This is a genomic window from Dorea amylophila, assembly GCF_025567265.1.
GTDB classification, from domain to species: domain Bacteria; phylum Bacillota; class Clostridia; order Lachnospirales; family Lachnospiraceae; genus Dorea_A; species Dorea_A amylophila.
Genome location: NZ_JAOQJW010000020.1, coordinates 1 through 57,671, shown reverse-complemented (window position 1 = coordinate 57,671; position 57,671 = coordinate 1). Strand labels below are relative to the sequence as shown.

57 protein-coding genes and 3 pseudogenes (1 of these 60 running past the window's edge) are annotated in these 57,671 nt (G+C 40.2%); 9 read left to right on the top strand and 51 right to left on the bottom strand.

Annotated features, from left to right (window positions below; genetic code table 11):
* The 10 genes and pseudogenes from OCV72_RS12675 to OCV72_RS12630 form a co-directional block, all read right to left on the bottom strand.
* Positions 1–817 carry the 5' end (the start) of an Eco57I restriction-modification methylase domain-containing protein gene (locus OCV72_RS12675; protein ID WP_055284204.1) on the bottom strand. Its footprint begins 2,165 nt before the window's first position, so the window shows 817 of its 2,982 coding nt (coding positions 1–817); its start codon is at positions 815–817; its stop codon lies beyond the left edge, outside the window.
* A gap of 27 nt (positions 818–844) precedes the next feature.
* A complete protein-coding gene (locus OCV72_RS12670) occupies positions 845–1,030 on the bottom strand; it encodes a helix-turn-helix domain-containing protein (RefSeq protein ID WP_055284203.1) in 186 nt (61 codons plus the stop codon).
* A gap of 147 nt (positions 1,031–1,177) precedes the next feature.
* A pseudogene (locus OCV72_RS12665) lies at positions 1,178–1,342 on the bottom strand (TnpV protein); the annotation flags it as partial.
* Positions 1,343–2,884 carry a MobA/MobL family protein gene (locus OCV72_RS12660; RefSeq protein ID WP_330376604.1) on the bottom strand — a complete coding sequence of 514 codons (1,542 nt, stop codon included), beginning with the start codon at positions 2,882–2,884 and terminating at the stop codon, positions 1,343–1,345.
* A gap of 312 nt (positions 2,885–3,196) precedes the next feature.
* Positions 3,197–3,424: a DUF5348 domain-containing protein gene (locus OCV72_RS12655; protein WP_055284202.1), complete on the bottom strand. Its 228-nt coding sequence runs from the start codon at positions 3,422–3,424 to the stop codon at positions 3,197–3,199.
* A gap of 174 nt (positions 3,425–3,598) precedes the next feature.
* Positions 3,599–3,841, bottom strand: coding sequence for a hypothetical protein (locus OCV72_RS12650; RefSeq protein WP_055284201.1), 243 nt, complete (start codon positions 3,839–3,841; stop codon positions 3,599–3,601).
* A 91-nt stretch (positions 3,842–3,932) separates the two neighbouring features.
* Positions 3,933–5,087, bottom strand: a complete 1,155-nt coding sequence (locus tag OCV72_RS12645; protein ID WP_055284200.1) for an AAA family ATPase — start codon at positions 5,085–5,087, stop codon at positions 3,933–3,935.
* Positions 5,084–5,407 carry a plasmid mobilization protein gene (locus OCV72_RS12640; RefSeq protein WP_055284199.1) on the bottom strand — a complete coding sequence of 108 codons (324 nt, stop codon included), beginning with the start codon at positions 5,405–5,407 and terminating at the stop codon, positions 5,084–5,086. The genes OCV72_RS12645 and OCV72_RS12640 overlap by 4 nt, the downstream gene beginning before the upstream one ends.
* Positions 5,385–6,485, bottom strand: coding sequence for a site-specific integrase (locus OCV72_RS12635; protein ID WP_055284198.1), 1,101 nt, complete (start codon positions 6,483–6,485; stop codon positions 5,385–5,387). The genes OCV72_RS12640 and OCV72_RS12635 overlap by 23 nt, the downstream gene beginning before the upstream one ends.
* Before the next feature lie 17 nt (positions 6,486–6,502).
* Positions 6,503–6,685: a helix-turn-helix domain-containing protein gene (locus OCV72_RS12630; RefSeq protein WP_026650251.1), complete on the bottom strand. Its 183-nt coding sequence runs from the start codon at positions 6,683–6,685 to the stop codon at positions 6,503–6,505.
* A gap of 233 nt (positions 6,686–6,918) precedes the next feature.
* Between OCV72_RS12630 and OCV72_RS12625 the strand changes: the two genes are divergently transcribed.
* A complete protein-coding gene (locus OCV72_RS12625) occupies positions 6,919–7,443 on the top strand; it encodes a helix-turn-helix domain-containing protein (RefSeq protein WP_055284197.1) in 525 nt (174 codons plus the stop codon).
* A gap of 191 nt (positions 7,444–7,634) precedes the next feature.
* On the opposite strand, the gene guaA is transcribed toward OCV72_RS12625, so the two are convergent.
* From guaA to OCV72_RS12600, 5 genes are all read right to left on the bottom strand, one after another.
* Positions 7,635–9,182 carry a glutamine-hydrolyzing GMP synthase gene (gene guaA / locus OCV72_RS12620; protein ID WP_028087786.1) on the bottom strand — a complete coding sequence of 516 codons (1,548 nt, stop codon included), beginning with the start codon at positions 9,180–9,182 and terminating at the stop codon, positions 7,635–7,637.
* 81 nt (positions 9,183–9,263) lie between these two features.
* Positions 9,264–10,625, bottom strand: coding sequence for an MATE family efflux transporter (locus OCV72_RS12615; protein ID WP_055284196.1), 1,362 nt, complete (start codon positions 10,623–10,625; stop codon positions 9,264–9,266).
* A 106-nt stretch (positions 10,626–10,731) separates the two neighbouring features.
* On the bottom strand, positions 10,732–10,962 hold the full coding sequence (locus tag OCV72_RS12610) for an HPr family phosphocarrier protein (protein ID WP_028087784.1): 231 nt from the start codon (positions 10,960–10,962) through the stop codon (positions 10,732–10,734).
* A 126-nt stretch (positions 10,963–11,088) separates the two neighbouring features.
* Positions 11,089–12,633: a response regulator transcription factor gene (locus tag OCV72_RS12605; RefSeq protein ID WP_055284195.1), complete on the bottom strand. Its 1,545-nt coding sequence runs from the start codon at positions 12,631–12,633 to the stop codon at positions 11,089–11,091.
* Positions 12,634–12,666: 33 nt separating this feature from the next.
* On the bottom strand, positions 12,667–13,344 hold the full coding sequence (locus OCV72_RS12600) for a TetR/AcrR family transcriptional regulator (protein ID WP_022415452.1): 678 nt from the start codon (positions 13,342–13,344) through the stop codon (positions 12,667–12,669).
* Between the two features lie 311 nt (positions 13,345–13,655).
* On the opposite strand from OCV72_RS12600, the gene OCV72_RS12595 reads away from it, so the two are divergent.
* Positions 13,656–14,825 carry a CD0519/CD1768 family membrane protein gene (locus OCV72_RS12595; RefSeq protein ID WP_055181723.1) on the top strand — a complete coding sequence of 390 codons (1,170 nt, stop codon included), beginning with the start codon at positions 13,656–13,658 and terminating at the stop codon, positions 14,823–14,825.
* 215 nt (positions 14,826–15,040) lie between these two features.
* Here the strand turns inward: OCV72_RS12595 and OCV72_RS12590 are convergent.
* The 15 genes and pseudogenes from OCV72_RS12590 to OCV72_RS12520 form a co-directional block, all read right to left on the bottom strand.
* Positions 15,041–15,202 (bottom strand): annotated as a pseudogene (locus OCV72_RS12590) (sporulation transcriptional regulator SpoIIID); the annotation flags it as partial.
* Positions 15,189–16,748 (bottom strand): recombinase family protein, encoded by a 1,560-nt coding sequence (locus OCV72_RS12585; RefSeq protein WP_055284194.1) that lies wholly within the window; start codon positions 16,746–16,748, stop codon positions 15,189–15,191. The pseudogene OCV72_RS12590 and the gene OCV72_RS12585, both read right to left, overlap by 14 nt.
* A 138-nt stretch (positions 16,749–16,886) precedes the next feature.
* The gene (locus OCV72_RS12580; protein WP_055284193.1) at positions 16,887–17,546 is read right to left on the bottom strand and encodes a hypothetical protein; all 660 of its coding nucleotides are present in this window, start codon (positions 17,544–17,546) and stop codon (positions 16,887–16,889) included.
* A gap of 33 nt (positions 17,547–17,579) precedes the next feature.
* Positions 17,580–18,104 carry a hypothetical protein gene (locus tag OCV72_RS12575; RefSeq protein WP_055284192.1) on the bottom strand — a complete coding sequence of 175 codons (525 nt, stop codon included), beginning with the start codon at positions 18,102–18,104 and terminating at the stop codon, positions 17,580–17,582.
* 6 nt (positions 18,105–18,110) lie between these two features.
* Positions 18,111–18,377, bottom strand: a complete 267-nt coding sequence (locus tag OCV72_RS12570) for an ECs_2282 family putative zinc-binding protein (RefSeq protein WP_055284191.1) — start codon at positions 18,375–18,377, stop codon at positions 18,111–18,113.
* 15 nt (positions 18,378–18,392) lie between these two features.
* Positions 18,393–19,097 (bottom strand): RloB family protein, encoded by a 705-nt coding sequence (locus tag OCV72_RS12565; protein ID WP_055284190.1) that lies wholly within the window; start codon positions 19,095–19,097, stop codon positions 18,393–18,395.
* Positions 19,090–20,316 carry an AAA family ATPase gene (locus tag OCV72_RS12560; RefSeq protein WP_055284189.1) on the bottom strand — a complete coding sequence of 409 codons (1,227 nt, stop codon included), beginning with the start codon at positions 20,314–20,316 and terminating at the stop codon, positions 19,090–19,092. Before OCV72_RS12560 ends, OCV72_RS12565 begins: the two co-directional genes overlap by 8 nt.
* Positions 20,317–20,507: 191 nt before the next feature.
* Positions 20,508–20,672 (bottom strand): hypothetical protein, encoded by a 165-nt coding sequence (locus tag OCV72_RS12555; RefSeq protein WP_172677227.1) that lies wholly within the window; start codon positions 20,670–20,672, stop codon positions 20,508–20,510.
* Positions 20,673–20,740: 68 nt separating this feature from the next.
* Positions 20,741–21,529 (bottom strand): ATP-binding protein, encoded by a 789-nt coding sequence (locus OCV72_RS12550; RefSeq protein WP_055284188.1) that lies wholly within the window; start codon positions 21,527–21,529, stop codon positions 20,741–20,743.
* Positions 21,529–22,023, bottom strand: a complete 495-nt coding sequence (locus OCV72_RS12545; protein WP_262568960.1) for a replication initiator protein A — start codon at positions 22,021–22,023, stop codon at positions 21,529–21,531. The genes OCV72_RS12550 and OCV72_RS12545 overlap by 1 nt, the downstream gene beginning before the upstream one ends.
* 657 nt (positions 22,024–22,680) lie before the next feature.
* Positions 22,681–24,405 carry a metallophosphoesterase family protein gene (locus OCV72_RS12540; RefSeq protein ID WP_055284187.1) on the bottom strand — a complete coding sequence of 575 codons (1,725 nt, stop codon included), beginning with the start codon at positions 24,403–24,405 and terminating at the stop codon, positions 22,681–22,683.
* A 282-nt stretch (positions 24,406–24,687) separates the two neighbouring features.
* Positions 24,688–24,801: pseudogene (locus tag OCV72_RS12535) on the bottom strand (sporulation transcriptional regulator SpoIIID); the annotation flags it as partial.
* Positions 24,802–24,905: 104 nt separating this feature from the next.
* Entirely contained in the window at positions 24,906–25,244 is a 339-nt protein-coding gene (locus OCV72_RS12530; RefSeq protein ID WP_055284186.1) for a hypothetical protein, read from the bottom strand.
* A gap of 9 nt (positions 25,245–25,253) precedes the next feature.
* Entirely contained in the window at positions 25,254–25,661 is a 408-nt protein-coding gene (locus OCV72_RS12525; RefSeq protein ID WP_055284185.1) for a helix-turn-helix domain-containing protein, read from the bottom strand.
* 153 nt (positions 25,662–25,814) lie between these two features.
* On the bottom strand, positions 25,815–26,396 hold the full coding sequence (locus OCV72_RS12520) for a manganese efflux pump MntP (RefSeq protein ID WP_022415450.1): 582 nt from the start codon (positions 26,394–26,396) through the stop codon (positions 25,815–25,817).
* 355 nt (positions 26,397–26,751) lie between these two features.
* Between OCV72_RS12520 and OCV72_RS12515 the strand changes: the two genes are divergently transcribed.
* Positions 26,752–27,342 carry a pseudouridine synthase gene (locus tag OCV72_RS12515; RefSeq protein ID WP_055284184.1) on the top strand — a complete coding sequence of 197 codons (591 nt, stop codon included), beginning with the start codon at positions 26,752–26,754 and terminating at the stop codon, positions 27,340–27,342.
* Between the two features lie 109 nt (positions 27,343–27,451).
* Here the strand turns inward: OCV72_RS12515 and tig are convergent, their stop codons facing one another.
* A complete protein-coding gene (gene tig, locus OCV72_RS12510) occupies positions 27,452–28,567 on the bottom strand; it encodes a trigger factor (protein ID WP_242859261.1) in 1,116 nt (371 codons plus the stop codon).
* A 249-nt stretch (positions 28,568–28,816) separates the two neighbouring features.
* On the opposite strand from tig, the gene OCV72_RS12505 reads away from it, so the two are divergent.
* Positions 28,817–29,257: a hypothetical protein gene (locus tag OCV72_RS12505; protein WP_055284182.1), complete on the top strand. Its 441-nt coding sequence runs from the start codon at positions 28,817–28,819 to the stop codon at positions 29,255–29,257.
* 27 nt (positions 29,258–29,284) lie between these two features.
* Here the strand turns inward: OCV72_RS12505 and OCV72_RS12500 are convergent, their stop codons facing one another.
* The 20 genes from OCV72_RS12500 to OCV72_RS12405 all read right to left on the bottom strand — a co-directional run bounded on the left by OCV72_RS12500 (position 29,285) and on the right by OCV72_RS12405 (position 51,522).
* A complete protein-coding gene (locus OCV72_RS12500) occupies positions 29,285–29,740 on the bottom strand; it encodes a YwiB family protein (protein ID WP_055284181.1) in 456 nt (151 codons plus the stop codon).
* A gap of 8 nt (positions 29,741–29,748) precedes the next feature.
* A complete protein-coding gene (gene murI / locus OCV72_RS12495; protein WP_055284180.1) occupies positions 29,749–30,570 on the bottom strand; it encodes a glutamate racemase in 822 nt (273 codons plus the stop codon).
* 219 nt (positions 30,571–30,789) lie between these two features.
* A complete protein-coding gene (locus OCV72_RS12490; RefSeq protein ID WP_242859260.1) occupies positions 30,790–31,383 on the bottom strand; it encodes a DUF6553 family protein in 594 nt (197 codons plus the stop codon).
* Between the two features lie 70 nt (positions 31,384–31,453).
* Positions 31,454–32,419, bottom strand: coding sequence for an alpha/beta hydrolase (locus tag OCV72_RS12485; RefSeq protein WP_055284179.1), 966 nt, complete (start codon positions 32,417–32,419; stop codon positions 31,454–31,456).
* Between the two features lie 103 nt (positions 32,420–32,522).
* Positions 32,523–33,491 carry an ABC transporter permease gene (locus OCV72_RS12480; protein WP_055284178.1) on the bottom strand — a complete coding sequence of 323 codons (969 nt, stop codon included), beginning with the start codon at positions 33,489–33,491 and terminating at the stop codon, positions 32,523–32,525.
* A 16-nt stretch (positions 33,492–33,507) separates the two neighbouring features.
* A complete protein-coding gene (locus OCV72_RS12475) occupies positions 33,508–34,992 on the bottom strand; it encodes a sugar ABC transporter ATP-binding protein (protein WP_055284177.1) in 1,485 nt (494 codons plus the stop codon).
* 95 nt (positions 34,993–35,087) lie between these two features.
* Entirely contained in the window at positions 35,088–36,083 is a 996-nt protein-coding gene (locus tag OCV72_RS12470; RefSeq protein ID WP_055284176.1) for a sugar ABC transporter substrate-binding protein, read from the bottom strand.
* A 93-nt stretch (positions 36,084–36,176) separates the two neighbouring features.
* Complete coding sequence (locus OCV72_RS12465; RefSeq protein WP_055284175.1) at positions 36,177–37,646, bottom strand: ATP-binding cassette domain-containing protein; 1,470 nt, start codon at positions 37,644–37,646, stop codon at positions 36,177–36,179.
* The gene (locus tag OCV72_RS12460) at positions 37,646–38,692 is read right to left on the bottom strand and encodes a sensor histidine kinase (RefSeq protein ID WP_055284174.1); all 1,047 of its coding nucleotides are present in this window, start codon (positions 38,690–38,692) and stop codon (positions 37,646–37,648) included. Before OCV72_RS12460 ends, OCV72_RS12465 begins: the two co-directional genes overlap by 1 nt.
* A 12-nt stretch (positions 38,693–38,704) precedes the next feature.
* Positions 38,705–40,318 carry a response regulator transcription factor gene (locus tag OCV72_RS12455; protein ID WP_055284173.1) on the bottom strand — a complete coding sequence of 538 codons (1,614 nt, stop codon included), beginning with the start codon at positions 40,316–40,318 and terminating at the stop codon, positions 38,705–38,707.
* Between the two features lie 273 nt (positions 40,319–40,591).
* Positions 40,592–41,572, bottom strand: a complete 981-nt coding sequence (gene pfkA / locus OCV72_RS12450) for a 6-phosphofructokinase (protein ID WP_055284172.1) — start codon at positions 41,570–41,572, stop codon at positions 40,592–40,594.
* A gap of 80 nt (positions 41,573–41,652) precedes the next feature.
* Positions 41,653–45,129, bottom strand: coding sequence for a DNA polymerase III subunit alpha (locus OCV72_RS12445; RefSeq protein WP_055284171.1), 3,477 nt, complete (start codon positions 45,127–45,129; stop codon positions 41,653–41,655).
* A 79-nt stretch (positions 45,130–45,208) separates the two neighbouring features.
* A complete protein-coding gene (locus OCV72_RS12440; protein ID WP_055284170.1) occupies positions 45,209–45,457 on the bottom strand; it encodes a hypothetical protein in 249 nt (82 codons plus the stop codon).
* 59 nt (positions 45,458–45,516) lie between these two features.
* Positions 45,517–46,356: a CvfB family protein gene (locus OCV72_RS12435; RefSeq protein WP_055284212.1), complete on the bottom strand. Its 840-nt coding sequence runs from the start codon at positions 46,354–46,356 to the stop codon at positions 45,517–45,519.
* A gap of 46 nt (positions 46,357–46,402) precedes the next feature.
* Complete coding sequence (locus OCV72_RS12430; protein ID WP_055284169.1) at positions 46,403–47,122, bottom strand: acyl-[acyl-carrier-protein] thioesterase; 720 nt, start codon at positions 47,120–47,122, stop codon at positions 46,403–46,405.
* A gap of 2 nt (positions 47,123–47,124) precedes the next feature.
* A complete protein-coding gene (spoIIR, locus tag OCV72_RS12425) occupies positions 47,125–47,796 on the bottom strand; it encodes a stage II sporulation protein R (RefSeq protein WP_055284168.1) in 672 nt (223 codons plus the stop codon).
* Between the two features lie 131 nt (positions 47,797–47,927).
* Positions 47,928–48,605, bottom strand: coding sequence for a GntR family transcriptional regulator (locus OCV72_RS12420; RefSeq protein ID WP_055284167.1), 678 nt, complete (start codon positions 48,603–48,605; stop codon positions 47,928–47,930).
* 2 nt (positions 48,606–48,607) lie between these two features.
* Positions 48,608–49,483, bottom strand: coding sequence for a 4-(cytidine 5'-diphospho)-2-C-methyl-D-erythritol kinase (gene ispE, locus OCV72_RS12415; protein ID WP_055284166.1), 876 nt, complete (start codon positions 49,481–49,483; stop codon positions 48,608–48,610).
* Between the two features lie 35 nt (positions 49,484–49,518).
* On the bottom strand, positions 49,519–51,075 hold the full coding sequence (locus OCV72_RS12410) for a DUF3794 and LysM peptidoglycan-binding domain-containing protein (RefSeq protein ID WP_055284165.1): 1,557 nt from the start codon (positions 51,073–51,075) through the stop codon (positions 49,519–49,521).
* Positions 51,076–51,102: 27 nt separating this feature from the next.
* The gene (locus OCV72_RS12405; RefSeq protein WP_055284164.1) at positions 51,103–51,522 is read right to left on the bottom strand and encodes a protease complex subunit PrcB family protein; all 420 of its coding nucleotides are present in this window, start codon (positions 51,520–51,522) and stop codon (positions 51,103–51,105) included.
* A 102-nt stretch (positions 51,523–51,624) separates the two neighbouring features.
* Between OCV72_RS12405 and OCV72_RS12400 the strand changes: the two genes are divergently transcribed.
* The 5 genes from OCV72_RS12400 to OCV72_RS12380 all read left to right on the top strand — a co-directional run bounded on the left by OCV72_RS12400 (position 51,625) and on the right by OCV72_RS12380 (position 57,251).
* On the top strand, positions 51,625–52,359 hold the full coding sequence (locus tag OCV72_RS12400; RefSeq protein WP_028086532.1) for a lysophospholipid acyltransferase family protein: 735 nt from the start codon (positions 51,625–51,627) through the stop codon (positions 52,357–52,359).
* Between the two features lie 102 nt (positions 52,360–52,461).
* Complete coding sequence (locus tag OCV72_RS12395) at positions 52,462–53,916, top strand: nicotinate phosphoribosyltransferase (protein WP_055284163.1); 1,455 nt, start codon at positions 52,462–52,464, stop codon at positions 53,914–53,916.
* Between the two features lie 17 nt (positions 53,917–53,933).
* On the top strand, positions 53,934–54,998 hold the full coding sequence (locus OCV72_RS12390; protein ID WP_055284162.1) for a D-alanine--D-alanine ligase family protein: 1,065 nt from the start codon (positions 53,934–53,936) through the stop codon (positions 54,996–54,998).
* 15 nt (positions 54,999–55,013) lie between these two features.
* A complete protein-coding gene (locus OCV72_RS12385; RefSeq protein ID WP_055284161.1) occupies positions 55,014–56,384 on the top strand; it encodes a UDP-N-acetylmuramoyl-tripeptide--D-alanyl-D-alanine ligase in 1,371 nt (456 codons plus the stop codon).
* Between the two features lie 48 nt (positions 56,385–56,432).
* Positions 56,433–57,251 (top strand): Cof-type HAD-IIB family hydrolase, encoded by an 819-nt coding sequence (locus OCV72_RS12380; protein WP_055284160.1) that lies wholly within the window; start codon positions 56,433–56,435, stop codon positions 57,249–57,251.
* Positions 57,252–57,671 lie beyond the last annotated feature (420 nt).

The window sequence follows — 57,671 nt, the reverse complement described above, 5'->3', positions numbered from 1 at the left end:
CTTTAAAAACTTTTGTTAATGCCCTCTGCAACTCTACTTTATTCCGTGCAGTTTCTTTTAAACTTTGATATAATGGCAGATTTCTGTCTTCACAAATTCGTAAAAAGATAATTTGATTTATAAATTCTTGCACTACATCATTCAAAACATCTGTATCTTTGTATGTATTATCTGTACGATACAAGTAATCACCAATTTCAAGTCTCCATTCATTAATTTGCTTTAAGAAGACTTCATCTACTTCTGTTGAATATCGTTCTTCGTTTGGAAATTTATCCTCAACATATTTATCATATTTTCCAGTATAAACACTTTCTCTTGAAATCAACTCATATATTTCTTCATACTTCTTTAAATATTCTAAATAGTGATATTTTCGATACAACGATACCGTCGCAGAATCTCCATCCTGTGGCTTATTTGTAACATCATAAATCATCATATCCTCAAAATTTGTTAATATGGACAATTTATGTTTTGCATTCCATCCATAACGTCTTGTCTGAATAGCCGGTTCTTGTTCTTCTTTTATATTTACTGCCGGTTTCTTGGCTTCTACAAAGATTTTTGATACACCATTTAAGGTTAATGTATAGTCTGGTCTATCTCCACTGTTTGAAAATTTTTCCACAACGACTTCTTTATATTGCGGAGACGTTCCTTTTTCATTATGTACATCCCAACCAAAGCTCTCTAATAATGGACTTATAAATTCATCTCTACAATCTTGTTCATTAAACTCTCTTGCATTTCTATAAAACTCCATATTTTTTTGATACTGGGCTATTAGTCTTGATAATCTTTCTTTATTATTCATATTTACATTCCCCACTTATCGTTAAAATTACAATGCACTTTTACCACTTTTTACCCACTCGTCTACTTCGGTTAATTTAAATTTCCATAATCTTCCAATTTTGTGCGCCGGTATATCTGTTTTTTTAATCCAATTTCTGATTGTATCTTTTGTCACACCCAAATATTCTGCAGTTTCCTCTAAACTACACCATTTATCTATTAAATCACTCATCTTATCCTCCAGGCCTATATATCTTGCATAATAAAACTATTCTTAGTTTAACTCATTTCCTCCCAAAAAGCAACCATATGTTCTATGATTTAATAGTATTTAATGGGAATTTAATGGGAAGGAATCTATTCCTTCCCTGACATCATTCTAGTTCATATATACAACATTCATTAGCACAATCTCCTCCGCACATGCCCGGATATTATTCATTTTCCCAACCCATACCATCTGATCCTGCATCTTCAGTTCTTCTGTCACTCCCTGCTTTTCTTTCATCTGCTCCACCAGTCTGTCCATCATCTGATTACACTCCTATCTTGCTCCCCGATCTTTGTTCTGACTACGGGTATGCGGTTTATTTTTCTGTTCATTCTGTATTTCTTGTTTCTTTTCTGCCAGCTTTGCTCTAATACCACGTGCTATTGGCTCTTTGCCAGTTTCTTTCTTCCATTTTTCTATTGCATTTCGATACTGGCTATACTCAGTTTGAGAAACCTTAAAATCTTTTAAAAATTCCTGTACACTTCCATATCCGATTTTCTGCACAATCATTGGAAGATAATCTTTCATATCTCTGATCTGACTTTTCAGTTCATCAATTTCTTTCTGCAATTCTTTTTTCTTTCTTCCTTTAAACCATCCCTTGACTTCTGACAGTTCTTTTTTCTTTGCAGAAAGCTGTTTTTGTTTCTGTTGAATTGCAGTATTTTGTTCGTCCAGTTCTTTCTTAACTTTGAAAAATTTCGGATACTTCGATGCAAGCCTCGTCATTTCTGGCTGCTTCGGTTCTGCCTTTTCTTCTTTTATCTTCACACTTTCTGGTACGATATTTTCTGCAATCCTCTCTGTTTGCTCAGGTTCCGTTGTTCCTGCCTGTGCCACGTTTGTCTGTTCCGATACTTCCCTGGGTTTCTTAAACAGCACACTTGCTATTAAAAACTCCAATGCCTCAACAGCCACTGTTACAACTCTGGAAAATAATCGTAGTCTGTTTCCACGACGGGCAATTGATTTCCTGATTGGCTCCGTGATTTCTTTCCGCTTCACTTCCATTATCTTCGGTTCTGGCACTCCACTAATCAATGCCATATCAACAGCTCTGTTCCATTCCCAGCGTTTTTGGTTATCCTCTTCTATTTCCTGTGCCTTCGGATTGTTCTTTCCAATTTTCTTTGTTGCAAGATACACGCCACCACGCTCAAATACCTGTAGTTTCTGTTTCTCGTCCTGCACATAAATATTGATTAAATCTGTATAAGAATGCTTTACCTCATCCAGAAATGAATTGCTCTTGAAGCGTTCATCTTTCGCAGTAAACAGCTTCTTCTCATAGACTTCTCCTTTCTTCACAACACTGCAGCCTTCTCGGATCTCGCCATCTTCTCCTAATACTTCTCTCTTGGTTCGGACATGTTTTCCATGTTCATCATAAAACATATTTCTACTGGCAATCTTAATGATTGGTTCATCCAATAACTTCCGTTCTGCAAATATCAAATGAATGTGATAATTAGTCTTTCTTTTATTGTGGTGCAAAGCAGCAATACACTCTGTTCCATAATTCTGTTTAAAATGATTTGTAAAAAGTTGCAACAATCTGTCTGGCTGATATTCTGTAAAACTCTCTGGCAAAGCAATAATCAATTCTCTTGCCTCAATACATTTTCCTTCTGTCCCGTTTTTTACAAATTCTTCCTGATTACATTTTGCAAGTTCCCGCCAAAATTTCCGTTCTGTGGTTTCATAAACTGCATAGAGGTTTTCCTGTTTTGCATGACTGGATATATAAGTGATTCTGCCTTTTACATTGCTTAGTTTTGTCATTTGAATAAATGAATTTCTTCCGATAGGCACTCCCTCCTTGTCTTCGGCAAAATAAATTCTGCCATATCATTTGTGAGCGGATGCATCGGCATCCGTTTACGAACTATCCGCCTGTCGGCGGAACAGCTCCCGGCAGGGCGAAATATCCTGAGTACAAATCTTTAATTTGTGCGATGGGTGTATTTCGCTCTCAAACGCCGAGGGCTTTGTGAGATGCTTCTTACATCTACCACAACTTGGCTTTCGCTTTTCATTTTGGGCGTATCCGCCCTCTTTTTCTGCCCGTATCCGGGCTTATTTTTTTCACTAACAACAAACCGACTATTACTCTTCCTTTCTGCTTTATTCCGGTATCCTTACCCGTACATACTCCAGATCTCCACAATATGGTGTTCCAACCAAATACCATTCTCTCGCCAGATTCATTTCCATTCGTGTCTTTACCCACTGATCATCAACTAGAACTTCCAGACATTCTCCGCAGTGAAATCCTGGATCAATCCATAAGTCTGATGACAATAATCCATATCTTTTGTTATAACTGTTGTAACCTAATCTTCCTTCTCTCATGGTGTCATTCTCCCTTCATTTATCATTTCTGCAGGGACGCCCTGAATCAGGACTCCCTTTTTAAAAGTTTTTTCCTCGCCAATCAACTACCGGCTACACCTTACAAACCTTCTCTTTGTCTGCTATTTACAGGTGCGTGGCACGCTCCTGTCATAAGGTCATCAAGCAGAATCTTTACCAACGAAAGTTCTCATGCATTCCACACTTATCCAAATACTCTTGTCTTGCCTTTTCCCGTTCTTCCTCGGTTGGTGCTGTTTTGAATGTTGTATATAACTGACGTTTTACCATACTGTCTAATTTTTCCATCAATGCTTTTTCTATCTCCGGCAGATATTCCTCATTCCCAGCAAGATGGTACTGGAACAATGCCAGTAATAAATCTTTTGGTATCTGCACCTGTGATTTTCTTTCCATGTTTCTCCTTTCCGTGACGGTCGTGACGATAGTGACGATATTTTCACTACCGACACGCTATATAAAATACCGTCACAACCGTCACATATCGTCACGCTTGTTTTCCAACAAAGGCTAATCTGATCTTTCTTCCATCATGTCCTCGTTCCGCTTTATACTGGATTCCATATTCCAAAATCAGACGTTCCAAGCTGACATTTAATTTTCGTGATAATGCGTTCGGCTGCATTTCCACCTGCAATACTTCCACAAGCTCTGTTGCTGTTCCTACCCACTCTGGCGTAGTTTCTGTTACAAGTTCTTTGATTTTTTCCAACACTGGATCTTCTGGTTCTTTCCAAAGTTCTGTTTCTGTCTTGGTAAGTTCCCAGACACATCTCTCCCGATTAAAGTTCAACCACAGTTTCTGGTCCTGCTGGTCACGCCCTGCCACTTCCAGAACTGCCTTATTATCTGTCCGTTTTTCTTTCTGCATGACGAATGCTCCATCCGCAGCTCCAAGCAATCCATTCGTACCTGAAATCATATCGAAACTATCTGAAGATTCCATTTTCCTTGTATGATGCACAACCAGAAAACAGATGCCATATTTATCACTGAATGCTTTCAGCTTTGTTACAATCTCATAATCGCTGGCATAACTGAATTTATCTCCACCGACCTCTCGAACCTTCTGAAGAGTATCAATGATAATCAGTCTTGCATCTTTATGCTCTGTCACAAACGTTACAAGCTGCTTTTCCAGTCCGTCATTGAGTGATTTGGATTTTGTAGCAAAATAAAAATTCTCACTGCCTTCCATTCCAAACATCTGTGATAACCGTTTTTGCAATCTTGCATAATCATCTTCCAATGCCAGGTACAGAACCGTTCCCTGTCTGACTGAAAAGCTCCACAATGGAATTCCTTTACTGATGTGATACCCGATCTGTGCCATAAAGAATGATTTTCCAATTTTCGGCGAACCAACAAACAGGTAAGTTCCGTTATACAGAAGTCCATCTATAATCGGCAGTTTTGGTGGATATGCGGTGTCGTATAATTCCATCATGGAAACTGTTTCCAGATCATCTGGATTCTTTTTATTTGCTGATTTTGCTGTATTTTCCGCATTATTTGTGGCTTGCAGATTGCCCTTACCGGGCAAATCTGATATACTTTGGTTGGTTAATTTATTACTTAATGACTGTTCCACATCTGCGCCAACAGATGCAATCGGAGCAGTCATTTTTTCTTTTGCTGTCATTCATTTTCCCCTTTCAATCCATACAATGTCTCTGCGACCAATCTCAGGGTACTCAGCAACTCTTCGTTTTCCTCACTGCATTTTTCCAGATGTTTCAATTCTTCATAAATCTCTGCCATCTGATTTCGCAATGCTTTATACACTCTTGGATTTCCCTGTACCACAATTTGCCGATCAGTTAATCGTTTTGTGATATAGTCCTGCTTGCTAAGTCCTGACAATCGGACACATGCATCAATCTGCTCTGCTTCTTCCGGTGATACTCGGAATGCTACGATTTTGTTTCTCCATCTTCCTTTACTGTCCAGATTTTTCTCCATTTAATTTTTCCATCCTTTCAATATCCAACTGTTCTGCCATCTGTGTCTGCTCACTTGGAAACAGATGTGCATATCGGTAAGTGATATCAATGCTCTCATGTCCCATTCGATTTGCAATTGCTAATACCGTAAATCCCATATTGATCAATAACGATACATGGGAATGTCTCAAATCATGCACACGGATTCGCTTCACCCCAGACACCTTTGATCCTCTGTTCATTTCATGATGCAGATAAGATTTGGAAATTGTGAAAATTCTTTCGTCTTCCTTCAGACCGTAAAGCATTTCCATATAATCCTGCATCTCATCACATATAAATTGTGGCATCTTGATAAATCTGTTACTTTTAAATGTCTTTGGTGGGGTAATCACATCTTCCCGGTTTAATCTTTGATATGATTTGTTAATTCGCAGTGTATGCGTTGTAAAGTCAAAATCCGCTGGTGTCAGGGCAAGCAACTCTCCTTCACGGATACCACACCAGTAAAGCATTTCAAAAGCGTAGTAAGAAACTGGTTTATCCATCATCACATCTGCAAATTTCAAATACTCTTCTTTCGTCCAGAACAACATTTCCTTATATTCCTCTATTGCTATATTTCCAGCTTTCTGTGCCGGATTAGAAGGCAAATGATAAAAATCAACTGCATGATTGAAAATGGCACTTAACTGGCTGTGGATTTTCCGCAGATATGAAGCAGAATACCCTTTTCCATTCGCTCTCTTAAATGCAAGCAAATGATTCTGCCATGCAATCACATCTTTTGGTTCAATTTCTGCAATCTTTCTCTCCCCAAAGTATGGAAGAATTTTTGTTCTGGCAATATTATTCTTAGTTCCCCATGTGTTATCCCGGATTCGTTCCTTTTTATCTTCTACATAAATTTCATAAAAACTTGCGAAAGTCATATCCAGTTTTGCATCATGCTTTAACATTTGTTCGTGTTCCCACATCTGCGCTTCTCGCTTCGTAGGAAATCCTCGTTTTGAAGTCTGTTTCGTTTTCCCTGTCCAGTCGGTATACCGATAAACCACTCGCCACTTCCCAGTGACATTATCTTTGTAAATACTCATACAAATTCTCCTCTCTCTTACACTTCGCTGTAACATACTTTTTTGCGGAAATAATTGGTGTTTACTCTGCCAGCTACCGTAAGATAACCCAGCTTCTGTAATTCATCATTTAATTGTTTGACAATCTTATAAGCATAAGACTTGGAAACTCCCAGTTCCGCTGCAACTTCTTCTACTGTCATAAAAGTTCTGTTCGTCACATCGCATCTCTCCTCTCTATCTTAACGTAATTTGTTTAGGTTGTTGCATTTGCATGATACTAAACATTTTTATTTAAGTCAAGTAGTTTAACGCGAATATTAAATTTTTTTGTTTAAGTTCTTCTTGCTATCCCAAATTGCTCATGCTATACTGAACCTAAACAGAATTGTTTTATTTTCTATCACAATTAATTATGGCAACACGAATGACCACTATAAGGAGGCAAACAAAAATGGCAATCGGACAACGTATCAAATATTTTCGCAACCGCATAGGCATGACACAAAAGCAACTCGGAGAACAACTGGGATTCAAAGGAAAAACCTCAGATGTCCGCATGGCTCAGTATGAATCTGAAGCCAGAGTTCCTAAGATTGATCTTGTAAAACAAATGTCTCAGATCTTTGATATCAATACTCATGCCTTAACAGTGCCGGATATTGATACTCACATAGGTCTGATGCATACACTATTTGCACTGGAAGATATGTATGGTCTGAAGGTAAAAAATGTAGATGAACAACCTCATCTCTGCCTTGACTCTTCCATATCTGCTCCCGGCTCATCTGTCGATGAAATGCTTCGTGCATGGATGGAACAAGCTGCCAAACTGGAAAACGGTGAAATCAGCAAGGAAGAATATGATGAATGGAGATATAAGTACCCGGAACTGGATACTTACCAGAAACGTGCCAAGGTACCATCTCAAGAACTGAGTGATTACCTCGTAAAAGAATTGACTAAAAAAGAAAAATAAAAGGAGAAAATAGAAAAACCTTACCGATATTCAGTTTTTTACTTCTGAAAATCAGTAAGGTTTCTTTATATACGTTATGAAATAAAAATTTTATCTCTTGAATAATCACAAAATGTTGCCATTTTGTTGCCAATCACTAAGCAAATTTGCTTGTAACTCGCATAAATACTGGTATCTTATGATTGTGTGGATTACTCAAACTCAATCGTTCCAGGCGGTTTAGAAGTCAGATCGTAAAATACTCTGTTAACTCCCTTAACCTCATTAATAATTCTACTCATCACCTTATTCAGTACATCATAAGGAATTTCAGCAGCCTCAGCTGTCATGAAATCTACAGTTGTTACTGCTCTTAAAGCAACAGCATAATCGTATGTTCTCTCATCCCCCATAACTCCGACACTTCTCATGTTTGTCAGTGCTGCGAAATACTGGTTAATATTCTTGTCAAGTCCTGCGTTTGCAATCTCTTCTCTGTAGATGGCATCTGCATCCTGAACGATCTTAACTTTTTCTTCTGTTACTTCACCGATGATACGGATTCCAAGTCCAGGTCCAGGGAATGGCTGACGGAATACCAGTCTCTCCGGAATTCCAAGCTCCAATCCTGCCTTACGTACTTCGTCTTTGAACAGATCACGAAGAGGCTCAATGATATCTTTAAAATCTACATGCTCCGGAAGTCCACCTACATTGTGGTGAGATTTAATCACTCCGGATTCTCCACCGAGTCCGCTTTCTACAACGTCCGGATAAATGGTTCCCTGTGCGAGGAAGTCTACAGCACCAATCTTCTTGGCTTCTTCTTCGAAGATACGAATGAATTCTTCACCGATGATCTTACGTTTTGCTTCCGGTTCTGTTACTCCGGCTAGTTTATCGTAATATCTCTGCTGCGCATTTACACGGATAAAGTTCAGGTCGAACTGTCCATTTGGTCCGAATACACCTTCTACTTCATCACCTTCATCTTTACGGAGAAGACCATGATCGACAAATACACATGTCAACTGCTTTCCGATAGCTCTGGATAACAATCCTGCTGCCACTGAAGAATCTACTCCGCCTGACAGTGCAAGAAGTACTCTTCCGTCGCCAACTTTTTCGCGGATCTCCTGGATTGTATTCTCTACGAATGCATCCATCTTCCAGTCGCCTGCACATCCGCAGACACCTAATACGAAGTTTGATAACATCTTGGTTCCTTCTGCTGTGTGAAGTACTTCCGGATGATACTGGATTGCATATAATCCTGCTTCTGTATTCTCAGCTGCTGCAACCGGGCAGTCCGCTGTATGTGCTGTGATCTCGAATCCAGGTGCAATCTGTGAGATGTAATCAAAATGACTCATCCAGCAGATTGTCTTCTCTGATACACCTTCAAAAATCTTGGAATCTTTCTTATCTATCAGCACTTCTGTCTTACCATACTCACGTACCGGAGCCGATTCTACTTTTCCTCCAAGTACATGCGTCATAAGCTGCGCACCATAACATAATCCAAGAACCGGAATACCGAGTTCGAACAATTCTTTTTTATATGTCGGGGAATCTGCTTCATAACAGCTGTTTGGTCCGCCTGTCAGGATGATTCCCTTAGGATTCATAGCTTTGATCTTCTCAATATCTGTTTTGTATGAGTAGATCTCACAATATACATTGCATTCTCTGACACGTCTTGCTACCAGCTGATTGTACTGTCCACCAAAATCAATGACAATTACTAATTCTTTTTTCACAAGAATTTCCTCCTATTTGTTTTCTATATGGCTAATCTCTATTATAAAATAGAAGACTTGTTTTTACAAGAGACTTCTATCTTATACGATCGCCTTTTTCTTCCAGCTTCCTTTGAAATAACGGATCACAAAGCAGAGCGCACGGAATACCCAGTCAATGACCATCGCAACCCAGACACCAAATACACCCATGCCCAGATATTTCCCAAGCACGTAACTGAATCCGATCCGGAATATCCACATGGATATACTTGAAATATACATACACGCTTTCGCATCTCCCGCCGCACGGAATGTCGCAGGCAGACTGAATGCAATCGGCCAGATGAAGATCGCACCGATTCCGTGGAAATGTATGATATCTGCCGTCGTTCTTGCTGTAAGATCCGACAGATTATATGCCTTTAATATAACCGGCAATAATGAAAATATGAATAATACCATCGCTGTCATACTGACATAAGTAATAACCATTAATTTTTTATTATAATATCCTGCCTGTTCATAATCACCAGCACCCACACATCTTGAAATAACCGGTGTGATCGCCAGCGTAACTGCCATTCCCGGAAGGATCTGAAACAATGCGATCGCATTCGACACTGCATTCGCCGCAATCGCATAAGTTCCGAATGTCGATACAAGACTGAGTACGATGATCTTGCCAAGCTGGAACATACTGTTCTCCAGACCATTCGGCACACCAATGCTCAGAATCTTCTTAACCATCTCCCAATTGATCCGGTAATGCCATGTCCGTTCTATATGAAGTATCCGTTTCTCATCACACAACATCACAATTACAATAACCGCTGCCGTTATTCTGGACACCAGTGTCGGAATTGCGACACCTTCCGTACCCCGATGAAATCCATAGATCAGAATTGCATTTCCTCCTATATTAATAATATTCATAATGATCGATATCTGCATTGTCACTTTCGAATTCCCCATTGTACGGAAGATTGCCGCTCCTGCGTTATACAATGCCAGGAATGGAATCGATGCCGCCACGATCAACAAATAAACGTCTGCATGATGCATTACATCCTGATTAATCTTGCCGAATACCGTATGCAGGATAAATGATTTTCCTAAATATACAAGTACCGTAATACCGATTGCACATATAGTAATAAACCATACCATCTGAGTTGCCGATTTACAGGCCTCCTCTTTTCTATCCTGTCCCAGAAACTGTCCTGCGACTACTGCACCTCCGGTCGCCAGTGCGGCAAATGCATTAATCAAAAGTACCATTATCTGATCCACCAACGATACTCCCGACACCGCCGCCTCGCCGACGCTTGCGATCATAATGGAATCTGCCATTCCTACCATGACCGCCAGGAGCTGCTCAACCACCAGTGGCAGGATCAGCGCCAGCAGAGCTTTGTTGTCAAAGAAATATGCCTGCTGTTTCTCTTTTTTACTCTTTCCCATTTTCTTCTCCTGTAATGTTTATATGCCGAAAAAATTCCCCAACGTATATTCTTATTATACGCTGAGGATTCTTCTCATACAATATCCAGTTACTGCAGAAGTAAACTTATGCAGCTACAAATTTATCCAGTTCTTTCCAAAGATTTTCGCATTCTTCTTCATATACTTTCAGTTCTATTTTATGGTCAAATCCAAGATTCATAAGACCTAACAGGGACTTTGCATCTACAATATATCTGCCCCGTTTCATATCCATGTCAAAAGGATATTTTTCAACAATCTTTACAAAATCTATTACATCATCTGGATTCGAAAAAATAACACTTTTCGTACTCATTATTGGTCCCTCCTTTTTTCTTATTGGAAATATCTTAACATTCTCCCGTATTTCTACAAGGGGGAAATATTTAAAAAAGGATGACTTTTTTTGACTGAATTTGTGTTTTTTTAACGTTTTTTTAATCTAACTGTTCCTTTTTCGGTATTCGAGAGGCAGCATTCCAGTCTCTTCTTTGAATACACGGCTCATATATTTAGGGTCTGTATAACCCACCATTTCAGCAATCTTCGTCAGTTTCCAGTTTGTAACCGTCAAAAGTTTTTTTACGTGTTCAAGCCTGTACCCTCGGATCGTCTCGGTAAATGTCCGTCCTGTTTCTTTTCGGAACTGAGTACTTAAGTACTCCTCTGTCACATGCAGTTTTTCTGCAATTTCTTCCAACGTAATTCCCTGATTATAATACTCCCGGATATTCTCCAGTGCCTTTTGCACCAGAAGACTTATATTATTGTGGCATTCTTCTTTGCTTGTCAGATATTCGAAGAATTCATCTGCTTTTTCTTCTACGTCCGTCCATCCATTGGCTCTCGATATTCCCTGAAGAAAGGCCTGTCCTTTTCTCTGCGCCTGTAGTGCCCCTGCTTCTGCCGCCATCTGGATCAGGACCAATGCGATATGTGTACATCCTTCCTTTGCCTCCTGTGGTGTACATGGAAGTTCCCTGCAATATGCCTGATACCTGGAAAATATCTCTTTAAAACGCTTCAAATCCTTATTCATCAGTGCTTCTTTGGCTTCTATTTCAAGGTGCAGCGGATACTTATATGAATGCAGCTTAATTTCCTGTATCTTTTCCTTACAGATTAAGGTTCCCTTCTTCAGAATCAGATTCCATTCTGCCGCATGATCTAGTTCTCTGACCGCTTCATGCATATTTTCAAATCCATCACTGACCGCCCAGGTACATATCACCCTTCCACGTGTAATATTACAGATCATCGGAACAATTGTCTGTTCCAGATACCGATACGTCTCCTGTTCATTTCCCATATGATAAAAAAGAACCACAAAGCTCTGACGTCCACGCATCTCTATTGCATACGCACAGAAATCCTGTTTCTGATTAAAAATCTCCAGTTCTTTCAGAATCTGCTTCATCTGTTCTTTATATTTCTCATAATTTGAGCTCATGCCGATTCCCAGAACGCCAATCCTTTCGTCCGGTGCGATTCCATAACCTTCTTTTATGAGTTCTTTTATCTGCAGGTCATCTTTCAGCTTTCCTGCCATCGCATTCGGGAAAATGTAATCCAGATTCAGTATGTGTTTCCACTTCTTCTCGCTTTCCAGCTCTCTTCTCAATCTTCTTATTACATTACGGACTTCATAAGTTTTCAATGGTTTGACCAGAAAGTCAACGGCACCAAGCTCCATTGCACGTTTTGCATACAGAAATTCTGGACAAGAACTTGTAATCACAATTTTGCAGGATATCTTTCTTTTCTGCAGGGCTTCGATCATCTCGAATCCATCCATCTCCGGCATCCGGATGTCTGTAAATATCACGTCCGGACCAGCTTTTTCCCGGACCAGCTTTTCCACCAGCGCAAGCCCTCTGGCTCCATTGGCTGCACTTCCTATGATCTCTATATCTGATTCTTCCTGCTCCAAACATTGTAACAGTTCATCTCTATACAATTCATTGTCTTCTACGACAACTATCCTCATAAGGAAATACCTCCTTCCAGATTATATCTTACTCTATCCCAGATGATACGCATCCAGTGTCTTCGCCAGATATCTGACTGTCTTATCCACCGCCTCGTCTACCGTCGGCTTGTCCCTGTCACTTCGCATGATTGCAAGCATTCCCCGATAGATCAGCACACTCATTTCATTCAGTTCTTTGATCTCCTGCTCAGATATCTCATAATTTCTTTCTCTGATCACATCTCTTAGCAGATCTTCGTTGCGTTTGAAGAAATCTCCTTCTTTCAAAAATCCTTCGTAATCTTCTGTCTTTTCTTCCTTTTCATTTGGATAAATCTCATAATATCTCCGGAAAACCTCATTCAGGTTCTGTGTCCCTTCCGGACTGAAGAATAAGAAGTTATAGATTCTCGGTCTCTGGAACGAATGTCTGCAAAAGCAGCGCCACTGTCCCAGATACCACTCCTGAAAATCCTTTCCCTCGGCCTTGTGTATCAACGTTTCCTGCATATATTCATCCAGACATTTTACACTTGCAAATAATTCCAGTTCATCCAGATTAGAGAAATAATGATACAGCGTTGCACTGTTGTATTTTGCCTGTTCTGCAACCTTCCTGATCGTCAGATTCTCAATTCCTTCTTTTTCCATTAATTCAATTGTCGCATTGATGAAATACGACATAATCCTTTTTCTCTTTTCCTGTCTGTTTCCTCCAACTGTTGCCACAGTCTGCTGTCCTCCTTCATTCTCTTCCTTAATTTTAACTTTTTGCAATTTTTAACAACATTTCATACATCCGATTTATTTATCTCTTCTATTAATATATCCATTTTTATATTAGCATTTCAATAAAATTTTTTCAATTCACAATAATTATGCATAATTTATTTTTATTATCTACTATCATTTTATCTTATATGCACAATTTGTAAACAATGATTGACTTTCATTTAATTATATAGTATCTTATTACTATGCGTTTTATATAAGCTGGGAAACTTGGATAAAATACGTGTATAAAATATTGGAGGTTTTTTATGGGAAACAAAAGAACAAAAAAATCCATCAGTCTTGAAGGATTCGTCTTTCTGGCAATCTTTTTAGGAATTTTCGGTGGTATGGGTATGAAAATGGGCGGTGTCAATATGCTGAACACATTGATGAACACCGGCTACCAGCTGCTTCTTGAGACAGTCTTCTATATTATGGCAATCGCAGTTCTTGCCGGAGCCATTTCAGGACTGTTCTCAGAATTCGGTGTCATTTCGATGGTGAATAAATTACTGTCACCGCTGATGAAGCCACTTTATAATCTGCCGGGTGCCGCAGCACTCGGTGTAATCACTACTTATCTGTCCGACAATCCGGCAATCCTGGGACTTGCTGAAGATAAGAATTTCCGTAAATATTTCAAGAAATTCCAGCTTCCGGCTTTAACGAACCTTGGAACATCTTTCGGAATGGGACTGATTGTAAGTACATTCATGATCGGTCTGAAGTTAAAAGGTGGACACGCCGGAACTGCTGTACTGGTCGGTAACTTTTCCGCTATAATCGGCAGTATCATCAGTGTCCGCATCATGCTTCATTTCACCAAGAAAGAATATGGAACCGAAGAATACTGCATACAGTTCGAAGAACACGAAGACATGGATGCCATCATGAATACCCGCGAGATCCGTGACGGAGGCATCGGCGGACGTGCCATCGAGGCACTTCTTGAGGGTGGTAAAAACGGTGTGGATGTCGGCCTTGCCATCATCCCGGGCGTTATCACCATCTGTACACTGGTCATGATGCTGACCAACGGCGCATCTGCAGACGGAACTTACACCGGTGCCGCTTATGAAGGAATCGCTTTCCTTCCATGGCTTGGAAAGAAGCTTGAATTCATCTTATCACCGCTTTTTGGATTCACAGATGCATCCGGAATCTCCGTTCCGATCACGGCACTCGGTGCTGCCGGTGCCGCAATCGGACTAGTACCGCACATGGCAGAAGCCGGAACCGTCCTCGCCAATGACGTAGCCGTATTCACTGCAATGTGCATGTGCTGGAGCGGATACCTCAGCACACATGTGGCTATGATGTCTTCACTTAAAGTGAACAAGCTAACCGGAAAGGCAATTTTAAGCCACACGATCGGTGGACTCTGCGCCGGGGTCGCCGCCAACTGGATCTTTAAACTGGTGATGTTGTTCTTATGATTATGAAGGCTGTGTTTTTACAATTCGAGACATCATAATTCTTGGAAATAATTAGTTGTATAAAAACTCCGCAAGGATATTCGAATGAATCGTCTATATATGATGCTTCTCCAGAATATCTGTGCGGAGTTTTTTGTTCTGTTGTTATCTTTTATCCCATGAAATCGACTCGTTGATGTCCGAAATTATAAGAGCTTTTTGTTCTGTTACTCTCTTTATCCTGCATGCCGATGCTGATGTAGATATTTTTCCCGAGTGGCAAGTCCGCCACGAATGTGGCGTTCCTGCTTGTTCACATCAAGAACTTTACGGACGCTCTGCGCCAGGGTTGGGTTGATCTGCTCCAGGCGGTCGGTGCAGTCTTTATGTTTGGTCGTCACAATTTAGAACGGTTTCATTTTCTTCAATTAATACAGACTCATCTAACCCAAGATCTCCAAGCAAGCGTAAATAAATATCTACATTTCCATCCTTATCTACTTCTATCTTCTGAATCAATCGCTTTAACTGCTGATTGGTCATCTGGTGTACATCAGTAATGTCTTCAATTTCTTTAAATGTATTATTTAAAATATTCTCTAACTGTTCCCCTTTGGTTAAATGATAAGATACCATCTTGAGTTCATTTTCTATTCGTTCCATTTCCTGGCGAGAACCACCAATCTTCTCATTCAACTCTTCACGAGAAATCAAATCATCCGTATACATATCCATATATTTTTGTCTGGTCTTTTGCAATTTAGCAAGTTCTGCATTTAATTCTTTTTCGTACTCTACATTTTCATCTTTAGCTTTATATACACGCTGAAACTCATTTACCACATGAGCAATCACTTTTTTCTTTTGTTTCAATACATTTGTAAAATATTCCTGCAGAACTTCAATGAGTTCTTCCTCATCCACAACCGTTTTATTGGGGCAGCTATCTACGCCCCGGCCATTTCGCCCCGAGCATACCCACCGTACATACGTGTTCTTATAAGTACGAACCGTTCTACGGAAGGACCAGCCACATTCTTTACATTTGATCAATGTCGAAAACAGATGCTTATTACTCTGCCGTTCGTGACTAAGATTAAATGCATCATGTCTGCCTCTTAAAATCTCCTGTGCTTTTTCAAATGTCTCATCTTCTATGATTCGAAGTTCCGGCCGCTCCACTACCATCCATTCTGTCTCGTCCTTATCTCTTCTCTGACCTGTTAGGAAATCACTGACTTCTTGCTTGCCATTGATAATTTTTCCAGTATATATTTCATTTGTCAAAATACGGCAAGTTGCATTCTGACTCCATTTGCAATTTCGTTTTGTCTTATAACCTTTTTCATTTAGCATATTGGCAATCTTAGCAGCACCGTAACCTTCTTCTGTGTACCACTTGTAAATCTGCTGTACAACTTTAGATTCTTCTTTATTGATTGCAAGATTAAAATAATCTCCGATTGTTTTGTCGTATCCATATACAATATTCGGAACTCGTCCTTTTTCTGCGTTCATCTTCTTTCCAAATTTTACACGCTTGGAAGTATTGGCACTTTCTTCCTGTGCTAGAGCTCCAAAGATGGTAAGTACAAATTCGCTGTTTCCCATGCTGGTCATATTTGCGGTTAAGAACTGCGTTTCGATTCCCAATGATTTTAGCTTACGGACATTTTGTAAAAGATCTACAGTATTTCTTGCAAAACGAGAGATGTCTTTTACAACAACCATATCAAATAATCCCTGCTCTGCATCAGCCATCATGCGAAGAAATTCTTTACGATTTTTAATTTTAGTTCCGGAAATGCCTTCATCTGCATATACTCTTACTAAAGTGTCCCCTGTGCGTTTTGTGTATTCTGAGAAAAATTCCTTTTGGGCTTCCAGACTGTTGAGCTGATCGGCTTTGTCGGTGGAGACTCGACAATAGGCTGCAATGTTCATAGTATCACCTCTCTGTTATAGCTGTATCGTTCTGTTACATCTTTTATTATATATCCAAAAAAGAATTTGTAAACAAAAAAAGGAAGTAGATCACCCCTTTCATTAATAAGTGTTCTACTTTCTTCAACACATACTTTATTATTCTTTCCAAATAAATTTCTTGGGCAAGCCATACTTTTCCACTAATTCATCATTTGTAGAAATCATTTTCTCATGAAAATCTTCCATTCCGCTTGCTGCCTCCAATGTTTTCAGTTCGCGCATAGAAGAATTATAAAAAATTGAAGGATTTACTTTTTCTCCTGTCAAATCATATCTAATACACGATGCTAACAAAGGCATTGAATAGAAATAATATTTATACGATTCTAAATCTCCTTTACCATTTTCAAGTTTCATTTGAATACTATTATAGGAATCAAAAAATAGATTTACAAGTTCAGTAGAACCATACGCCGCAATCTTCCCTTTAATGTTCTCTAACTCTTCCGAATGCATTTGCATATAATTAGGATAATTACTATCTATTTTTATAAGTTCATCAGCTTCACCATTAGCATCGGCAACTAAATAGAATACTGCTTTACTTCCATGACTTGATAAAGTCATATATTCACTCATCAAATCATCTGCCAATTCTAACCTATTAGAAAATCGTTGTTCTTTGAGAGTTGAATTAATTTGTGCAAACCCCAAATATACACCAATGACCGTACATATTGCAGTTATAAACATTATAATTAGTTCTATCAGATTTTTTGATTTTTCGATCTTATCTATCACATTCTTTAATTTCACTGTTTTCTCCTTCTGTATTCCCTATTCATATTTTCAACAACTACGCAATTGCTCGTTCAAAAATTCATTTCCCATTTCATCTTCCCATTTCGAAATCACCTTAAACTTAGGAGCTGATTGCATATGTATTACAACACATTCTTCAAAGCTATTTCCTGGTTCAAGATATTCAAATGGCATCTTGTCTTTCATAATAATGACACTATATTCTTTAGGAATAGAAACCTCAACATTATATGCTGTTTCATTACCTGAATTCCACACTTTCAATCTATAACTTCCTTTTGAAATCTTAATAACTCTTGCTTCTATATTAGCTTTTTTCTCCTTATTTTCTTCTGCTTGAATCTTTTCTAATTCACGTTTCTTTAATGCCAATTCATATTCCTTTAATTTTTCTTCCACTTCTGATAACTGAACTTGTACCTTCATCGTATCATTAGAACGTTTCAATGCAATAAGTGAGACAATAAAAGCCGCTATCGGCATAACGTACAATGCTACGCCTTTTACAACTTCTATTACAATATTAAAACAATTCACAATTTCCTCGTTCATCTAAGACTATCTCCATTTCTTTAGTACTTTCGATAATTCTTTTTCAAATTCCTTAACAGCCTCTTTTTTTATATCCTCTATATTAGCCTCTATTACTTCTTGATTTAATTCAATCAACTCAGCTTTCGTGAAAATCTTTCCACAATCCGAACATTGCATCTTTGTTTCATCTGGAGCCTCCTTTAATTCACAGTCAATATCATTTATTATTGAAAATTGATCATTACCGCATACATCACAATATAATTTTACATTTCTACTTAAATCTTTCATTCACACTCTTCCTCTCTAGTCAAAACATTTCTTCTGTTTCCCCGGCAAATACTTCGCCAGTTCCTCCACCAACTCATACACCTTCGTTCCTGGTGCTATCTCCGCAGGTGTTTTCCCTTTTCCATTGTTAATAATCCGTCTTGCATATCGAATTGCCAACTTCGGATTTCCACCATTCATCAGCGTCTCAAATATGTCATCCATATTCTTCTCATACTTCCCAATTCCCAGTTCCTGAAATTTCTCATTCAAAAACTTTTTATACTCAGATCTGTGATTATTTGCCGTATAATATGCAAAATGTAACATGAACCAGAATTCGATACACTCGTTACTCCACGCCGCATGATACTGAATATCCGGATTCTTTTGATTTAATACTTCTGCCCGCTGGACTACTCCATTGACATCACTGGATGGGAAACTGTCTTTATCATAGACACACCATATCTGCCCTTTCGTAATCTTATTCTCACGCACATACTCTTCAGCCTTTCCGATTACCCGCATCGTCTCAGCCTGGCAGCCTTCAATTTCAATCAAAACCATATCTCGATAAATGGGATTATCTTCAATATACCGTTTGAATCCTTGAAAATATTTAGGTTCCGTTGCTTGTCCCTCGCAGAAAATGTAGTAGCGGAATTCTTTCTTCTCCAGATATTCCTGCCGACGTTTCTTCTTCCAGTTGTCTTTCTCTTTTCTGCCTCTTTTAGCCATTCACCGTCCCCCAATCTATAATCTTTCTGAGGTATGGATCTGCACCATATTTCCCTTCCAGATACTGTTTATCGAACTTGGCATCCTTTCGTACAGATTCACCTTTCTTATTTTTAAATTCTACAAGAGAATATAATTTTGAGTTCTGACGGTTTCCTTTTGCTACAAACCAGATTTCATCTCTTCTGAATACTTCACTGTTCATAGTAGACAGATCATGTGATGTAAAAATCAACTGTGCACCCTTTTTATTTTTTTCCATATTACTGAAAGTCATAATAAGGTATTTAAGTAATACCGGATGTATCTTTGCATCCAATTCATCAATCACAAGTGTCGTTCCTCTCAATAAACTTTTTGCAATAAATGGGAGCAATCCAAATAATTTCTTTGTTCCACTGGATTCATCAAATAAATTCAATTCTGCTTCATATTCATCTACTACGTGTTTTGTAAATACTTCGATCCGGTCATTCTCCTTTTCTTCTACACGGAAATCTACAATATCCAAATCCATCTCCTGAATCATCTGAAGCATCAGTCTTTTTACATCCTCTGACTTAGAAACAGCCATTCGTAATTCCTGCATAGGATTTCCATAATTCAGGAAATCAATCTCTTCATCAAACCAGTCAAGCACATCCTGTACCACTTCATTTTTGCTGTAAGTAATTCCAAGATACGATAACAACGGCAATGTATCGGATAATTCATCACTGGTTTTCAATCTTGCAAATGCACCTTTCAAATTAATTTCATCTTCATCTCGTTCAAAAAGTGCTGATTTCCGCCCTGTTTCTAATTTTATACGATCCAACCTTTCGTATTCGATTACTTCTTTTTTTACGGTTAATTCATAGCGATACTCTGCCATTGCCGTTCTAAAAAACAGTTCAAATTCTGTTGGCTCATTTCTTGTTTCTTCATCAAAAGCAAACGGCTCTATCACAAGCTTTTTCATTTTTATTGCAATCTCTTCGTTATTACTTGTAGCATATAATGGTCTCAACACCTTCGTAACCAGACTGTGTAACGCTTCAAGAACATTAGATTTGCCTCCACCATTTGGTCCGTATACAGCAGATACCGGTAAATATAATTCCTCATCTTTATCTTTTATAATTCTGTCTTCATGCTCAGAAATGGCGGCAGCCTGCATGTCAAATGTTACCTCATCCCGTATACTCTTAAAATTTTTCACTGTAAATTGGCATAACATCTTATTTACCTCCATTAGTCCAAACTTCTTGCCTATATCCTTATTATATTCCGTTTTTTTATTTTAGCAATAGTTTTATGAGATGAAATCTCATATTTTATATTATAATTTACATTTCGGCAATTTTCGGCAAAATTATACACCTTAGACTTCATATTAATGACTTTCAATCCATTCCTCATCTATCCGCTTTATCCCAGTTCACATTCATTTACTTCCATCTGCACCATATTCTCCCGCAATATCTTCTCCACCTTCTCAGTATTCGCTTCTATCATCACTTTCAATATGTAATCGGCGGTTACTTCCACCGGATTTGGATTATGAAATCGATAGTTCAGTTTTCTTTTCGCCACGGTGAAGTTTCCACCTCCTCCCTGCTCACTCTTTGTCCATTACTATGAAAATTCCTCCTGAAATAGTCCTAGATTTTCAGAATGTTTTTCATAGTCTGCATATTGTCATTTGCCATGGCTTCTCGTCTGCTGACTCCATCAATTTTTACCGGAATACATCTTTCCAGAATTCTGTCATAAATTCTTTTCTTCTCAATTTTTGTCTCTTGTTTTAATTGTGCTAAAGGAAGATTTGTTGTGATAATCAAAGGTTTCCCCGATCGATATCTCCAATCAATCACACCGAAAATATTTTCTAATGCATACTCACTGCTCCGTTCTACACCAAGATCATCAATAATTAAAAGCTCATATCCATTCAATAATCTGATATATTCTGTCTTGTCTTCAGCTGCAAACAAATCATTTAATATGGTGTTGAAATTTGTCATTTTCACGGTAACTTCTTTTTCCAGCAATGCATTCGCAATACAAGCAGCCAGATAACTTTTTCCTGTTCCAACTGGTCCCCAGAACAAATATCCCATATGGTTTTGCTTCATTTTTTGCCAGTTTGTTACATATTCTTCTGCGATTCTTATAACGCCACTATCTCTTTCTACATTTTGAAATGTAAATCCCTCCATTTCTTTTTCCTCAAAGCAGATTTTCTTATTTCTTGCGATTAGCTCCCGATGCTCTTTTTCTTTATAATATTGTGCCTCTTCTGCATATGCCTTCCTTTCACACGCACACTGCCTGTGATGCTTTCTCATTTCAAGCAAAGAACCTTTTGGATAAAATGCTTCTACGGGTTCTTTACAAACAGTACAATGCATCAATCCATCTGCGCCTAAATATGTTTGTATCTCATACATCACAGGCTTTCTCCCTCCCCACACTCATAATTCATCTTTTGATTCTTTATACTGTAACTACTTACTCCATACTTATTACTTGAGTTATTTTTCTCTATTACTTTATTAGATGCCGTATTTATATCCTTCGTAGAGTTATCATTCTGACCATATGAAAGCTCATTTTTTAACTCTCTATCGGCTTTCTTTATATCTGTCTGTAATTGTACCTTTCCAGAAACCTCTACTTTGTCTGGTATCATTACATACATATGTCTTGGTTTTGAAAATCCACCAAATTTCCGAATTAGCAGTCCTGCATCATCTAGTTCTTTCAAAGCCTTTTTAACAGAAGATTTGCACTTCCCGGTTTTCTGTGATAGTTCTTCAATTGGAAATATTGCATATACTCTTCCATCCTCATCTGTCCAATTATTCTTTCGTGATATTCTCGCCCGGTCATACAACAGCATATAAATAATTCTTGCATTCTGACTTAGCTGTAATTCCAGCAAGAATTTTGGAAATTAATAATACTGCTTCTGCCGCTCCTGCTCATTCATGTACAAATATTTCATTTGTTTCTTCCTCACCTTCTCAATATTTGAGGAAATATATTTTTGAATTTTATATCCACAAAAATTTATCCCTCTATATATACAAAGGGAGAGGGCATAAAATACAGCCCCCTCATCAGAATTTTTTTAATTTTTTCATAATTTCATTACTGTGCATCCCAAAATTCCGCATAATCTTAAAGATAAGCAGAGAACCAGTTAAGGTACTATAAATCCCTAGTGAATCTCGCTCTTTGTTATTTCTTTCTTCTTTTTAATCTGAATTTTTATACAAGAGCAAGATTCACCTGTGTTTAACAAGTTTATTCTTGATGAATATTCTATTTTTATCCTCTTGATTCAATTTCATCTTCATCTAATTAGCTTCCATCAAAGATTTCCGCACCATTTACATGATATTTTCTTTCAAAATATTCAAAAAAGCACCCGGCTTCTGCCAGATGCTCTGTAAAAAATATTCAATTTTTACCTGCTTACATTTTCAATGTAGCCAATATAATATTCCTAATTTCTAAATATTATTTTCAATTATTACGATACGGTATTACCCGGATGGATCTTGCTCTTTATTATTCATGTAGAATTTCTTATATATTAATTACTTTGCAGAATTGACTGATAAATGCTATTATCAATTTCTAGTCTTTCCATTTCTCCAATAGTCTCTTCTCTATTACTTATACGCAATATTTTATCGTTCCACTCTCTAACAACATCTTGAAATAAAAGATATTGAATTGATTTTATAATTTTCGAAGCACTATATATTTTTTTATCCGTCACTAAAACAGCTAAATCTGTTAATTCTGTGTTTCGAACAACTATTTCATTATTTGAATCGATTTTTTGCCATTCAACATATCCTGAAAGTAAAGAAGGCTTCTTTTCTGCAAGAAGTGTATATAAATCTTTATATACATATTTTTGTTCCATATCATACGCAAAATATGGGGTAATTTTTCCATCCACCGGATTAATATATATATGATTATAATAATCAATATCGACAATGCAGCCATGAATACTACCATCTCCACCAATTGATTTAATTACTTTAGAGATATTCAACAATTTATCCATGTAAGAATTCATTATTGTTTTTATATTAGACACATATTTATCGAGATTTTTGTAATAATAATTCAATTCATGATAAAGCTGTTTTGGACTACCTCCATTTAATAGCATCAGTTTATTACTACGATTATAATATACAAACATATGTGCAAAGCCCTTTTTTAATAATACAATTTGCTTTCCATCATTTTTCTTTTTTAATCTAACATTTTTCCCAATATTAAAATCAATATATTGTTCATATGTAATCTTATAAATACCATCAGAATAATTTATAAAGCTATCATATGTACCGTTAATTAAAAAGTATCTCAAATCGTAATCATCACTAGAATATCCAACCTGATTGTCTGCGAAAACTGTTTTATCTGAGGACATATGAAATATATTATGGTGTGTATGCCCACTAAGATAGATGAAATTAGAATTATAGCCCCTTTCACTCCAATTATCCAGCGGACAATGGGTTGCAATAATAACATTATAATTAGATAATGCTTCTAATACTTTTAAATATGCTTTTTCACTTTTTTCTGCTTGTATAATATCTTCCGCAAGCGTAGGAACAGCATCTCTATATAATCCTATATCAGCATTATATATACTACCTTCTGATGTTAAAGTTTTACACTTTCCGGAAAAACCTAGTCCTCCAAATACAATCATTTTTGCTTTTTCTGCATACACTTGTATTTCATCAATTGCTAACTCTGATAATTCATTTTCCGAAATTACATGATGATGACTGAACGAAAGTAATTCTCCATTTCCTGTTCTATCATCATAAAAGAATGCCAATTCATTTTGTAGCATTATCACATCATGTTTTTTACAAATAACTCGATACCTTTTAATTATTTCATCTAAATCAGAAACCGCCATGTCATAAGCCCATATCTCATGATTTCCCAATACAAAAATTATAATACCATCTCTGCGCATTCTAAGCTGTGAAAAAAAATAATCCACATTTTCTGTACAACAATCAATATCTCCCACTATAATCAATGGATTATCCCCAAATGGATCATCTCCGTTCATCTTTTTAATAACATGATTTATATATTCCTTATCAGAAAAATCCTTAAATCCCTTTTTCATTTTCATATCACAATGAATATCACTTATATAAAAAACTTTTCTTCTTCCCTGCATTGTCATATTATTATGTACACAAGGCAAGGAATCAACAACTGGTTCGAGAGCACATATTTCTTCATAAATATTCTCACATTTTCTCAATTAAATGGTCCCCCAATCCTTTCAATATATCTTCCTTTTTATTTTCTTCTGGTATATTTTTAATGTAAATCAATTATCCTAATCAATAATTCCATTTTCATTATCTAAAATATAACACCTATCTATTTCCTTTTCAATCTGCTATCTAACTTCATATAAAAACACTAAAAGCAAGCCCAAACAAATATTTCCACCCAAATATTTCTTCAAACTTGCTTCCTTCTATATCTTATTTGATTGAATATATTATATTTGTATAACGTTCTATTTTATTACTACTATATGTATCGTACTCTTACTAACCCCAAACTCCTTCGCGGTCTGACGCACAGTGGCTTTATGTTCGATGATATAATATGCGATTTCTACTGCCCTCTCCTCAATGTAATCTTTCATAAAAATAACCCCTGCATAAATTGTTTTTTACAATCTATGCAAGGGCATTTTGATGTATGTCTGCATTTTCCTTTTGTACTTTCGGAGTTTCCCTTATATAAGCCTTATAAACCAACTCTTCCCAGACACACCAGCAATCCAATCGCTCCGACAGCCACAAACACTAACCCCATACCGGCTGCCTTTTTCCTTTTCTCCATAACCACTAACTGTCTGCTGTCTATGGAATTCATCGGATAGTTCCTTCGACCTATTAGATATAGTAACAACCCACTCGAATTATTCCCGTTCGCAGCAAGCAGTCCCCATAATTTTGGATGTTTTAATCCACGGGCGGCTGCATCCATCACCGTTAACTGATAGATCTGATATACCGTTTCCATAGCTCCGACAACTGCGGCCGCACCAAATATCACAGCCAATACAATATTTTTATCCATCATATTTCTCCCTTAAATACGTCTGATAATCTGATAAAGCAATACTGCTGAGCTCACAATAGCCAGACAAAATACCATAATCAGATAATATATCTTATCCGGCAGGAACATACTTAAGGTAATCAATAGAATAACCGTGATAATATTAAGTATGATCGCTCCTATCAATTTTTGATTGCTTTTGACTACATTTGTGCTTTCTTCCAGATGTTCCATCATTCTTTCGTCCCCTTTCAATAAATCATCAAGACTTATGGAATAAAGGCTGCTCAACTCAATGACGCTTATAATATCCGGATAGGATTTTTCATTTTCCCAGTTTGAAATGGTCTGTCTGGACACATTGATCTTTTCTGCAACTGTTTCCTGGGTAAATCCGGATTTCGTACGAGCGTCTTTTAATTTTTTCCCAATTTCCATATCTGCGTTTCTCCTTTCAGGAACATCTTTCCACATTGCGTGTCCAATGTCTATCAAACTTCCTTTACATGACCGTTTTTCGCATCAATTTTCGTGTCAAAATTATTTTACACAGCGTATTTACGCAGCCTGCCACCGGGGACAGAAAAAAAGTCACATTCCCCGTCCCCATGACACAATTCCGATTCCTATCAAGATTACACCTCCCAGAACATCTGCCTTTCCTGACAGCTTTGTTCCCAGAGTCTTACCGAGGCACAGCCCTGTCTCACATATCACAAACGTTACCACTGCCACGATCAGTGAACAGACTACAGCCATAACCAAATCATACCCGGCAGTGGTAAATCCTACCGACAACGCATCAATCGATGTTGCAATCCCCTGCATCATAAGCACGGCAAAACTTAATCTTTTCACTTCTTCCTTTTCCTCTTCACTCTGCATAGATTCTTTGATCATGCTTCCTCCGATATACAAAAGCAAAATCAATGCGATCCACGGAATGAACTTCTGAAACTGTCCAAAAACCTGTACGATCGTATGCACACATATCCATCCTATCATAGGCATCAGGAACTGAAAGAATGCATATACTCCCGCAATATAAGCCATTCTTGATTTCTTCATATTTTTTTCATTCATTCCATTTGCCAGCGAGACAGAAAATGCATCCATTGCCAGTCCCACTCCAAGTAAGACACTGTTCATAAAGAATAAAAAATTCCACTCCATTATCATTTCCTCCAAAATTAAGTTCAAACGCATGACAACAAAAAAACCAGATACAGCAGCTGCCTGCCATACCTGGTCTATACTTTCTTTATAGGATAGAGAGAGTCCACGCATAGATATTACAGCTACACATGAGTCTCACAAATTAAAACAAGCCAGATCCATCGATCAGTATGTTGACTTGTTGCGTTATACGCCTGTTACTCCCCCATCGGTCATTTATCATCTAAAAGAAAATATCATAATTAATAAATTTTGTCAATAAGCAATCATTTATTCCTTTTTCTGTGGTATGCTTTACACAGAGATTTTCCCCGGAACAACTCTGAAAAGAACCAATAAAGGAGTCACAACAATGCCTCACTACTACATGTTTCACAAACCTTTCGGCTGTGTCACTGCCAGACGCGATGACCGCTATCCGACGGTTATGGACTATTTTGAAGAATTACATAATGACAGGCTTTCTCCGGTCGGACGCCTTGACCGTGAGACGACCGGACTTCTCCTGATCACGGATGACGGTATCTTCAATCAGAAGCTCACTCATCCTTCCTATCACAAAAAGAAAACTTATGAATTCACCCTTCTCGGCAATCTGACACCGGAACTGGTACACAAGCTGGAAACAGGTGTCATTCTGAAAGGCGCCGATACCCCGACCGTCCCGGCTGAAATTACCGTAACAGGACATGCGGTAATGTCCGATATTCTTTCCACATTACCGGTGGAGATTCAGAAAGATATCCACAAAAACCGTCCTGAACACCCTGTTACCTATGGAATAATTACCATTTCCGAAGGGAAGAAACGTCAGATCCGGCGCATGATGAAATCGGTCCACTGCTGCGTGATTGAATTGAAACGCATTTCCATCGGAAATATTGTACTTGATGAATCGCTGCGTCCCGGTGAGTGGAAAGAAATCTTTCCGGATAATGCTTAAGATAAAAAAACTCCCCGTCTATTCTGCCGCACCAGAATGGTGCCATGCCAGAAACTCCGGGGAAGTTTTTTTATCTTTATATTTTCTTTTGCTTTCAATTCAGTCCGGCTTAATTGCCTGAGTCTGAACTACTTGAACTTGATGAATCACTCGAGCTTGATGAACTGCTTGAGCTTGTCTCAACCTGAATGCACTGGTTAGCCAGCCATTCTTTTACAAGATCATTCAGTGCAATCTCTTTCAGTTCTGACTTGGATGCGGCTTTCTTCAGAGCCTTCACACTGTCGTATCCGTATGCATCCGCAATCTTCTTAAGCTCTGTCTTATAAGTCTCATCATCTAACTTAATGTTCTCTTTATCTGCAATTGCCTTTGTTACCAATGTCTGCTTTACACTGGATTTTGCAGCTTTTGTTACCTGCTTTTCGAATTTCTCAACAGTTGTTCCCATCTGCTGTTCGATCAGATCATCATATGACATATTGTAAGCTTCTGCAACAGATTTGTACTGAGAGATCAGAGAATCTTCAATCTTCTTTACATCTTTCTCAGGGTATTTCTTAACTTTTGTATTATCAAGAACCTTCTGCCATGCTGCCTGCTGTAAAGAATCATTATATGTCTTCTCGTTATCTTCCTCGAGAGACTTCTTCACTTCTTCTTTATATTCTTTTACTGTCTTAGATTCCTTTGACACCTTCTTTACAAACTTGTCCGTAAGCTTCGGTGTCTTCTTTTTGGAAATAGATTTTACTGTAATTGTAAATGTAACATCTTTTCCTGCCAGGTCAGAACTTCCGTAATTCTCCGGAAACTTTCCGTTCCAGTCAAAGGTATCGCCTGCATTATGTCCGATGATACTGTCTTCAAATCCATCGATGAAAGAGTTTGAACCTATCTCCAATGGATAATCTGTGGATGATCCGCCGTCAAATGCTTCTCCGTTCATCTTTCCGACAAAATCAATTGTCGCTGTATCACCTTTCTTTACTGCACGGCCTGTTACTTCTTCTGTTGTCGAATTTTCATCCAGTACTGATTGAATCTGTGTATTCACATCATCATCCGTTACTTCACTTGGTTTGTCAACCTTATCTACTTCAACGCCTTTATAAACAGAAATCTTAATATTCTCTGTTTCCAGACCTTTGGCAGACTGGCAACCAGTCATCATAAGAGAGACTGCCATAACACCTGTTAATAACATTGCCACTTTCTTTTTCATAGTGCACCTCGTTTTATTATTCATTTTAAGGTGGGCATCATAATCCCATCTGATTTCTTGGTATACGTTTACGCATACTATTTTGTTATATCACATTTAGAAAAACTTTCATAGCATTTTCACATATATTTCATTCTTTTATCAAATTTTTCATTTTGAAATCGTCTACTTTTCCCGTATACTTCTTGCACTCCCACCAAAACAATGTTAGAATATTTGTTATGGAATATAGAATATAGGAGGTTTATTGTGAAGACATTTACAATTGTATTATTGGTAATCCTTGTGATTTTGATCGTTGCATGTGTTGTATTATATTTCGTTGGAAAGAAAGCCGAGAAGAAACAGGCAGATCAGCAGGCACAACTTGATGCAGTTGCACAGACTGTTTCCATCCTGGTTATCGATAAAGGTCGTATGAAATTAAAAGAAGCCGGCTTACCGGATATCGTAATCGAAAATACACCAAAGTATCTTCGTCGTTCTAAAGTACCGGTAGTAAAAGCCAAAGTCGGACCAAAGATCATGACACTTATGTGCGACGCACAGGTTTATCCTTTGATTCCGGTTAAGAAAGAAGTAAAAGCTACTATCAGCGGTATTTACATCACAGCAGTAAAAGGTGTAAGAGGTCCGCTGGACGTACCGGAAAAGAAAAAGGGATTTTTTGCAAGATTAAGAAACAAATAAGTACTTAATAAATAACAGCATTGGAACCTATCGACCCAATGCTGTTATTTTTATGTCTATATTACAGTCTGCAACCGGATCTCCGTTGATGTCCAGCGCATAGTTCACATGTACCGTGATCTTTTCATCCTGTTCTTCGAACCGGATATCTTTTGTAAATACCCCGATCATCATCTCACCGTATGGTGTCTCATACTGTGTCATATTGATCTTGTCTTTCTCGAATACCATATGCGTATTTGTAATCCCGCTCTTAATGATCTCAACCTTCCGGTCATCCATAATTCTGACCTTATTCTTGATCGTTCCCGGAATTCCTTCTACCAGTTCATCATAAATCACATAATGTTTTCCGTTTTTTTCATAATAATTCGCAGGTGCGATCACTTCGATCGGTTCATTTCCCGGCTCATCACCCTGCGCTTCTATCCCGGTCACATCCTGATGCAGACCGGATATACTTAATAATACGTCTTTTGTCATATATTCTCCTAATAATCTTCAATATCAATTGCCTGTGTCTTATCTACATCATATGGCAGGATTGAATTGGCAAATTTCTTAAATTTTTCTGCTGCATCACTGACATAAAAATCATATGCCGCCGGTTCTCCCGATGTATTGGCAATTTTCTGCTCTTCCAGTATCTGCTTCAAATCCATCGCTGTCTCGTACGCCGGATTTACAATATGTACAGACTCTCCAAAATATGCCATAATCCGGGATCTGAGAAGCGGATAATGGGTACATCCCAGAATCAGTGTATCAATCTCCGACTTTCTCATATCAGACAGATAGATATCGATCACTTCTTCTGTGATCTTATGCTTTGCAAATCCTTCTTCTACCAGCGGAACAAATAACGGACATGGTTTTCCTATAACTTCCGCTTCCGGCATAAGTTTTCTGATCTCTTTGGTATAAGTCTCGCTCTTGATCGTTGCCTCTGTACCAAGTACGCCGATCTGACCGTTTTTCGTCTCTCTTACGGCAGCTCTTGCTCCGGGTACGATCACTCCAATGATCGGAATATCAAATTCTTCCTTCACCGTCTCCAGCGCCAGTGCACTGGCCGTGTTGCATGCGATCACGATTGCCTTTACATTCTTTGTCTTCAGGAAACGGATGATCTGTCTGGAAAAACGGATAATGTTATTCTTTGACTTACTTCCGTATGGAACTCTTGCTGTATCCCCAAAATATACTACATTTTCATTCGGCAGCTGACGCATGATCTCTCTTGTGACGGTCAAACCGCCGACTCCCGAATCAAACACACCGATTGCTGCAGTGTTCCTGTTTTTATTTTCCACGATATTAAATCTCCTTTTATGAATACTCCACCATATTTTACTATTGTACCGTCTTGGACGTGCATTTTCAAGTAGTAATTCTCCGACATTTTTAAAAACAAAAAATCGCTGTAATCCAATAAATTCAATGGATTCAGCGATTTTTTATTTTTAAATTCTCAAAGACCAAACTATAAAAATAAACATTCGTTCTACATAAAATTTAGAAATAAGATTATTCTAAAATGGCAGATTATTTTCCGAAAAATATTCTTTATTCGGGTATAATTGTCTAAAAGCCAAAAGTGCTGCTTCCTGTAATAATGCAAACTCTTTGTCCATATGAAGCAAATGTGGTGCCTGAAATGCGATCATATTAATTTGTTGTGCTATTTTTTTCGCAATTCCTTCTTCTGTTAGTTGTCCCACTCCAAATACAAATGATGTAAAATCTCGACCATTTCTGCTAACCTCAATATATTTCAAAAATACATTCTGAAGTTCTTCTAGAAGAATTTTATGATACAATTCGTCCCGACTCTCTATTTCCGACATTCCCAAAGTATCAATAATCTGCATTCCCTGCTTTCTTCGTTTTCCTCCCCAATCTATCGTTATGACCTCTGCCAGATATTTTAAATCCAAAAGGCATCCTACAAATTCATCTTTCACAGGACTACTTTTTCCATATCTTGCAATCCAGAGTTGGTTCCGATACTGTTCTTCTTTCCTTTCTCCATTACCTGTATTTTCTCTCAACAATTCCATTCTTCTTACTGGATTTGTTTCCTGATAAAAAATTGTTGTCCACGTTTTATCCATTTTTACATTCATTCCTTTCGCACTGCTCAAGGCACAAAACATCATGAAAAATGTTCGCTTGTTACAGGCAGGCAGCAAAGATTTAATTATTAACAAAGTCAGCTGCTAATTCCAATGCTTCAAAGCTTTTTCCATAAGTACGATTAATGAATCCATGAAGCATCCCTTTCAAAATATGATATTCTACCTTCACTCCTGCATCTTGAAGTTTCGCCGCATACTGTAAGCCCTGATCTAAAAGTGGATCACATTCCGCCGAAATAAAACACGCAGGCGGAAGTCCTTTCAAATTATCTTCCAACAGTGGCGATGCTAATGAATTTTTAACATCTTCCTCATTTTCAAAATAATGTGCCATCGGATTATTCATACAATTATAATTAAGAAAATATCCGACTTGATAATGTTGTTCTGAATCTGTGATTTCTTCTTCATAATTTGTGGTCAGTGGATAGAAGAGTATCTGTTTCCGAATTTTCGGTCCTTCTTGATCCCTTGCCATAATCGAAACTGCTGCTGCAAAATTTCCGCCAGAACTATCACCTGCCACACTAATATTTCCCTCATCTCCATAGTATAATCCAATATTATTTTTTGTCCATACTAGAGTTTCATATGCCTCATTTAGTCCTGCCGGAAACTTATACTCCGGCGCCAGATGATAATCTGGTGCCACCACAATCATATTACCGGTATATGCAAGATATCTGCACACATACTCATATACTTCTATACTGTTCATCGAAAAACTTCCGCCATGGTAATAGATCAGAACTGGAAATAGTTCTTCCCCTTCTGGTTTGTAGATTCTTGTATTCACATTTCCTTGCGGTCCCAAAATCTTTACATCTTCTGTATCAATCTTCATCAGATTCGGATAACAGATGCAATGCCTGATTTCTTCCGTTATCTCAGCAACAGATTCATAATCATTCTTTTTTCTCCATCTTGCTAGATGTTCCATATCCATTTCCTGAGATGGATAAATGATTACCTCTGGTGCCGGCTCTCCATATTCCGGTTCCATGAATTTTCTGTAATTTGTCATGTCTTCCCCTGCCTTTCCCTATTTTCTTTCATACACTCTTCCGAATAACACAAAGATGTGGTTTACACCACATCCCTGCGCGAGGATATATCTATGATTTGATCTATGCTGCTTTCTTAACCTTCTTTCCTCCTGCAATCTGTTTCTGGATTCCATCCAGACATACAGCTCCAAGGAAGATGCATCCTCTGATGACCAACTGATAATATTCGCTGATATTCATGATTGTCATACCATTGGTCAGAACTCCGATGATCAGTACGCCACATACAGCTGTAGAGATTTTTCCTTCTCCGCCTGTCAGACTGACACCACCGATGACTGCTGCTGTCAGACAGTCCATCTCCATATTCTTTCCTGCTGTCGGCTGTCCGGAACTGATACGTGCCAGCATGATGATTCCGGCAAGTCCTGATAAGAATCCACCGATTGCATATGTAGCAACTTTTAATTTATTCGTATTGATACCGGATAATCTTGCTGCTTCTTCGTTACTTCCGATTGCGTAGAAGTGTCTTCCGATATATGTACGGTTCAGTACCAGTGCCGCGATAATAATCACAATAATGAATACGATTACCGGGATTGGGATTGGTCCGATATAACCCTGTCCGATCATCTTTGCATTCAGCGGCAGATTAGATACCGGCATTCCTCCGCATACGAGGTATGCAATTCCCTGTAAGATGATCTGAAGTGCCAGTGTTCCGATCATCGGGAAGATTCCTGTCTTTACAATGATCGCTCCTGTAACCAGTCCAACCAGTGTTCCACCGGCAAGTCCGCATAAGTAAGCCGGTAACAGTCCCCATCCGAACTTGGTCAATAATACTGCAACCAGTACCGATTCAACGGAAATAACGGAACCAAGCGACAGGTCGATACCACCTGCAACCATTACAAATAACAGTCCGATCGTTGCAATTCCCATGATCGAAGATTGTCTGATAACCGTAAACATATTCGACATCGTCAAGAATGACTCTGGCCGCAAACATCCAAATAAAATAATCAGTACTATTAATATTACCAAAACAAAGTATTGTTTTATAAAGCTTTTCAACTTATCCATATCTCTTCCTCCCATCTTAGTCCGTTATATTCGACGCATACTTCATAATCTGATTCTGCGAGAATTCTTCTCTGTCAAGTTCGCCTACAATTCGTCCTTCTGCCATGACCAGCATTCTGTCTGACATTCCCATGATCTCTTCCATCTCTGATGAGATCATGATGATTGCAAGCCCTTCGTCCGTCAGACGGTTGATCAGTTCGTAAATCTCCTGTTTTGCCCCTACGTCGATACCTCTTGTTGGCTCATCCAGTATCAGGATCTTCGACTCGCTTGCCAACCATTTCGCAACTGCAACTTTCTGTTGGTTACCTCCTGACAGATTTCCTACCAGTTGATTGATGGAAGGAGTTTTTATCCGAAGTGCATCTTTGTATTTGTCTACACACTTATTTTCCTCTTTAAAATTAATGAATGTCATCTTTGACAGTTCTCTTAAGATTGGCAATGTAATGTTCCACCGGATCGACATCTTCAGAAGTACTCCTTGATTCTTACGGTCTTCCGAAACATATGCAATTCCATGCTGGATCGCATCTTTCGGAGAATGTATGGTAACTTCTTTTCCGTCTACGCAGACCGTACCGGAATATTTTTTATCTGCTCCGATGATCAATCTTGCGATTTCTGTTCTGCCAGCACCGACCAATCCTGCCAGTCCGACGATCTCACCCTCACGGACGGAGAATGTTGTCTCTTCATTGGATGATCCGCACAGATTCTTTACTTCCAGCAATGTTTTCCCTAATTTTGGATGTCTTTCCGGATAGGTCTCTGTCAGTTTACGGCCAACCATATCATATATTAACTGATTCTTATTCGTATCTTCTTTGTTAACTGTTTTGATTACTTCGCCGTCACGCATTACCGTAATGCGGTCAGCCAGTTCAAATATCTCGTCCATACGGTGAGAGATATAAATAATCGAAACGCCCCTTTTTTTCAGATTCCTTACGAGTTTAAATAAAATCTCAACTTCATTATCCGTAAGCGGTGCCGTCGGCTCATCCATGATCAGAAGCTTTACATTTTTTGCCAGTGCCTTTGCGATCTCTACCAGCTGCATATACGCTACAGTCAAATCTTTGATTCTTACATTTGGATCAATATTCGTATTTAATTCTTTTAATATCTTTTTTGTACGCTCTGCCAGTTCCTTTCGGTCAATGAATATGCTCTGGTTGACTTTCGTACCCATATATATATTTTCCTGTACAGTCAGTTCCGGTGCCAGATTGAATTCCTGGTAGATTGCTTCGATTCCGATCTGGCTCGATAAGATCGGATTCAGTTCTGTATATTCTTTTCCCTCATAAATAACTTTACCTTCATCTGGTGTGATTGCCCCCGTAATCGTTTTAATCATCGTCGATTTACCTGCACCGTTTTCTCCTACCAGTGCATGTACCTCGCCCTTCGCAACTTCAAAAGAAACGTGATTTAAAGCAACTACGCCCGGATATCGTTTTGTAACATCTTTTATTTCCAAAATGTTTTCCATATAGCTTCACCGTCCTTATGCTCTTTCTGGAAAAATTAATGGTATGAGTACGACGCCTCATACCATTAATCTTCCATACGTTCTTTCTTCGTCTGCTACTCTTCGATGCTCTTCTTATATTCTGCTACGTTATCTGCAGTAATTCCTTCTAATGGGAATAATTTTTCTCTTTCTTCTAATTTTCCGTTCTTAGCAAGTTCAACTGCCATATCGATGAAATAGTTAGCATTTTTCAGCATGTTTGTACTTACAGTTGCTTTGAAAGCTCCGCCTTCTTCGATTGCTGCAAGTGCATCATCTACTGCATCTCCGCCGAACATACCTAATTTATCATTTTTAATTCCTGCTGATTTAAATGATTCGTATACACCTAATACACCAGCATCGTTGATTCCTACAACAACATTTAAGTCTTTGTTAGACTGTACCCATGCATCTCCGACATCTACACCTTCCGGAGTGTATCCTGCTTTTGCAGTTACTTCTACATTTGCATTTGGAGCAAGTTCTTTTAATGCGTCAAGGATACCTTCTTCTCTTGTTACCAGGAATGGATAATCCGGGTAGTTGCAGACACCAACTTTAACTTTTTCGTTCTCTTCAAAGTTATCGTTGATCCATTCTGCTGCATTTTTACCGATTGCATATCCATATTCATGGTTGTCGATTCCGATGAATCCTGATGTTCCGTCGATATCTGAGTCATAGGAAATAAAACGTACACCTGCATCTTCTGCACTTGTTGCAGCATCTTTTAATGCATCTGCGTCTGTTACATGACAAATAATAACGTCACATCCTGACTGTACAAAGTTCTCGATTCCTGTGATCTTATCGCTGATCTCCGGACACTCTTTTGCTGTGAAAGTTACGCCTTCTTCTTTCGCATATTTTTCAATGTTCTTGATCAGATGTGCAAAGAATGCGTCCGACATATCACTTACAACAAATCCGACTTTTACCTCTCCGTCACTCTTCTTACCTGAATCGGAAGATTCTTTCTTCTCATCTCCCATGCTGCAGGCTGCCATTGACAGAACCATCGTCAATGCAAGTGCTGCTGCCACTAATTTTTTCACGATCTTTTTCATTTCTTCTCCTCCTTCGTTTAAGTGATTGATTATGTCTCTATTATATTGTCCCGCCCATCCTCAAACAATGTGGGGGATTTTGGAAAAAGTGGTCTAATTTTGGAACATATCCGGAAAATATGATTTTTCGACAGATTCTTTTATCTTATTTCCGTCAATTTCTATGATCCGATCACAGATTGGTGTCAGATCCGCTACATTTGCACTACTTATAATCACACCCGTCCCTTTATGTGCAAATTCCAGAAAAATGCGGTACAAAAACTCCCTGCTCTCCACATCCAGCCGCAGAAATGGCTGAAAACAGCAAATCGCTTTCGGATTCACCCACAACCATCTGTGGAAAATCAGCCTCATGGCCTCTCCTTTGGTCAGACCGATTGCCTTATCCTGGATGTTCCTCTTCTTCAAATCCAAAAATTCATATTCTTTTTGTCTGATATACTCTGTAACTCTGCTGTTTACAAACATTCGTTTTCTCGCATTTTTCTTATATATTGGCAATTCTATATTCTCCAGAATCGTCAGTTCTTCAAATATATGATCCTGATATTTACTTCCGTCTATGATTCCAAGCCCGCTCCGGACAGCTCCATATTCCTGCTCTGCTTGATATTCTTTTCCGCCAATCCTGATAGAACCGTTATAAAATCTTCTTCCCAACAATGTCCTTCTGAGTTCCCGGCTAAATTTGTTCTGTACGTCATAGATTCCAAGTATTTCACCGCTTCTGCAGCCAAAGGTTGTACTACTGATATAAAAGTTACTCAAGTCTCTGACCTCAAATGCATAGGTGTTCTTAAGACTATGTTTCAGATCTTTTTCTGCTGTATTCGCACTTCCGGTCATGCAATTCAGTATTTTCTCTTTCTCGTATTCCCCTTTATAAAATGTGGTGACATTTTTCCCCTGCCGGATCACATAAGTCTTGTCTGCGATCTCGGTAATCTTGTCCGGATAACTGTTAATCCATAAGATCGAGGTCCCCTCTTCTTTGATCTGATTCAATATCCTGATAATCTTATCCATCCTCTGCCAAAGATAATCATCCATCAGGTCATTGATCACAATCAGCTTTGCCCGCTTGACATATGCCCGCAGTACTCTCAGGATACGCTGTTCGAATGCATTCAGTTCTCCCACTTTTTTCCCTGGCGCAATGTCGATACCGAATTTGGCAAAGACAAACTGCGCCTGTGTCTCCATCTTTTTTCGTGACACGCTCCGTTTGAAATAATTCATCTTCTCAACGATATACAAATTCTCCGCAACAGACAATTCCGCAACCATCGGTTCATCATTATTGATAAAAAAGATACCACCCGCATGTTCCACGATTCTTTGACTCATCTGTGTATAACTCCTGCGATTGAACACGATCTCCCCGCTGTCAATCTTCTCCTGCCCGAACAGAATGGAAAATACATCTTCCTTCCCGCTGTCTTCCATCCCGATCAGATTAACAATTTCTCCGTTCTGGATATTCATATAGAATTGATTCAGTACCGTCTTCTTCTGTATGCATTTGCATATCTGTTTTAATATTAAAATATTCTTCTTCATTAACTCTTCATGTAATCCTCTTTTGTGAATAACAGTGGCAGCATCAGGTGCATCTCCGTCCCGTAATTCAACGTACTGGTTGCGATCATATACGCTTCCTTTCCCCAGTACAGTTTCAATCTTCGTTTGATATTCTGTAAAGCCACTCCGTTATGACTGCCCGCCGCATTTTCATCTGTTTTTCCAGCATCTACATCCCGATTCAGCTTATCCAAATCTTCCTGTGTCATCCCAAGGCCATCATCAGCGATCGTCAGCATCAGCTTATCATCCGCCGAAGATATATGGATCTTGATCACGCCTCCTCCAATCTTCATCTCCAGACCATGATAAATGCTGTTCTCCACGATCGGCTGTAAAATCAGTTTTGGTATATAACAGTTCTGAACATCCTTTTCCGCTATCCCGTGATAGACGATTTCAAAAGAAATACGGTCACCGAACCGGTGCTGCTGGATTTTGAAGTAGTTACAGATATTCTTCAGTTCATCTTTCAGGTATACAAATGTTTCTTTCCGGCTGATGTTATATCTAAAGTAATTCGCCAGCGCCTCCGTCATCTCTGCCACTTTTTTATCCCCGTTGATCAGGGCCTCTCCCCTTATAACTTCCAGTGTATTATAAAGGAAATGTGGATTGATCTGATCCTGAAGATTATTGATCTCTGCCACCTTCATCAGTATCTCTGCATTTTTCTGTCGGATCGTTATATTTTCCAGAGAAGATATGATTTCCTGAATTTCTTTGATTAGGTCTCTCTGGGCAATATTGGCATCCGCAAGCGTCTCTGTCTTCCTGTCCTTCCGTTCATGAACTATCTTTTCCAGTTCACACCACGGGCGGTACATATCCCGGTATACTTCTGCAAAATAGACCACAAATAGAATACAGTCAAACACTAGAAGCCCGACTTTCACCTTCATACTCAGTCTTCCGGCAAAACATACCGCTCCCATCGTCAGAATAATCACTCCGGCAACCAGGATTCCTGTCCATATCAGTCTGACGATTGTTTTCTTTGAATAGCTTACTTCCTTTTTCCGCATATTACATCTCCATTAAGAATACAATTTTCTGTATTCGGATGGTTTTAATCCTATATTTCTTGTAAACAGTTTGCTGAAATGTCTGGTATCATGATAGCCGACAGCATCTGCGATCTCCGCAATGCTTTTTCCGGTATCTGCCAATAATTCCTTTGCTTTTTCAAGTCTGCAGAACATCACATATTCCGTATAAGTCATCCCGGTTTCTTTTTTAAACAGTGCACTCAGATATGAAGCATTCAGACTTACTATATCTGCCAGATCATTCAGGCTGATCTCCTGATGATAATTTTCTTCTAGATATGTTTTGACTTCTCTTACCGGTCTGATGTCTTTGTCTTTCTTTTCTTCTTGCACATACTGGATCACTTTTGTCACATATGCTTTCGTCGCTTCGGTCAGCTTTAATTCTGTCCGTTCATTGTCGATCCGTTCGTTCCACTGTTCGAAGTATTCTTCCATCTTTTCTTTCTGTGCTTTATCCAACGTCTTATTCAACAGATCCACATAGTAGATCAGGGTATCATACAGCATAACCGGTGAATAGTTGGTAATCTCATAGCGGATCATCCTTACCGCCTCATCTATACATGCAGCCGCATCTTCCGCCGATCCGCTTTCTATTTTTGCAAGATAATTCTGTCTTTTCACCGGTGTAATAATTGTTCCGACCGGTCTTCTCTGATAATCAAATTCATCATAATAAAGAATCTTGCTCTCCGGGTTTTTGATCCTGTATTTTACTGCATCCATGGATTCGACAATGCATTTTCTTGTCTCTTTGAATTGTCCGGTTGCTTCACTCACTCCGATCACAACCGAAAATCCTTCAAAATTCTTGACGTAATCATCCAGATCTGTCCACAGCTCTTCAATCTTTCTTTTTATTTCCTCTTCATCCTCGTTTTTATAATTAAAAAGTACCACAATGCCTGAATGTGTATATGTACTGATCGATTCAGAGAAATCTTTTCCAAATTTCTCCACATACTGTTCGATTTTATCCTGCAGATATTCCGCACTTTTTCCAACCGCGCCACGGATATCCACTTTTACAAAAACGGCTCTGTATTCTCCATCTTTAAATTCTGTATTGTATTCCGCGTTGACTGCATTTCGGCTGATATCTGACTCCAGATTGTCTTTCTCATTTGCCGCCAAAACGGTAGTCAGGAAACGTCTCTTCATCTTGTCCCTCGCTTCCTGTACCTGCCGGCGCAGATGTCGTTCTTCTACGATCTTCTGTTGTTTCACATCCAGTTCTCTGCCTATCTCCATCATCGTTTCTCTTAGTTTCTCTTCGCTGATCGGCTTCAGCAGATAATATTTGACCCCGTATTTCATTGCATTCTGTGCATATTCGAACTGTTTATACCCGCTGATCATTACAAATACTGCCTGTATTCCTGCCTCTGCCGTCTTCTGGATCAGCTGAATTCCATCATACCCGGGCATCCGGATATCGCTGATGACTACATCCGGCTTTTCTTTCTGAATAATATCAAATGCATCCGTTCCCGTATTGGCCATCCCTATGATCTGAAATCCCATATCCTCCCAGTCCAGGATATTTGCAATCAAATTACATATCATCTGTTCATCGTCTGTTATCAGTACTTTTAACACTTTAACCACCTCATACCTAACTAATGACCTCAGTATATCATATCTTTTTTTATTTTTGGTTTAATTTTCGAACTTTCGACATTCTATGTCCATTATTTTCTTACAATTTATACAATATCCGTCCTGTCTTTTGTAATCATACTTTATAAAATCCTTTTCTTCCGCTTCTGAAATAATCCTCAGAAACAAAAAAGTTACCCATCCGGACACATAGCTTTACGCCATTGTATCCGGACAGATAACTTTTTTATAATTTTCTATTTTATTTTCTGATTACAGAGCCAGCTCTTTTGCAATCTCATACTGGTAAGCAGGAATTCCTTTTGTCATTCCAAGTGCTTCATCAATATCGAAGTCTACATACTCGCCATGTTTGTAACCTACAACACGGTTTGTCTTTCCCTCAAGCAGAAGATCTACGGCTTTTGCTCCCATGATAGAAGCGTATACTCTGTCTTTACATGTCGGGCTTCCACCACGCTGCATGTGTCCGAGAATCGTTGCTCTTGTCTCCATACCGGTTGCTTCTTCAATTCTCTTAGCCATGTTCATAGAATCTCCAACGCCCTCTGCATTGATGATGATGTAATTCTTCTTTCCACGTTTTCTTGATTCCTGAATATCTTCAATGATCTTCTCTTCGTCATAATCATGCTCTTCAGGCATCAGGATCTTCTCTGCTCCGTTTGCAATACCGCACCACAGTGCAAGGTATCCTGCATCTCTACCCATAACCTCGATGATAGAGCATCTCTCATGAGATGTTGATGTATCACGTACTTTGTCAATAGCCTGCATAGCTGTATTAACGGCTGTATCGAATCCGATTGTATATTCCGTACAGGCAATATCCAGATCAATCGTTCCCGGAAGTCCGATTGTGTTGATTCCGAAGTTAGCAAGTTTCTGAGCTCCGGCAAATGATCCGTCACCACCGATGACTACTAGACCATCAATACCATATTTTTTACAGATAGCTGCTGCTTTCTGCTGACCTTCCTCTGTACGCATCTCTGCACAACGGGCTGTCTGAAGAATTGTACCTCCACGCTCAATTGTATCGGATACGTCTCTGGCTGACAGATCGATAATTTCCTCGTTTAAAAGTCCCTGATATCCTCTTCTGATACCTCTTACTTTCAGTCCTTTACTCAGTGCTGTACGAACAACGGCACGGATTGCTGCGTTCATTCCAGGAGCATCTCCACCACTTGTCAATACACCTATTGTACGAATTACTTTTTTGTCTGCCATGATTCATTCCTCCATTGTATTAGTTTGTTCCAATTATCTTTTAACCATTATCATTTCTCTCCGATGATATTGTACATGAATTAATGCACGCTTTCAATGGGTTTTTCTATAACTTTTACACAACTTTCACCAAGATAATTCGTCAATCTGCTCAACAACACCTCATCTGCTGTCACATTCCAGCCTTTTGGCAGGCGTTTTACTGCTTTTTCTTTTTTACAGTAAATGATAACTTCATCTACTCCTTCAGAGACTTTCAAAATATCCTGCAGCACTCCTTCCTGCCGAAGATATGTCTCTTTGTCCGGATACTGCAGCCATAATTCCTTTCGCGTCTGAGCAAATGGAATCACCTGCTCGCAGATCAGTTTGCTCGGTGCATCATCTTCCTCTGATACACGACCCTTGATGAATACCTTGGCTTCCTCATTCAGATACATCTGATTCTTTTCAAAATCTCTCGGGAAGATCACGACTTCTACCGATCCGACCAGATCTTCCAGTGTAATAAACGCCATCACTTTATTTGTCTTGGTATACTTGATCGTCTTATTCGTAATCATACCTCCGACAATCTCTTTTGCGCCGTCATGCACCTTCGTTCTTCCGGTTTCATCATCCAGCTGGAAATCCAACGTCGTCCTGGATATATTTTTTCTCCATTTTTCTTCATAGTCTTCCAGTGGGTGTCCGCTCAGATATACTCCGAGCACTTCTTTTTCAAATGCAAGCTTTGTCTCTTTTTCATACTCGCCAACATCCGGAAGTGGTATATCGAATTCTGATTTCTGATCATCACTTACGATATCGAACAGTGAAAGCTGTCCCGTCATAGAGTATTTCCGCTCCCGGTTCACCTGATCCAGAATCTGCACATAGACCACCATGAACTGCTTTCTTGTACCACCCAGACTGTCAAATGCTCCGGACTTGATAAAGCTTTCTATCGTACGCTTATTGACCTCTTTTCCGGACAACCGCTCGATAAAATCTTTCAGGTTGCTGAATGGCCCTCCGTTTTTTCTTTCTTTGATGATCGATTCTATCACCGGCTTTCCGATACTCTTGATCGCCGCCAGGCCATAACGGATGTTACCGCTGTCAACGGAGAAGCTTCCCTCTCCTTTATTGATATCCGGCGGAAGGATCTTAATTCCCATCTGCCGGCAGCTGTAAATATACTCTGACACTTTCCCCGGATTATCGATCACGGAAGTCATAAGTGCTGCCATAAATTCTACCGGATAATAATATTTTAACCAGGCTGTCTGATAAGATACCACCGCATATGCCGCAGCATGCGACTTGTTAAATGCATATTTGGCAAAATCAATCATTTCATCATAGATCTTATTTGCCGTCTTCTCGTCGATTCCATTGGCAATACAGCCTGGTACGCCCTCATCCGGATTCCCATACACAAAGCTCTGACGTTCTTTCTGCATGACGTCGCCCTTCTTCTTGGACATTGCTCTTCGCAGGAGGTCACTTCGTCCGAGTGTATAACCTGCCAGATCACGCACGATCTGCATAACCTGCTCCTGATATACGATACAGCCATAAGTCGGCGCAAGGATCGGCTCCAGCTGCGGGCAATCATAGGTAATGCTTTCCGGGTTATTCTTGCCTTTGATATACTGCGGGATGAAGTCCATCGGACCCGGACGATATAATGAAATACCGGCGATAATATCTTCCAGATTCTGTGGCTTCAGTTCCTTCATGAAGTTCTTCATACCGGCGCTTTCAAGCTGGAATACTCCGTCCGTCTTTCCTGTTCCGATGGATGCAAGGACTGCTTTATCATCATAATCTATCTTATTGATATCAATCGTCTTTCCACTGCTGATACCTGCCAGACGTTCTGCATCCTGGATAACTGTTAATGTACGGAGTCCCAGGAAATCCATCTTCAAAAGTCCCAGTTCTTCCAGGGTTGTCATGGTAAACTGTGTCGTCACAGAGCCATCGGATCCAAGTGAAAGAGGCACAAACTCCTCTATTGCCCTCTGACCGATCACGACACCTGCCGCATGCATGGATGTATGTCTCGGAAGACCTTCCAGTCTTCTCGACATATCGATCAGTTCCTTTACCTGTTCATCTTCCTGATACAGTTTCTTGAATTCCGGATTCATCTTCAGAGCTTTATCTAACGTAATATTCAGCTCTGTCGGCACCATCTTCGCAATGCTGTCTACAAATGCATATGGAAGATCCATCACACGTCCCACATCACGGATGACTCCGCGGGCCGCCATCGTACCAAAAGTTACGATCTGTACCACCCGGTCTGCACCGTACTTTCTTCCTACATAGTCGATAACTTCCTGCCGCCTTTCGAAACAGAAGTCCACGTCAATATCAGGCATGGATACTCGTTCCGGGTTCAGGAACCGCTCGAACAGCAGCTGATACTTGATCGGATCAATACTTGTGATTCCCAGACAATACGATACGATACTTCCTGCCGCCGAACCTCGTCCCGGTCCGACCTTGATTCCCTGTGTTCTTGCATAATTGATAAAATCCCACACGATCAGAAAATAATCCACATATCCCATAGATTGAATGACCGACAACTCATACTCCAAACGTTCTTTCAGCGAATGATCCCCGTCCGGATAACGTTCTTTCAAGCCATCAAAGCAAAGCTTATTCAGATATTCCCAGGAAGTATATCCCTCCGGCACATCATATTTCGGCAATTTTGTAACACCGAATTCAATCTCCACATTACAACGGTCCGCAATCTTCTGTGTATTCTCCAGTGCCTGCAGCGCATACGGAAACAACTGCCGCATCTCTTCCTCAGACTTAATATAATACTGTCCGCCCTCATACCGCATACGGTCTTCATCTTCCAGTTTCTTTCCAGTCTGGATACACAGCAGAATATCATGTGGCTTTACATCTTCGGCATAGGTATAATGTACATCATTCGTCGCAACAAGCTCAATCCCCGTCTCCTGAGCCATACGAAGGAGCGACTGATTCACGATCTGCTGCTCCTGCATCCCATGATCCTGCAGTTCCAGGAAAAAATTTCCTTTTCCGAAAATATCCTGATACCGGAGTGCTGCTGCCTTCCCTTCTTCATACATCCCACGCAGGATATTCTTCTGTACCTCACCGGCCAGACATGCACTGAGCGCAATGATCCCTTCGTGAAATTCCTGCAGTACTTCAATATCTACCCTCGGTTTATAATAATAGCCTTCCGTAAATCCTCTGGATACGATCTTCATCAGATTGTGATATCCGATATCATTTTCTGCCAGAAGTACCAGATGGTAGTAACGGTCATCACCACTTCCGACAGCTTCTTTATCGAATCGGGATCCCGGTGCAACATAGACCTCGCACCCGAGAACCGGTTTGATTCCTGCTGCTTTTGCCGCACGGTAAAAATCAATCACGCCATACATCACACCATGATCCGTAATCGCCACACTGTTCATCCCGAGTTCTTTTACCCTGGCTACACATTCTTTAATTTTATTTGAACCATCCAACAGGCTGTACTCTGTATGGACGTGAAGATGTGCAAAGCTCATAGCTTTCTCCCTTCCTGTTAAATATATTGAAAAAAGGTGCTCCCTTCAGGGAACACCCTATCAAACATTCATGTTTGCCTTAGTCTTCTTTTCCAGTTCCAAGAACCATGAATTTTACAAGTTTATCGATATCCTGTGGCTCATGAGCAACGATTTCCAATTCCGGAATTCCTCCGTTAGAGAAGATATTTGCCATAGATACATACTGAGATAATTTTGACTTTAAGTTCAGTCTGTCACCTTCACCTGTTACAAGTTCAACTTTTCCTTCACAAGAATCAACTACTTTGAAAAATCCTTCGATATCGGTAATGTTCTGTACTTTCATTTCTCATTCTCCTTTTTTATTTATCTTGTTTTTAATAGTCTTAACGCTTTTATTATACCTTATTTCTTTTTCATTTCAATATTCTTTTCTGAAATTTTTATACGACCTTCTTTAAGAAGTCTTCCGACAGCACGTTTGAACGCATTTTTACTCAATCCGAATTCCTGTTTGATCAGTTCCGGATCCGCCTTGTCATTAAACGGAAGCTTCCCGCCATATTCTTCCATGCGTTTCATGATCAGCGCTGCATCCTCATCCATCTGAAGAAATGCTTTTTCTCTGACACTTAAGTCTAATTTTCCGTCCTCTCTTACTTTCAGGACTCTGGCAGATACACGATCACCGACTTTTAACCTGCCAAAAGCTTCTCTCTTTGGAATTAATGCACTGTAACAGTTATCCACTGCCACAAACACGCCAAAGTTATCACTCGTCTCGTAAATGATTCCTTCTACATGATCATCCTTTTTATATGGAGAATCTGTACGAAGCTTCTCATATACTTTCATCGTTGCACAAAGTCTTCCGGACTTGTCCACGTAAAGTGCAACCAGAACTTCATCACCTTTTTTCACTTTCGCAGTCTGCTCTTTGAATGGAAGAAGAAGATCTTTCTCCAGTCCCCAGTCAAGGAATGCACCGATTCTTCCTGTGTCTGCAACCTTCAGTACAGCCAGTTCATCCAGCGTAATCTTCGGTTCCTGTGTGGTTGCGATCAGACGGTCGGAGGAATCTTTGTATAAGAATACTTCTACCGGATCTCCGACTTCTACATCTTTCGGCACCTGTTTTTTCGGAAGCAGGACTTTGTCATCTTTGTTTCCCAGATATACTCCGAACTCCACTTCTTTGACGATCATCAATCTTCTTTTCTTTCCCAAATAATCTGTTAATCCCATATGTTTCCTCTCTGTTTCCTTCTCTTTTAATGTATCTGTTACCTGCTTACGCAAATCTGAATTCGATCACTGCATACGGCTTTGCATTTTCATCACATAATTCAACAACTGTTCTGTCATCTTCTGCTGCAATCCGCGGATAGATCATATCACCATATACTGCAGATTTCTTATATTCCACTCGCATCTGGTGTACTTCTTTGTCTTTCGGAAGCGACTCCAGTGCCATCTGCACATACTGGCAGTTATTAACATGCTCATTCGTGTCGATATGATATCTGCGCACCGGAAAGCTTTCCAGTTCTTCCGATTCTGTTGGAAGAGGAATCTTTCTGGATTCGTATGTCATCTCATATGGCTCTCCGGTTCCATATGGGGCAATCTCTGATTCATCCGGTCTTGCCGGACGTCCTCTCTCTATATCCATGTATACCCACAGGGAATTGGCATATGCGACATCGTTTCCATTCTCATCTGTCATGCAGAAATTACGCTCCCCGAACAATCCCTTGAAATCTGTCGCCCAGGTACTGGTCTGTATCTTCTCTCCTATCTCCGGATACCGTTCTACGACTACCTGCCACGACGACAGGATCCAGGCTCTTTTCCGCTCGCTGCAATGCATGATTCCCAGTCCGAGATCTTCCGACTGAAATGTGCTGCAGTCCTGAAAATAATTCACGATCCCCGGCAGTGTGATTCTTCTGGTATGATCCACTTCACTGAACCGGATTCTTCCCTCTGTAGTATATTGATTGTCTCTCATAGTTAGTCTGACTCCTTTGTATGCTCTTCTTCCGTATTCTTATCGGAATTTCCGAAGAAAAACCATTTTATCTTGAATTCCGAAGCAGCAGTTACCATCTCATATTCTTCTGCACTGAGTGCTTCTTTCAGTTCTTTTTTTCCGTCTTCATCAACCACCGCACAGGTCGCATTGGTAAAGCACAGGCTCGGGTACAGCACGCACCACCAGTTATGTCCTTTTCCGCTTCCGAGAGTGATCCTCAGCGCCTCATACTTTCCTTCCGGAAATATGATATCACCATACCGTTTATCCGGGAAATAGCAGCTCGTCACCTTTGCCTGTGCCCGGTATGACACGCCTTCTTTTTTTAACACTTCATCAGCAGTCTTCACCAGTTCCTTCTGATGCTTTTTCACCCAGTCTTTCGTTAACTGTGCGCTTTTACGCTCCGTTTCCGGCATCTGTGATTTCATATAGCTAAGTACCGTATCCCGGACGTGCAATTTAATCCGCTGATCCTTCACACTGTTGCTTTCTGCAATCACATGAAAGCGGAACACTTCCTCTGCCAGCGTTTTCTGCGTCTGTGCAATCTCCGCATGAACAACTTCCATACGCCGTTCCATAATCCCGGTTGTCAGCGCAAATGACAGCAGACATGCTATGATCAGGCAAATTCTTTCCCGTTTCATCTATGTATCTCCTTCCTGCCTCTTACCGTTCACGGATACTGCATGAACGGTAATTCTTACTGATACAGGAAGTCTTGACACAATGGTTCTTATCTATACACTCCTGGCATACTTTCTGAATTTTTTGTTTTCTAGTTCTGCTTTGTACGGATCACATCGATCACGGTCGTCACCTGATTATCGATATGTTTACACATAACATCTGTTGCAGCTTTCTTCTCACCTTTGCTGATATACTCGATAATTGCCGCATGTTCTGCAATGAGCTGTGGATATGCTTCTTCACGCTTCAGATATTCCACACGATAACGGTACATCTGTTCACGCAGGTTATTCAGAAGCAGAATCAGTTTCTGATTATCCGTTGCCATGTAAATGATATCATGGAAACGTACATCGGCTTCCGCAATCTCTGTGATATCCCTGCTTTTTAAGATCATCTTGAACTCTTCGGCCGCTTTCTTCATCTCTTCGATCTCTTCATCTGTGATCTTCTCACATGCAAGCTGAACCGCCAGTTCTTCCAAAGCCTTTCTTACTTCCAGGACATCCCGCATATTCTTCTCTGTGATCTCTGCGACTTCCGCTCCCTTTCTCGGGATCATCAGCACAAGACCTTCCAGCTCCAGCTTACGGATGGCTTCACGGATCGGAGTACGGCTGACTCCCAGTTTATTGGCAAGCTGGATCTCCATCAGTCTTTCTCCCGGTTTTAACTCACCTCGAAGAATCGCCTGTCTCAAAGTATTGAACACGACGTCTCTAAGTGGCAGATACTCATTCATGTTTACTTTAAAATTCGGTTCCATGCCTATTTCCTCCTTGCATTATGTATGCCGGTCACATACACCTGCTTTGCTAATTGCTTTTCTCTTATCTTTGCTGCTGCTTTTCTTGCTTTCTCTTTTGTCTCATAAAGGCCGAATACCGTTGGACCACTTCCGCTCATCATCGCATTCAGTGCCCCCTGCTCCTTCATGACATTTTTAATCTGTTCAATAACCGGATATTCTTCGATTGTTACTTTCTCCAGTACATTTCCCATCCGGGATGCTACCTTTGTAATATCCTGGTCATACAACCCATCGATGATTCCGTCAATATCCGGATGATTCTCAATCTCATGGGAATCCAGCTTCTCATAGACCAGTTTTGTCGACACACTGATCGGCGGTTTTGCGATCAGCACATGGCATTTCGGACATGCCGGAAGTGGTGTGAGGATCTCTCCTATCCCTTCTGCAAGAACGGTTCCGCGCATAACACAATAAGGAACATCTGCTCCCAGTGTCACGCCTCTTTCCATCAGTTCTTTCTGTGAAAGTCCAAGCGAAAACATACGGTTGATCCCGAACAGTACGGCTGCCGCGTTCGAACTTCCGCCTGCCATTCCTGCCGCTACCGGTATATGTTTATCTAATGTGATCTTCACGCCTTCCTTTACATGAAACTCCTTCATCAGAAGGTCTGCTGCCTGATACGCCAGGTTATTCTCATTCACGGGCAGATAAAAAAGATTCGTCAACAATTCTATACCCGGTTTTTTCGTCTTTTCCATCCGGATCTGGTCATACAGGTATACCGTCTGCATCACCATCCGCACATCGTGATAACCGTTCTCTCTCCGTCCCAGAACATCCAGACCCAGATTAATCTTTCCAAGTGCTTTCAATTCCATTTTATCCATCTTATTTATCTCCTTACATTTTGTATACAATGTTCTTACAGTATACCCAAATTTTGCTTAAAAATCAATATTTTATCGCCTTTATTTATACCTTCTTTTTCCATATAATTAACTTCTTTTATATTTTCCACCGTTGTGTTATATTTTTTCGCAAGATTCCATAATGTATCCCCCTGTTGTACGAAATATCCGACAATTCCGGGACGGCTTTCCAACTCTTCGGTATCCATCGGGCGGAATTCCGCAGATTCAATATTCTGTATCTGCACCGGTTCTTTCTGAAAACAGTTGAATGCCAGAACGGCTTTCACTTCTACTTCACCGCTTCCCATGAGATTTACCGAAAGCTGCTCGACCGTACAATCCATATCTTCCATATCCGGTTCACCGCCCCCGTTTTCCAGGAGATAACTGAACGGGACCATTCCATTCCATACGCCAAACGGCGTCTGATCATCTTCCCGCACATATAAAAACTGCAAGTGCAGCACACCGTCGATATGTACACCATCCGTCTCTGCTTTTACTGTTTCCATCTGAATCTTTCCTTTACAGTGACATATCTGCAAGATATCCTCTTTCAGCTCCGGCAGTGTTAATTCCTCACTGATCCTGCATTTGGAATGATTCTGGAGTTTTAACCGGAAGAACCTCTTTTCTTTCACCTCCGGAATACAGATATGATCCAGCATATACAGATCTTCCAGTATCTGGATCTTCTCTTCCTCGTAGACAATCAGACGGACTTGCAGCGTTGCTTCTATGCCAAGAATACGCATCTCGCCGTTCTCATCCATCCGCGGCTCTACATTGATATCCGTAAGATGTAATTCTGACTGATGATACATTCCGGGCATCACACCCATACATTCGATCTGCCCCTCATACGGAACTGTCCGGCTTATCCAATCCGTCTTTCCTTCTGCCGTTTCGTACAGGCAGAACATGTTAAGTTCACCACTAATCAACAGTTCATCTGTTCCTAACTGTGTATCCGCTTTTCCACCTGTCACATCCGTCCACAAAAGTGTGCCGATATGCTCCTTTGTACCGCTCAATGTGACCTCTTCTTTAATCCTGTAAGTATCTTTTCCGGTAGCAAATACTTTTAGAATCTCTTCTTCTTTCATTTTCTTAAAAACCGGAACTTTCCCTTCTACATCGGTTGTAATCTCTTCACCGGTACACTTTTCGGTTCCGATGGAAATCTCTGCCAGTGTCTTGATGTTCAGTTTTCTTGAGTGGATCATCGTTACAGTAACCTCGGTGTCAGACGTCTGAAGCACCAGGTTTCCTTCCGGTTCCTGCTCCAGATAGATCATCTCTTCAAATGGGATCCGCCCTTCCAGGCTTGCCGGTACCGGAACCATCTCATCTGCCATATAGAGAACTTTGAACTCCAGTTTCCCCGATACTTTCAGATAACTTTCTACCTGTTTCATCTCCTCTACCCGCAACATCCCATTGCTTAATATAATCTTTCCCACATCCCGTTTTGCCTCCGGAACATTATAATCCCCGTCAATATAGAACTGGTCATTTACTGTCCTTCCATTTTGAAATATACGGATCTCTTTTTTCTGATATTCCATTGTTCCTGCCTCCTTTTACAACATCTTTTATTCATATATAATCTGCTTTTCCGTGTACGGCATCTTTATGACAATGTATGGATATGTCCTTTTCTTGTGTATTTTTTCCTTTTTCTCCGGGCCCTGAAGCGTTGTACGGATAACCACTGTATCCACTGTCTCATAACATGCATTTACTTCAATGCTGTAGCCGGTCGTCTGCTGTGTCCCGTACCCCCGCACTACATACAGGTATGTTTCTTCCTTTCCTGTATCTGCATAACTGATCCACATTTCCTTTTTTCCAGCTTCTTTTATCTCTTCTTTCAGTTGTTCCGGAATCTCTTCTTTCTTTACAATCTCATATGTAACATCTCCTGTTTTCTGTTCTTCTATCGTGCCAAAACTACAACCGGAAAGCAGCGTTGTAACTGCGATCACGGTTAAGAACATTTTTATTCTCTTCAATACAGCCTTCTTCTATTTTCTCTCTACTATCTTACACACTATGGGTGTAAAAAATGCGGATTTTATGCTATGATAAAATAATTAGAATGAAAAGGAGTATTCATTATGAGAATTATACCAGTTGCCTTATTCGTGATCTTATTTCTGATTATCGGCATTCCGGTTCTTGGAATTGAATGGCTGATTGGGAAAATCAGCAAAAAGACAATGGATTATTCCAGTCTGCGGATCGTCCAGTGGGCATTTAAAGTGATTGTCCGCCTTGCCGGGATCGAGCTCACTGTCATCGGTGAGGAGAATGTTCCGGACGAGCCGGTTCTTTTTATCGGAAACCACAGAAGTTATTTTGATATCGTGATCACGTATGCAAGATGCAAAAACCTGACCGGTTACATTGCAAAAAAAGAGATGCTCTCTATTCCGCTTCTCCGCACCTGGATGAAGCGTCTCTACTGTCTCTTCCTTGACAGGGAGAATCCGAAAGAAGGCTTAAAGACTATCCTTCAGGCAATCGATTATGTAAAACACGGTGTATCTATCTGTATCTTTCCGGAAGGTACCAGGAACAACGGCGAAGAATTATCTTTACTTCCGTTCCACAACGGTTCCTTTAAGATTGCAGAGAAGACCGGATGTCCGATCGTACCGATGAGTTTGAATAATACCTGTGATATTTTTGAAGGTCATATACCTTTCATTAAGAAAACACACGTTATTTTGGAATATGGCAAACCAATCTATCCGAAAGAACTGGACAAAGACGAGAAAAAACGTATCGGCGAACATTGCAGTAACATCATCCGCGAGACTATTCATAAGAATCAGGCACTTGTTTAGTGCCTGTTTTTTTCTTTTACATTTATTCCCTTAAGTGCTATAATAAAACGGTATAACTAAAAAAGAAATGTACTGCAAACAGCAGTAAAAAGGAGTTTGAAAATGAGCAAACGCAATCTTACCTTGCTGACCGATCTGTACGAGCTCACCATGATGCAAGGGTATTACGAAAAAGGGCAGAATGAAAAAGTTATTTTTGATGTATTTTTTCGTCAGAACCCTTGCAACAACGGATATTCTATATGTGCCGGTCTTGATCAGGTAATTGATTATATAAAGAATCTGCATTTTACTTATGAAGATGTAGATTATTTAAGAGGTCTTGGGATTTTTAAAGAAGACTTCCTTCATTATCTGAGCGGTTTCCACTTCAGTGGTGATATCTATGCCATCCCTGAGGGAACCGTCATATTTCCGAAGGAGCCTCTTCTGAAAGTGATTGCTCCGATTATGGAAGCGCAGCTTGTTGAGACAGCGATCCTGAATATCATTAATCATCAGTCACTGATCGCAACCAAGACTTCCCGTATTGTATTTGCCGCTAACGGCGATGGTATTATGGAATTCGGTCTGCGCCGTGCACAGGGTCCTGATGCGGGATTATATGGTGCAAGAGCAGCGATGATCGGCGGATGTGTCGGCACATCCAATGTGCTTGCCGGACAGATGTTTGATGTCCCTGTTATGGGAACCCACGCACACAGCTGGATCATGAGTTTTCCGGATGAATACACTGCATTCAGGACTTACGCAGAGATGTATCCGGACAACTGCACACTCTTAGTTGACACATACGATACGTTAAAATCCGGTGTCCCGAATGCTATCCGTGTATTCCGGGAATTCAAAGATTCCGGAAAACCACTGAACAAATACGGAATCCGCCTGGACAGCGGTGATCTTGCATACCTTTCAAAAGAAGCACGGAAGATGCTGGACGATGCTGGCTTCCCTGAAGCTACCATCTGTGCTTCCAATGATCTGGATGAATTCCTTCTTCACGATCTGAAGATGCAGGGCGCAGCCATTGATTCCTGGGGTGTCGGTACCAACCTGATCACATCCAAGGACTGCCCTTCCTTCGGAGGTGTGTACAAGCTGGCTGCCATCCAGAATGAAGAAGGCGAATTCGTTCCGAAGATAAAAATATCTGAAAATACCGAGAAGATCACCAATCCTGGTAATAAGACGATCTACCGTATCTATGAAAAAAAGAGCGGTAAGATCAAGGCAGACCTTATCTGTTTTGCCGATGAAGTCATCGATACCGAACAGGATCTGCTTCTCTTCGACCCGATAGAGACATGGAAAAAGACGAAACTTTCCGGTGGCACCTATACAGTACGCGAGATTCTTGTACCTGTCTTCAAAAACGGCGAATGCATTTACAAATCTCCGACATTAAAAGAGATTGCCTCATATTGCTGCTCGGAAAAAGACACTTTATGGGATGAGACCAAGCGTCTCTTCTATCCGCACAGAGTTTATGTGGATCTTTCCCAGAAACTCTACAATGTTAAAAAATCACTGCTGGATCAGATGAATATGACAGATTAAAGGAGGACTTATTGATCATGAAAATTATAGTATTAGCAGGCGGACTCAGTCCGGAAAGAGATGTATCCTTACTTTCAGGAGCCGGAATCTGTAAAACTCTCCGCGATATGGGACATCAGGCATTCCTTCTGGATGTGTTCTTCGGCCTTCCATGCGATTCCGATAAATTAGAAGAAGTATTCGACCGTCCGGACGGCGGTCTTGAGATTTCCAAGGGAATCTCAACGTCTGTGCCGGATCTGGATGCACTGCGCAAATCACGCCCGGACCAGTCACCTTCCGAAATCGGACCAAATGTTATTGAACTCTGCCAGATGGCTGATATCACATTCATGGCTCTTCACGGTTCCATCGGTGAAAACGGAAAACTTCAGGCTACTTTTGACAACCTGGGAATCAAATACACCGGACCGAACTCTCTTGGATGTACATTATCCATGAACAAACTGGTCACAAAACAGATTTTCAAAACCAGCGGTGTCCCGACTCCAAGAGGAACTTCACTGACAGTAAAGACGAAAGATACCCGTCTGGATGAACTTGGATATTATCTTCCACTGGTTGTAAAGCCATGCTCAAACGGATCTAGTATCGGTGTATACATCTGCCACACAGAAGAAGACTATTATGATGCAATCCACAAATCTTTTGATGTAGACAACACAGACGAGGTTGTCATCGAACCATTTATCAAAGGCCGTGAATTTGCCTGCGGTATTCTTGCCGGAAAAGCACTTCCGCTCGTTGAAATTGTTCCAAAGGACGGACTCTTTGATTATGCGAACAAATATCAGGCAGGCGGTGCTTCCGAAATCTGTCCTCCTATATCACTGGATGCAGAGACACAAGAACTGATCCAGCGTGCCGGAGAACGTGCCTTTGAAGCACTCCGCATGGATGTATACTCCCGTGCAGACTTTATCGTATCCGATGCAGACGGTGAATTCTACTGTCTGGAAATGAATGCCCTTCCGGGAATGACCGCAGCAAGCCTTCTTCCGAAAGCTGCCAAAGCTGCCGGATATGAATACAGTGAACTTTGTGAGGCCATTATTCAGGAATCCATGAAAGCCCGCTATTAAGGAGGATGAATATCCATGAAAAATCTTTCAATTGAAAATATAACCAGAGCCTGCAAAGGGACTTTCCACGGCGATGAGAGTATTCTCAGCCAGGAAGTATCCGGTGTCGTGATTGACAGCCGGAAAGTCCAGCCTGGTTACTTATTCGTTGCCATTGACGGAGAACGTGTCAACGCACACAAATTCATCCCGGACACTGTAAAAGCCGGTGCTATGTGTGTTGTCTCCCACGAAGATCTCGGTGAGACGGATTTTCCTTATATTCTGGTAGAATCCACAGGGCAGGCACTGCTTGACATTGCCAAGCTTTATCGTGATTCTTTCGATATGAAAGTTGTCGGAATTACCGGAAGTGTCGGAAAGACCAGTACCAAAGAGATGATTGCCTCTGTTCTGGCTCAGAAATATCATGTACATAAAACACTTGGAAACTTCAATAACGAATGGGGACTTCCGATCACGATCTTCGATATGCCGGAGGATACAGAGGTTGCCGTACTTGAGATGGGTGTCAATCACTTTGGTGAGATGCGCCGCCTTTCATCTGTATCCAGCCCTGACATCTGTGTGATCACCAATATCGGTATCGCACATCTGGAGTTTTTCAAGACAAGAGAGGGCATTCTTCAGGAAAAATCACAGATGATCCAGGATATGAAAAACGGTGGTTCCATCATTCTGAACGGTGATGACGATCTGCTTTGCAAGATGAGTCCTGTCAAAGGTGTCGCTCCTGTATTCTTCGGGACAGGAAGCAACTGTGCATTCCGTGCCTACAACATTGAACCTCAGGGACTCCGCGGAACTTCCTGCACGATCACATTAAAGGATGGGACTTCTTTCGACTGTCTGGTTCCTGTACCCGGCATCCACATGGTAAGCAATGCGATTGCAGGTGCTGCTGTCGGATATACACTGGGACTGACTGCCAGCGAGATCAAAGCCGGCATCGAATCCCTGCCGTCTATCCCAGGGCGTAACCATATCATAGAAACAGACCATATGATCATCTTAGACGATTGCTACAATGCCAATCCAATCTCTATGAAGGCTTCCATCGATGTCCTTAATATGGCAATCGGACGTAGGGTTGCAGTCCTTGGTAATATGGGAGAACTTGGTGATACTGCTGAAGTTCTTCATGCAGAAGTCGGTACTTACGCAGCACAACAGAATGTAGACCTTGTCTGCGGAATCGGAGACCTGACACACGCTCTGGTAGAAGAAGCATCCAGGGGCACACATACCCAGGCACTTTGGTTTGCTGATAATGAAAGCTTCATTCAGGCTATACCGGATATCATCAAAGATGGGGACAATGTTTTGGTAAAAGCCTCCCACGGAATGAATTTTCCACAGATTGTTCATGCTTTGGAAGAATTATAAAATAACAAAAAAGAACGAAACAAACGAGATATTTAAGGAGATTATTATATGGCTTATCAGATTCTCGCCCTTGATCTGGACGGAACTCTTACCAACTCCCAAAAAGAAATTACAAAGCCGACCCTGGATGCTCTGATCGAGATTCAGGAAGCCGGTAAAAAAGTTGTTCTCGCCAGCGGACGCCCGACAAAAGGTGTCGTTCCACTGGCACAGCAGCTTCATCTAGAAGATTACGGAAGTTACATCCTTTCTTTCAACGGTGGACGTATCACCGACTGCCGGACCAAAAAAGCAATCTACAATAAAATACTTCCGGCTGACTGTGCAAAAGGTGTCTACGAAACGGTGATAAAATATGCCGGACACGGCGTAGACATCCTCACTTACACATCCGAACATATTTTATCCGGCATCCACTCCAATCAATACACAGAGCTGGAGTCCCGCATCAATCAGATGCCGATCATTGATGCCGGTGCTGACTTTCTGGATGTCATCCCTGATGATCCGAATAAATTCCTCGTAACCGGAGATCCCGATATCTTAGACCAGATACGCAAAGAACTCAGCAAACAGTTTCACTCTTATCTGTCCGTCTACTGTTCGGATCCTTTCTTTGTAGAGGTTATGCCGGCCGGAATCGACAAGGCACATTCTTTATTAAAATTACTGACAAGTATCGGTCTTACTGCAGATGAAATGATCTGCTGCGGAGATGGATACAACGATCTGACCATGATCGAAACCGCAGGACTTGGCGTAGCCATGGCAAATGCACAACCAGCCGTTCTTGATAAGGCGGATTATATTACGAAGTCTAATGATGAGGATGGGGTGCTGCATGTGATCAATGAGTTTATGCGGTAATTTAATTTATTAACTGGGAAGCGGCCTCTCAGTCCTTGAAGGAAACAATAGATAAGGCTTCTTGTTCAGGTTCCATACCATAAGAAACACTAAGAGAGTCAGAATCACCTAAAAGCAAAGGAACTACGCTCAAACTCGGCGTTCGCCTCAAACACGTTCGCTTCGTTCCTTTAACGGTGCTTCTGACTCTCTAACTATTTCTAATGGCATTCCACATTCACAATAATCCTTATCTATTGTTTCCTTCAAGTCGTGACTGGCAGCGGATGTTAATAAATAAAATGCCCGGAAGTGTAACCCGGTGGAGACCACAACCGTTACGCAATTGCCATTCATTCATAAGGCATTTGATACACACGGAATAAAACTTGGAAAGGCGTTCCAGTGAATGTGAAAGAGGCGTTGGTAATTCTTAAGGGG

Excerpts from the sequence above, each read along its gene's own strand:
- OCV72_RS12430 (WP_055284169.1), bottom strand. The coding sequence starts at position 47,122 with ATGAGAGACAATCAATATACTACAGAGGGAAGAATCCGGTTCAGTGAA.
- OCV72_RS12525 (WP_055284185.1), bottom strand. The coding sequence starts at position 25,661 with ATGGAAATTGGGAAAAAATTAAAAGACGCTCGTACGAAATCCGGATTT.
- OCV72_RS12655 (WP_055284202.1), bottom strand. The coding sequence starts at position 3,424 with ATGAGAGAAGGAAGATTAGGTTACAACAGTTATAACAAAAGATATGGA.
- OCV72_RS12625 (WP_055284197.1), top strand. The coding sequence starts at position 6,919 with ATGGCAATCGGACAACGTATCAAATATTTTCGCAACCGCATAGGCATG.
- OCV72_RS12420 (WP_055284167.1), bottom strand. The coding sequence starts at position 48,605 with ATGGAACCGAATTTTAAAGTAAACATGAATGAGTATCTGCCACTTAGA.
- OCV72_RS12575 (WP_055284192.1), bottom strand. The coding sequence starts at position 18,104 with ATGAACGAGGAAATTGTGAATTGTTTTAATATTGTAATAGAAGTTGTA.
- OCV72_RS12560 (WP_055284189.1), bottom strand. The coding sequence starts at position 20,316 with ATGTTATGCCAATTTACAGTGAAAAATTTTAAGAGTATACGGGATGAG.
- OCV72_RS12460 (WP_055284174.1), bottom strand. The coding sequence starts at position 38,692 with ATGCGGAAAAAGGAAGTAAGCTATTCAAAGAAAACAATCGTCAGACTG.
- OCV72_RS12550 (WP_055284188.1), bottom strand. The coding sequence starts at position 21,529 with ATGTATGAGATACAAACATATTTAGGCGCAGATGGATTGATGCATTGT.
- OCV72_RS12485 (WP_055284179.1), bottom strand. The coding sequence starts at position 32,419 with ATGACAAATTACAGAAAATTCATGGAACCGGAATATGGAGAGCCGGCA.
- OCV72_RS12645 (WP_055284200.1), bottom strand. The coding sequence starts at position 5,087 with ATGACAGCAAAAGAAAAAATGACTGCTCCGATTGCATCTGTTGGCGCA.
- OCV72_RS12530 (WP_055284186.1), bottom strand. The coding sequence starts at position 25,244 with ATGATGGATAAAAATATTGTATTGGCTGTGATATTTGGTGCGGCCGCA.
- OCV72_RS12615 (WP_055284196.1), bottom strand. The coding sequence starts at position 10,625 with ATGGGAAAGAGTAAAAAAGAGAAACAGCAGGCATATTTCTTTGACAAC.
- OCV72_RS12610 (WP_028087784.1), bottom strand. The coding sequence starts at position 10,962 with ATGAGTACGAAAAGTGTTATTTTTTCGAATCCAGATGATGTAATAGAT.
- OCV72_RS12595 (WP_055181723.1), top strand. The coding sequence starts at position 13,656 with ATGGGAAACAAAAGAACAAAAAAATCCATCAGTCTTGAAGGATTCGTC.
- OCV72_RS12520 (WP_022415450.1), bottom strand. The coding sequence starts at position 26,396 with ATGGAGTGGAATTTTTTATTCTTTATGAACAGTGTCTTACTTGGAGTG.
- OCV72_RS12380 (WP_055284160.1), top strand. The coding sequence starts at position 56,433 with ATGGCTTATCAGATTCTCGCCCTTGATCTGGACGGAACTCTTACCAAC.
- OCV72_RS12440 (WP_055284170.1), bottom strand. The coding sequence starts at position 45,457 with ATGAAAGTACAGAACATTACCGATATCGAAGGATTTTTCAAAGTAGTT.
- OCV72_RS12390 (WP_055284162.1), top strand. The coding sequence starts at position 53,934 with ATGAAAATTATAGTATTAGCAGGCGGACTCAGTCCGGAAAGAGATGTA.
- OCV72_RS12475 (WP_055284177.1), bottom strand. The coding sequence starts at position 34,992 with ATGGAAAACATTTTGGAAATAAAAGATGTTACAAAACGATATCCGGGC.
- OCV72_RS12635 (WP_055284198.1), bottom strand. The coding sequence starts at position 6,485 with ATGAGTATTTACAAAGATAATGTCACTGGGAAGTGGCGAGTGGTTTAT.
- OCV72_RS12585 (WP_055284194.1), bottom strand. The coding sequence starts at position 16,748 with ATGAACATTGCAGCCTATTGTCGAGTCTCCACCGACAAAGCCGATCAG.
- OCV72_RS12470 (WP_055284176.1), bottom strand. The coding sequence starts at position 36,083 with ATGAAAAAGATCGTGAAAAAATTAGTGGCAGCAGCACTTGCATTGACG.
- OCV72_RS12570 (WP_055284191.1), bottom strand. The coding sequence starts at position 18,377 with ATGAAAGATTTAAGTAGAAATGTAAAATTATATTGTGATGTATGCGGT.
- pfkA (WP_055284172.1), bottom strand. The coding sequence starts at position 41,572 with ATGGCAGACAAAAAAGTAATTCGTACAATAGGTGTATTGACAAGTGGT.
- OCV72_RS12445 (WP_055284171.1), bottom strand. The coding sequence starts at position 45,129 with ATGAGCTTTGCACATCTTCACGTCCATACAGAGTACAGCCTGTTGGAT.
- OCV72_RS12465 (WP_055284175.1), bottom strand. The coding sequence starts at position 37,646 with ATGAAGAAGAATATTTTAATATTAAAACAGATATGCAAATGCATACAG.
- OCV72_RS12640 (WP_055284199.1), bottom strand. The coding sequence starts at position 5,407 with ATGGAGAAAAATCTGGACAGTAAAGGAAGATGGAGAAACAAAATCGTA.
- OCV72_RS12500 (WP_055284181.1), bottom strand. The coding sequence starts at position 29,740 with ATGACAAAAGACGTATTATTAAGTATATCCGGTCTGCATCAGGATGTG.
- OCV72_RS12490 (WP_242859260.1), bottom strand. The coding sequence starts at position 31,383 with ATGAATGTAAAAATGGATAAAACGTGGACAACAATTTTTTATCAGGAA.
- OCV72_RS12385 (WP_055284161.1), top strand. The coding sequence starts at position 55,014 with ATGAAAAATCTTTCAATTGAAAATATAACCAGAGCCTGCAAAGGGACT.
- OCV72_RS12480 (WP_055284178.1), bottom strand. The coding sequence starts at position 33,491 with ATGGATAAGTTGAAAAGCTTTATAAAACAATACTTTGTTTTGGTAATA.
- OCV72_RS12670 (WP_055284203.1), bottom strand. The coding sequence starts at position 1,030 with ATGAGTGATTTAATAGATAAATGGTGTAGTTTAGAGGAAACTGCAGAA.
- ispE (WP_055284166.1), bottom strand. The coding sequence starts at position 49,483 with ATGGATAAAATGGAATTGAAAGCACTTGGAAAGATTAATCTGGGTCTG.
- tig (WP_242859261.1), bottom strand. The coding sequence starts at position 28,567 with ATGAAAAAGAAAGTGGCAATGTTATTAACAGGTGTTATGGCAGTCTCT.
- OCV72_RS12395 (WP_055284163.1), top strand. The coding sequence starts at position 52,462 with ATGAGCAAACGCAATCTTACCTTGCTGACCGATCTGTACGAGCTCACC.
- OCV72_RS12565 (WP_055284190.1), bottom strand. The coding sequence starts at position 19,097 with ATGGCTAAAAGAGGCAGAAAAGAGAAAGACAACTGGAAGAAGAAACGT.
- OCV72_RS12650 (WP_055284201.1), bottom strand. The coding sequence starts at position 3,841 with ATGGAAAGAAAATCACAGGTGCAGATACCAAAAGATTTATTACTGGCA.
- OCV72_RS12435 (WP_055284212.1), bottom strand. The coding sequence starts at position 46,356 with ATGGGATTAACAGATTATTTGGGAAAGAAAAGAAGATTGATGATCGTC.
- OCV72_RS12605 (WP_055284195.1), bottom strand. The coding sequence starts at position 12,633 with ATGAGGATAGTTGTCGTAGAAGACAATGAATTGTATAGAGATGAACTG.
- OCV72_RS12515 (WP_055284184.1), top strand. The coding sequence starts at position 26,752 with ATGCCTCACTACTACATGTTTCACAAACCTTTCGGCTGTGTCACTGCC.
- OCV72_RS12410 (WP_055284165.1), bottom strand. The coding sequence starts at position 51,075 with ATGGAATATCAGAAAAAAGAGATCCGTATATTTCAAAATGGAAGGACA.
- spoIIR (WP_055284168.1), bottom strand. The coding sequence starts at position 47,796 with ATGAAACGGGAAAGAATTTGCCTGATCATAGCATGTCTGCTGTCATTT.